Raw genomic sequence first — 57,671 nt, forward strand, 5'->3', positions numbered from 1 at the left:
GCAACTTAGGCCCTTACGAAAATAAAAAAACCGATTTCTTGCACGAGAAGCTGCAACCGATCTTTCCCGCATGGGCGAAAACACTCACGCGATCCGAACCAGCGTTTCGCGAAGGCAATCACACTTTTAAAGTATCGCTTGGAAAAATTTGGCGGCGAATGGTGGCTCCGGCGGACGCTGTTCTCGATGAACTTGCCGATGCGATATTGATGGCTTTCCGTTTTGATTTCGAGCACTTGTATCAGTTTGAATTGCGAGACGCGGCGGGCAACTCGATCAACGTTGTCGGACCCCATTTGGAAGATGCCAGTCACTTTGCCAATGAGATGCGAATCGGTGAAGTACCGCTCTCAATCGGTGAAACGATGGTTTTCCACTACGACTTTGGCGACGACTGGCGTTTCAAGGTGACTCTTGAATCCCTTCAGGAAGGCAAGCTGAGTGCCATCAAGGTCACCGCGAAGTCCGGCCAATCACCGAAGCAGTACAATCGCGACGATTGGTAAAAATTCAGATAGGGTAGTGAGCCCAGATGAACTGTTCTGCGCTGGCTTCGAAAGTCCACATGCTTGGACGGCCAGCAAGAGGCATTCGCGGAATCCGCCGGATAAAGTCAAAAGCAGAGGCGTTCAAAGATGCTCCAACCTGTTAACCCGAACATGGTTTTTCACCGTCCGGCTCGCAGGAGCCGAAGCAAACGGCGAATGAACTTAGAGCGCGGCTGAAAGGTGAGAGCGAGATAGTCTCGGCGGAGATTCGCCAACTTGGGGTTGTGATGGCTCAGCCGTGCCAGCCGAAGGGAGATAGCCGAGACTCTCTCGATTGCGGAAGCACTGCAAAAGACGTGCGTTTTTCGCGGCGAAAGTGACGCCGCGAGGTTGGGCACTCTGAACGAACCGGCGTGGTCGCCCTGGTTCGCAAATTGAAAAAAGTACAGCGGAAGCAACAGTCTTCGTGAAGAGTCTCGAGTAGACGAGAACTGAAAACGGTTTCGAGACAAAATGCATGATACGTTACGATTCCCCCCAAGCGAACGCAACGTTTTTGACACTGCAAATTCATTGCAGCGGAGTGCATTGCGATGAGCCACGCCTACGAACCCGATGAGCCACCGTATCGTTCGTTCCACCCGGCAACGAACCGCCGTACGAACCCGAAGAGGAAGACGATGGACCATACGTGTTCCCACCGTTGCCCGAACCCGAACCTCCGGTCTGGCCCGACGACTATCCGGCGGGCACCCCCGATCCCGGCCCACGACTGCCATGGTGGCCCGGTGATCTCTTCTGGCCACCGGAACCCAAACCGCCGGTGAGCATTGAGAATCAGTTGCCACCACACATCTGGCCCCGGCTCCCGCCCGACCATTCGTACCACTTGCCACCGGGACACTGGTATCCCGACAGCCTCCCGCCCGGTCACCCTGGTTCGGCCTATCCCGGCATGCCCGACCAGCCTGCCCTACGCCAGAATTTGCTTCACCACGCTGGCTGGCTCGACGCCGGTCAATTTGAAGTCCAGCCCCTGATGATGATACGTGAAACGTTCATGATCGATGCCACAGAGGTGTAGGAGTGTCGCTTGCAGATCACGGACATGGACGGGGTCTTCGGCAACGTGGAACGCGAACTCGTCGCTGCTGCCATGGATGTGTCCCGGTTTGACACCGCCACCGGCCATCCACATCGTGAACGCACGCGTGTGGTGATCGCGTCCGTGGGCTTTGCGATTGGTGATGTCGCCTTGAACGAACGGAGTCCGTCCGAACTCGCCGCCCCAAATCACGAGTGTATCATCGAGTAATCCGTGTGCCTTCAAATCCTTAACTAACGCAGCGTTGGGTTGATCGGTTCCAGGCGACTACGCATCGCCCATCCGTACCATCCATCAAAGAAGCAAGTCACATCGATTTGCGAAAGGGAGGAATCCACTGGCTTATAGTAAATTAATAGCTGAACCGCGGCTTTCTGTGGGTTGGGAGTGGTGAGATCGAACTAGCCTTCAACGCGCACTGTCGCAAGCTTGCCAAACTGATCGCATTGTACCTCGATGAGTTCGCCGACCGTCACTCGAAAAAGTGGCAATGGGGAGCCTGTCAGAACGATTTGGCCGCGAAGCAAGCGGCGGCCGTATTTTTCAAGGTGTTCCGCCAACTTAACGACACTGGCCATCGGCCCACCCTCAAGCTCATCTCCCGAAGCTTCTCCAAGAAGCTCGCCGTTTCGCAAGACGCGAAAGGTTGCAGAGGACAGAGCTTCTGAGTTCTCAAGCGGCGTCTCCTCGACGGGAAGCACAACTCCAGCGTGAATCGCATTGTTGGAAATCAATTCGGCCGCACGTCGATCGGGTGATCCACGAAAGACATAGTTATGAAGCTCGATGACAATGAAGCCCGCCGCGAGAACCTCGGCATTTCGTCGTAACCATTGAGCAGACGGCACGTCGTCCGCCAGTCGCACCGCGAACTCACCTTCGATCGCCAGTCCATCAAACTTGGCCGCGTGGAGCACGCTACCAGACGCGTGCAGTTCAGACTGCCAAACGTGACCAAAAACTGGACGGTCAAGGCCGAGTTGTCTTTGCATCGTGCGACTGATGCAGCCGATCTTGTAGCCAGCCACTTGTTCACCGCGCTGCTGGCGGAGCAACGCTACCTGGAACTGCAACGCGTAAGCCTGTTCAACAGAGAGCAAAGATTCCGGGCTCGCGAAGGAACTGCCGGGGCGTTGCCGGTCGAAGTCTTTAAGTTGCTTGGCGGCAAAGTGATCCAAATTCATGACAACCATTCATTAAGTCGCGTTATTGCTCTGTCCCAGAGTTAAATTTGAACTGATGCATTTGCTGGCCGCGCCAGACGATGGCCTGATGCGCGCCGCTTTTCAATCGTCGCATGGTACTTGCGAAGTTTCTGGCAGACGCCTTTTTGCCATCAATTTCCAACACGACATCATCGCTCTTAAAACCGCAGTCGGCCATTGGACTGGACGCCGGCACATTGACCAACAAGATACCCCGTGCGGAATCCATTCCGGTGGCCGTCAGTTCGGCTTCCGTCGTTAATGCCTTGTACTCCGCCTCCAGCACCTTGAGTTTCTGCGCTTTTGCCACTTCGTTGGGTTCTACTTTCCCGGGCAAGACGATCGCGGGTTCCTCAGCCATCGCCTCTAAGCGGGCGGAGAAAACACCGAATCCTTCCATGGGGAAATTCTTGAAACCAAGTGCCAGCACAGGAGAACTATCAGCCACTCGAAAGTCGCCAGCGACTGGATCCACAAACTGCGCATTGCCATAAAGACTGTCCGCATCGTCTTGGGTTTTGCTCTGGGCCGCGACCCAGGGTGCTGCGCCTTCACTGGCGGGGTTGTGCATGAAGGCTCGATTTCTAACACCGCCCCAAAGCAACGGGTTGGAAGCCGAATAGCCACCGCCCCACAGAACATTGGATTCAAAGAGATCCTGAGTCGGTTTCGGATACGGCACGTTGCAGGTGTAGCCTCCTGCTAGAACGACGTTGTTTCTGACGATCCGTTTGTATCCTTCCCGTGTCTTCAAGCCCCCGGACAAACACAGGTTGTGATAGATCTGGTAGTTGGTGGAGCCATCGTCCAAGTCGATGTCCCAACCGTGATCGCATTGCATACGGTTGTTGCGAAGAATGGTGGTCTGATAGGCATCCCAGAACGGCGAGTTCGGATCGTCTTCCATCCAAACGCTAATCAGAGGTTTACCGCGATCGTCTCGATGTCGGGGTCCGGACGGCCCGGCCTGGTGCCAATAGCGGTCACGCCCCCAGGAATTAAACGCTCCGTGATCATGCGTTTCCAGCACGGTGTCGAAACAATCGTTCCATTCGATCAAGTGACCGCCCCATGTGCCGTCGCAGACATTGATCGCCGCGCGCGGCGTATCGAAAACCGTATTGTGGCGCACCGTGATCCGGGACGACATCGAGAGGTTGATGCCGGAACACTGTTTTTCAATCCGACCGCAGCGGGTGATGAGATTGTTTTCGACCAGGCAGTCCGCCGGATATTCTTCCGTCTTTGGACCGATTTCCCGATCGACGCTGTCAAGCGGATGTGGCATGGTCAAATAGCTGAATCGGGGCGAACGCACCGCAGCAAACGAGCCAACAAAACTGACGTCGCTCGCACCATTATTTCTAAACAGGTTCCCGCGTATGACGGCGTGCCGGTTATAGCCATCAACGAACACCGCGTTGCCGCCCAACTCTTCAAAATCGCAGTCTTCGATCGCGACGTGTTCCGTTCCACGCAAATGGACGGCTCCCCCGCGATAGACGGTCCAGTCGCTTTGAAGCAAAGGTTCGCGGGTATCTAAAAACGTGCGTCGGGATCCCGCGAAACGCAAACCCTGAAACTGAATCCGTTGGACTGCCTTCACCGTCTCTGGGGTTTCCAACGTCAGATCGGCGATCGCATTGCCGGGATCCGGAATCTTCATGGTGGCGACCGGTTGCTTCTGATCTCCGTGGATCTCAACCAAATGACGCAATCGCACCACTTCGACCTTCGCGGCATCCAAATCGAAACCTGCGACAGGCTTGTAGTACAGCGTGTTCGAGTCGGCATCATGAAACCACTCCTCCGGCGCATCCAGTTCTTCGAAGATGTTTTCCACCATTCGCTGGCTTTCGTGCATGCCCATTTGGCGGTTGTTTTGCCAACCGCCTTCATAGGTGACGTCGCCGTTTTCATCTTTCCCGGTAATGCGATAGTGATAGCCGCCCCAGCGAGCACGGTGCATCGCGTGGATATAACCGCCCGACGGATCGGCCCACTTTGCAGCACGCTGTTTGGAAAAGGCATCTGCCGCAAAGCCTTGATAGGCGTCCGTCTTTTTGGTTGCATCATAATTCGGATACCTCGCCATCCGCTGTTGCTTGCCATCCATGAACAGTTGGTCGATATCCAATCCGGCCGGGGTTTTCGCTTGGAAAAGACCGTTCTTCCATGGTTGCCAATCCAGCGCCAGCTTTAAGCCACCGCTCAGCACTGCGCCGCCTCGGTTCTGGGCGCGGTAGATCACGGGATGTTCGTCCGAGCCCGAATCCTCCGGCGTCAGAACCAGTGTTTCGGGCAAGTAATAAACCCCGTCAGCCAAGATGACTGAGCACGGTTCTTTGCCCAGGTTTTGTGACGCACGCAAAGCATCCCGGGCGGCAGCGATCGTGGCCAGCGGCGCGTCAATCGCACCCGAATTGGTATCCGACCCCGCCGGACTGACATGAATTTCAACGGCGTGAGCCGTGATCGACAAGCACAACGCAACGAGAACAGTTAATACAAATCTCATCACTCACCGCCTTTGTTTTCAATGAATTCCACCTCGGTAAAGTAGGCACCACCGGCTTCGCCCTTTTTGTCATATAGGTACGTCACCAGTTCCGTCGGACCAGCGGGGAGATCGAGTTCCATCACAACTCCCATGCTCTTGTCCAAAACAGGCACCTCTTTTTCCATTCCCGCGATTTCGATTTTCGCTCGAACGGCCACTACTGGTTTGTTCGCCTCTTCGGGCCACTGCCGCAACGTCAAGCGATAACGCCCAGGTTCTTTTACATCCACCATCCACGGCGCGACCACACGTGGCAGCCGTTTGATTTGTCCGAAGCTAAACGGCGGATAACCTTTCTCCATCACCCAATCCTGCGAACACAGTTCGGTTGGATTCTGATCCGGGTTGCCCAAATCGATTCGGCTAACGCGATCAAGCAGGACGGGGGAAACCGATTCCCAGAACGGCTGATAGAGTGATTTCAATTGCTTGACCAATTCAGGATGATCACTGGAAACATCGTTGGCCTGAGAGAAGTCTTGCTCCATGTCGTAGAGTTTAAAGTTGTGACGAGGCGTCTCACGCCAGGAATTCACCAACCTCCATTTTTCAGTCAGAACAGCTGTGTCCGCCAAAGGTTCATCCAGCGGTGAAGAAAAAGATCGGCCGCCATGATGCTGAATCACAAGATGATCGCGCGTCCAACGGTCCTGCTGTCCCTTCAGCAGCGGCGTCAACGACAGACCGTCCAGATCGTATTCGTCAGGAACCTGCACGCCGCACATTTCGGCCAGCGTTGGAAGCACGTCCAAATGCGCCGCCAGTGTGTCAATGTCCTTTCCACCGGTCAGGTCGCCTTTAGGCCAGTGAATAAAGAAGGGAACCCGTTGCCCACCTTCGTAGATCGAAGATTTCTTGCCACGCATCCCTGCGTTGTAACCGGCCAAGACCTGAGAATCCTGGCCTTTGAACTTTCCACCACCGGAGGTTCCATTGTCCGTCATGAAAATCAGAATGGTGTTTTCCGCCAAGCCCATCTCATCAAGACGCTTGCGAAAAACGCCCATGTTCCAGTCGATGTTCGCGATCATGCCGTAGAACGCAGAGTTGACGATTTCTTTGTTGTCTTTGTAGGGCTGTTCCCATTCCGGCGGCACGCGATACGGCCCGTGCGGAGCATTCAAGGCGAGATAGAGAAAGAACGGCTTCTCTTTGTTTTGATCCACAAACCGAATCGCTTCCCGGAAGAACACATCGGTGCAGTAGCCTTCAAATTCTTCAAACTTCCCGATTCGACTGCCCGGCGTGACGCGTTCAAACGTGTCATCGAAATAGTCGTTGCCCCAATGGTCCGAACTCTGCCCGATCCCACCACAGCGGTGCCAAACCACATCCTGGAATCCTTTGTCCTGGGGACGTTGGGGAGCGTTGTCGCCAAGGTGCCATTTGCCGATCATGCCCGTCGCGTAGCCATTGTCCGCAAAGAGGTTGGCGATCGTTTTCTTTTCAGGAAACAGAATCGAGAGGCCCCCGGTTGTCCGATAGGCTCCCGTGCGACCGGCATGCTGACCTGTCATCAGCGAGGCTCGAGTCGGCGTGCAGAACGGACTGACATGGAAATCGGTGAACCGAATCGATTCACGATACAGTTTATCAATCTCCGGTGTCTTCAAGTTCGGGTTGCCGTGGCATCCGAGATCGCCATAGCCCTGATCATCGGTCATCACCAAAATCACATTGGGCCGTTCAGCTGCATTCACTGCTGCAGCGAAGCTGAGCCCGAGCAGAAGCGTATTCAATAAGTGTTTCACTATCTCTTTCTCAAGTTGGAATGCCATTGGAACCTAATCTGTCGTTTCATCGTTCTCTACGTTCTTTCTTTTGATTCCGATGCGTTTTCATGATGTCGATCTCCGCATCATTTGTCTGAGCCGCACCAGGGGTGCTTCGACCCTCGGCGACATAGTCCCTCAGCAACGCGACGAGTGCTTCCACTTTTTGCGGATACTTCGCGACGAGATTCGTGTTCTCGCTGACGTCGTCCTTCATGTTGTAAAGCTGCATTTCCGGTAGTCCCTGGCGGATTGCCTGAGAATCGGTCGGGGCGGTTGCTCCTCCGGATCCGGGTGCGAGCAAGAGTTTCCAATCGCCCTGACGAACTGCGAAACGACCACTCGACGAGTGATGCACGATCGCTTGACGCGGGTTCGGATCTTCCTTGCCATCAAGCCCTGACAAAAAGCTGATGCTGTCCTCCGCCGTGTCGTCGTCGAGTTCCACCTCGAACAACTCGGCGAAAGTCGCGATCACATCGGAGACAGAAATCATCTGATTGAACTCGGATTTTGGCTGCACTCGTGCGGGCCATCGCAGGATGAACGGCACTCGGTGACCGCCATCCCAGATCGCGGTTTTTTCGCCGCGGAAGTGAGCACTGGAATAATGCCCCTGTCTTTTCAGGTCCTCAATATTCGATGCTGGCCCCGACGTCCCGTTGTCTGAACTAAAGACAAGGATTGTGTTTTCGGTTAGCCCATTACGTTCCAGAGCCTTGATGATGTCGCCAACCGAGGCGTCGGTCTGCATCACGAAATCGCCATGATCGCCGAGGCCGCTCTTCCCCTGCCAATCCTTGGACGGCACCACGGGTGAGTGTGGTGAACTCATTGGGAAGTAGACGAAGAATGGTTTGCCGGCTTTGGCATCCGCGGCCTTCGCATCGATGTAATCCGTCACGGACTGGGTGAGTTCGGGGAGCACATCGATGATTTCGATTTCCTTGGTGATCCTGTCATCCTCAACAAAGCTGCTCATCGACCGACCGTGGTGATAACCGAAGAAGTGATCAAACCCGCGCGTCAACGGACCATCGACTACGCGTGTACCGATCGGTTTACCCGAAAGGTAGAGTGTTTTAGATTTTTTTCTGACGGTTGCTCCCTTGGGAGCGGTTGAGGTGTCATATTGATAATCCAAATGCCACTTCCCGAAGATCGCGGTGTGATAGCCCTGACCTTGAAACAGGTGTCCCAACGTCATCCGATCCGGAGCGATCAGACACGGATTGCCGCCTTTGGCGACGCCTGATTGCAATCGCGTTCGCCAGGCATACCGGCCGGTGAGTAATCCGTATCGAGACGGGGTGCAGACGGCGGATGTGGTGTGGGCGTCGGTAAACACCATGCCTTCCTCCGTCAACTGATCAAGATGGGGTGTAGGAATCAGCCCACGCTCTGGATTGAGCGCCTGCACTTCGCCGTAGCCCAAGTCATCCGCGAATACAAAGACCACATTGGGCTTGGTGTTGTTGGCACTCGCCAGCGGAACGAAAATCGTCAGCAGTAAATGGGTGGCTGCGACTGGTTTAAGTAACTTGATAAGCATGATCTACTCGGTTCCTCCTTTGCCAAAAGACAACTCGATTTTGTCCAAAAGTGGTTTTGATTTGTTCGGGGTCGTATCCGTCATTTTGACTTCAAACCGAAAACCAAATCCTTGGGGCAAGCTGGAAAGATCCATGGAGGCGGAGGTCCTTTGGATCTGTTTGGCGAACCCTGGCGTGTAGTCGTATGCTTCCTTCACGGCTTGCCAATCGGTCCACTGGTCGATCTTGGCATCGTCGTCGACGTCGACTCCGACGCGGACTTCAACGGTCTCAACCCAGGGTCCAGGGCTGGTGAAATCAGAGTCCTGTTGCGTTGCCAAATAGAATCGCCCCTCGGCGAAACAAATGTCTGGGTCAGGGTGCCCTTTGCCAATGTTGCCGCAAAATGTGAATTGCTTGTCCAGACTGGACGAAGTGAACCAGGCCACGCTCATCGCTTCTTTTCCGTGGGAACCCGCTGGATCGAAATCACCAAACAGGTAGTATTGCCCGCCAATCGAAATGGCGGCCCAATCTCCGAACGCATTCTGCTCGGGTTCGTGAATTTCGTATTCGGCCTGGTTTGTCGTATAGTTCTTTGGATCCTCTCGCTGCCAATGCGGGTGAGAGAAGGATCCCATCTTCCCGGTCGGCTTTGTGCGTTCGTCCACGGGTGGGGCCAGGATCTTAAAATCCTTGATTCCGTCTGCACTGACGACATGCGTCGCCAGCGGTGAATCCCAGGAGTGCGTCCTCGCGTTGATGGGACTCCAATCTTCAGCGATGACATGAAACGCACCTTCCAGATCACGAATGAAGGCGCAGTCAGACCCATGACTAGGATCCTTGAATGTGATGCCCATGTTCTGGCCCGGCACACCGTCGGTGAGATCTTCGTCCACATAGACATGTGGGTCCTGATCGTTGGGGAAGTCGTAGTAGATGTAGACTTTCCCATCGGCGTACTCAGCAGTGGTCACCCATTTGGCAAATTCCTCCGTGATGGGTCCGTGGTGAACCCAGTTGAGCATGTCGCGGCTTTGCCATGCGTGGTATCCGCCAAGACCCTTCTTAAGTCCTCCGGGTGCATTGAATTGGTTCGGCAGCGGTGTCGTCAGTAACGGAATATCGAAGCCTTCCAGGGTTGCGGTTTTTGCCTCGAACGCTGACGCAGGCTCAGCTTGCTTGACGATTTCCTTTTCCCTCTTCGCCGTCTCTACCCTCTTGTTCTTCTTGGCTTTCTTAGCCTCCTTGATTTTCTTCGTTGGAGTCGCCGTTGGGTTGAGGGGATCGAGATACTTCGCAAACATCCAGTAATTGTTTTGCCCGAGACTCAGCAAGACCGGTGCATTGTCCATACTGTCCGTACCGATATTCTTAGTCCTCTCCCAGTTCTCCCAGATGGGCGATTGCGCAAAGGTAATCGACTCCGCCGAACGCTTCTCGCGGAATCTCTTCAGCGTGCTTTGAATCGACGCCGTTTCAGCCGTGGGCGACGCGATGCCGTCTTTCAATTCGACATCGCGACTGGTCGCCGTCGCCTGCTCCCACTCGGCTTGGGTATCAACGGTCCACGACTCCGCTGCGGAGGCCTCCGTCAGGATCAAGGCAACCAACCATAACATCGTGGTAACAGTCATTCTTTTCAAAAGCATCAATTTAAAGATCCGGATAATGGTGTTTTTTGATTTGTAACTTCTGGTCACTGCCCTGGGTCGATGGCCTACCTCTTGCTCTTCCATAGCTTGATGTCATCGGCGTCATTCTTGGATTCCAGCCCCTCGGTACTGCGTCCTCGTGTGACGTCGGCTTCCAGTTTCGCGAGCAAGCGTTCCGCCACTTCAGGATGAGATTCGTAAAGGTTCGTGGTTTCCGCCGGATCGCTTTCCATGTCATAAAGTTGAGCGATCGGGCTGCTACTGTCGGCCTGCCGTTCCGTGGGAGAGGTCCAACCACCCGAAGCCTTTGCCAACAGCAGTTTCCATTTTCCCTGTCGATATCCAAAGTGCCCGCTGATTGAGTGGTGAATCACGCCTTCACGCTTCGAAACAATCGATTTTCCGCTGAGGGCTGGCAGAAAGCTAACGCTGTCTTCGGCGCTGCCTGCGGGCAACGGTGCACCGGTCAGTTCCGAAACGGTGGCAAAGAAGTCGGTTAAGCAGATGGTCTGTTCACAGGTTGAGCCTGCGTCCACCATTCCAGGCCAACGCACAACGAACGGAACGCGATGCCCGCCGTCCCACAAATCGGATTTGGACCCGCGATAACCGGCGCTGACAACGTGCCCCTGTTCTGCGAGCTGAGGAATACCTGCGACTTTGGAACATCCATTGTCACTGCTGAAGATGACCAGCGTATTTTCGGCAAGGCCATGCCTGTCCAACGCCGCAGTGATTTCTCCGACTCCCGCATCGGTTTGCATGACGAAGTCCGCATAATCTCCCAAGCCGCTACGCCCCTGCCACTGCTTGGTGGGAAGAATCGGAGAGTGTGGGGAGCCGTAGGGCACGTAGAGAAAGAAAGGCGATTCATCGGCATCGGTGCCGCGTGCTTCGATGTACTTCACTGACTCACGGGTCAGGCGGGGCAACATGTTGATCTCCGCGTCATGTTTAATCACCGTGCCGTTCTCGATCACGCCCTTCATGTCTCCTGCATGATGAAACCCGTGAAAGAAATCAAAACCGCGATGGACCGGGCCATCAGGAATCACACTCCCGACCGGAGCAAGCGCACGTTTGCGTCCGCGACTCTTTTGATCATTGGTGTTCTCGGTGCCTTTCTTCTTTGCCCCCCTGCCCAGCAATTTTCCGGTATGGGGGTCCTGATACTGAAAGTTAAGATGCCACTTGCCGATGATCCCGGTGTGGTAGCCCTGGGACTTCAGGAAACTGGCGACGGTCGGACGATCTTCCGCAATCAGATCGGGCGCGAACCCTTGAACGACACCACTTTGATGTTTCGTCCGCCAACTGTATCGCCCCGTCATCAAGCCGTATCGCGTCGGAGTGCAGACCGATGATCCAGAGTGTGCGTCGGTAAAGACCATGCCATCAGCAGCCAGCTTGTCCACCGATGGCGTTAAAATCTTTCCATGCTCGGGGTTCAAACATTGCACGTCGCCGTAACCGAGATCATCACAAAGGATGAAAACGATGTTCGGTTTGGCGGCCGATGCATCGGCAATGTGCCAAAACGCCAGAAGGCTCAGTACCGTGGTAGTGATGATTCGGTTCATGGTTCAGCTCTTGTTGTTTTCATTGTTCCGTTCAGATAGCCCAGCGTGGTTAGGAATGCGCAGCACTTCTGCATCCCTTGCTCGTAAACTGATGTGTCTTTAATTTTGGGCCGGAAGAAAGTCGAATTGAAGAATCCGTGCTCCTGGTTTTCAAAGGCCTCAAGCTGGCACTGGTTTCCCGCCGCTTTCATCAATCGCGTGAATCGTTCCGCGTTCTCAAACGGGACCGTTCTGTCTTTTGTTCCATGCAACACTAACGTCGGCACGATGCCGGGTCGGACATGGTGACAGGGGGAGATGTCCGTGTCGCGATCAGCGCCAATCCTGGACCGTCCGAAGCCTTTATCCGTTGTATCCAAGACGGCATTGAACAAAAGCATAGCGTTGGGCACGGAACTGACCGTCAGGTCTTCACCCTCTTCCTCTTCACCTTCAATCAGTCCGGTGCAAGCGGCGACATGGCCACCTGCGGATCCGCCCGATGCTGCGATCCGTTGCGGATCAATGCCAAGTTCCGCTGCGTGGATGCGAATCCAGCGCACCGCCGACTTGGCGTCTTTGACTGATTCAAACGGAGTGGTCTTGTTCCGTTTCTTCACGCGATATTCCGCCGAGAAGGCGACCATGCCCTCGTCCGCAAGTGTTCGAGCTTGCTGGAAAAACTGTCTTGGAGTTCCGCTGGACCAGCCGCCACCAAAAAAGAAGACGATGGCCGGAGTCTTGTCGCTGGCTTGGTGACCTTCCGGTTCAAAAACATGTAACTTCAATTCAACGCCACCAATTGTCTTGTAAGTGATCTCGCGATCGGGCGCAAAGTCATCGGCGATTGCACGTTGACTGACAAACGAGATCAGTGCAATCAATAAGAGCTTTGTCTTCAATTTGGTACCTTGGTTTTGAGTAGCATGGCTTCGTTGTGGGCTGCATCGCTGCCGCTTTCATCAGTCCTGTTCTTTTTTTCGCCTCGTTCTCGACTTGGCTTTTCGTTCTCGCTTGCTTCCCGGCTCTGTTTTCTCAATTCCGGTTGGCCCACCGGTGTAAGACTCCTTCCACGCGAATGCGGGCGATTTCCAGTCAGGAATGCCAGCGTTTTCTTTCTGTGCCTTGTAATCGACTTGGAATGGGCGTTCCTCCGCCAAAGGCACGCCATCATTGATCATCAGCGGGCGTGACTCGTCCCAGAATTGCTCGTAGGCATCTTTCATTTCCGACACAAGCTCGGAGTGGTCCGCAGCCACATCGTTGTGCTGGCCGGGGTCTTTTTCCATGTCGTATAACGCGTCTTCGACCAGCCGGAAACGCTGGCTGCGCACGGAATAACTTTTCCACTTCCAATTGTCAGGACTGTCCCCGTGATTCCAACGCGTCACGTGTTGAAACAGAAAACGATCCTCCCAAGCCGGGTCTTTTTCCAGCATCAGAGGTTTCAGGCTCCTGCCTTCAAATGCCTGACTGGATGGAAGTTCTGCTCCCGCAAAGTCCGCCAGGGTCGGTAGGATGTCGAGATAGCTAACGGCCTTGTCGATGGTGCGGCCTTCTTTGATCACACCATCCCAACGGACAAAGAACGGAACCCGAACACCGCCTTCTTCCACGGTTCCTTTCAGACCCTTCATCCCCGCGTTGTAAGACATCATGGGATTGCCCTCGACATCGGTACCGAGTTTTACCTGCGGGCGTCCCGCTTTTCCTTTCAGCCCGCAACCCTTGGTGGTTGTACCGTTGTCGGAGGTAAAGATGACGATCGTGTTTTCCAGCAAGCCCCACGCCTCCAGTTGTTGAAACATCTGGCCCAACGAATCGTCGACATGCTCGACCATCCCGTAAAAGCCGGCGGCAGACTTGTTAAAGCCTAAGTCCTCGAAACGCTTTTGATATTCTGGTGGAGCGATGAAAGGACTGTGCGGAGCATTCGTCGATAGATAGGCAAAAAATGGCTCTCCGGAATCCTTGACGGACTCAATCCAGCCCAGGGTCGCTTTGAAGAAGACATCCGTGCAATAACCATGCGTCTTTACAAAGGTACCGTTGTGTTTGATCACCGGGTTGAAATAGGTGTTGCCCGGCACATCCGCGCATGAACCCGGGTAGGCCTGGCCAATACCGCCCGCGCCGTGAATGAACACCTCGTCGAACCCACGGCTTTCCGGCTGATACGGTGCCTCATCGCCCAGGTGCCATTTGCCGAAATAGCCCGACGTGTAACCAGCCGGTTTCAACACCTGCGGAATCGTGATGGCTTTCAGGTTCAACCGCTCACGTTCATAGATCGTATGCGTGACTCCGTTCTTAATCGAATGAACCCCAGTCATGATACCGGCCCGACTGGGAGCACAGGTCGATCCCATCATGAAGCGGTCAAAGCGCATGGACTGGGCATACATCTTGTCCAGCTCCGGCGTCCGTATCCACGGATGCCCGTGCGCACCAACAACCGGGTAACCCTGATCATCGGTCATGATGTAGATGATGTTGGGTTTTGCGTTAGGCTTTACGGCGGGTTGCTCTGCGGAAAAGACCACGCGCGAAGAGCTTAACAGCAAGACAAGAGTGATAAGATACTTCATTGGTTGATCTCCAGACAAAACACGGTTGCAATCGGGGCTTTCGTTTCGGAAGGAAGACTGAGGGTCAGCTTCGTTCCGTCTTGGGTGAACTCGATCGGTGATTTCGATTCGTCACTAAGGACATACGCCTTGCCCACACGCTGAGTCATGCGTTCAATCTCCAAGCCACCCTTGGGCCAATTGAAAACATGCACGTAGATTTTCGCGGGGGCGTCATCGGTGGCGGGGCGAGAGGTCGCGACCCAGTCGAAGTCGATATTCTTTTGCTCGCCTTTCTTGGGTTTCTTCTTGCGAGAGCCCTTCGCGGCTTTCTTCTTACCCGGTTCTTTCATGCTGCCGTCGGCGTTCACGCCAGCGCCGTCTAGGATTTCGCCGGTCTTATTCAAGTCGCTCCCCGATGCACCGTAGATCGCTTCGCCGTTGACCTCTAGCCACTCGCCAACTTGTTTGACGACTTCAACGCCCTCGGGTTGTAGTTCGCCTTCGGGCGTCGGTCCGAAGTTGAGCAAGAAACTGCCGCCCTTGCTGACGACCTGCGAGAGCATCTTGACCACCTCGGTTGGCGTCTTCCAGCCACTATCACTCGCGTTGTATCCCCATGAACCGTTCAACGTCATGCAGGTCTCCCAATCCCAACCGGCGAATGGTTTCGCGGGAATCGTGCGGTCACGGTACGACAAGAAATCGACACCGATCTCACGAAGTTCAAGGACTTGGTTTGGGTCCAACCCTTCGACTTCCCTGCCGTGATACATCAACCGACTGTTGAGCAGAATGTCGGGGCTGACCGATCGAAGTTCCCGCACGATTTTCTTACCGATCTCAGGCGTCATTCCGAAAGGAGTGTCGAACCACAAGTGCGATGGGTTGGCAATCCGGATAACTTCTTTCATCTGCGGAATGGAAACTGTATCGAGATATTTTTGAAACGCTTCCTCGCTGCGGTCTTGTGCGGGATCCCAGTACGCTCTGGGCGACATGATTCCGCCCGGATGAGTCCAGTCCTGGGCCTGAGAATAATAGACCCCGAACTTGATCCCCTCTTTCTGACATGCGTCGGAGAGTTCTTTGATGACATCGCGATCAAATGGAGTTGCATCGACGATATTCCAATCACTCGCGTCGGAATCGAACATCGCAAAGCCGTCGTGGTGTTTGCTAGTGATCGTGATGTATTTCATCCCCGCCGCCTTGGCGACCGCGACCCACGCATCGGCGTCAAACTTGATCGGATTGAACTCGGACGCCAGCTTCTTGTACTCAGTGATCGGGATGCGTTCTTTGTTCATCACCCATTCACCACGCTCCAGTTTGGAGTAGACGCCCCAGTGGATGAACATCCCAAACTTGGCTTCGTTGAACCAAGCCGAGTCGTTGGACGTCGCTGTTTGTGCTTGGACCGAAGCAAGGGGCTGTTCCGCATACGCCGACAGAAGCGGTGTGAGCAGTAGTGCGATGCACAACGCGGTGGATGAGGTTTGTTTCGTAGTCATTTGAAAGTTTGATTGAGATATTGGAGCGGGGGGAGGGTCTATCTTTTCTTGACGCGAGTGCCTTGAGCGGCCCTCTCTTTCGAGAACAACGCCGGGTCAACGCTGGTGGGCAACGTTTCATTCCAGGCTTTCAATTTTCCGACGAGTTCCGTCGCCACCTCCGGATGTCCGGTGACAACGTCGTTCTTTTCCAGTGGGTCGACACTGATGTCATAGAGCTGGAATGTTCTAAATCGTGCGTCGCTGATCAGTTTCCATTTCTGATCAATCACCGCGTAGTCCGCGTCACCATTGCGACTTTCCTGCTTTTTCCAAAAGAGCGGTTTCTGTCGCACGGGCGATGGTTCGCCTAGCAAGACCGCAAGCTGACTGATGCCGTCGGGGTGAAGCGATTCTGGCACAACCGCACCCGCGACCTCGCAAAAGGTCGGCAACAAATCGACGGCCGAAATCCAAGAAACGTCATCTTTCGCGCCGGCAGCGACCTTCCCAGGCCAGCGGACCATGAAGGGGATGCCGATGCCTCCCTGATAGATCGTTCCCTTTCGTCCTTTACGGCCGGCGGTCGTACCGACGTTGGCTCCGCCACCAAACCCTTCACCGGTTGCCGAATCGTACTTGAGTTTTAGCTTGCCCGCTTCGCCACTTCCGGCAGGTCCGTTGTCCGAGCTGAAAATCACCAGCGTATCTTCGGTCAATTCCAAACGATCCAACGTATCGAGCACTTTACCAATTCGATCATCCGCATGCGCAAGCACGGAAGCATAGACATTGTGTCCCGGTTCAAGATCAGGAAACCGCTCGCGGTACTCTTCCACCGTATGAAACGGAAGATGCGGTTCATGGACCCACAGGTTGATAAAGAAAGGTTTCTTGGCAGCAACACTTTGCTCGATCAGTTCGATTGCAAGCTTCGCGTCGTCATGCACCGGCATCTGCTCGCCGGAGCAGTTGAACGCACCCACGCGATCGTAGCCATACGCTTCCGGTCGCGGAGAATCCGGAATCATGTTGTTCGACAAATGCCACTTGCCGAAATGACCGGTCATGTAACCGGCTTGTTGCAATAGCCGCGGAAGCATCGGCAAGTTGGGATCCACCCAATCCGGCATTCCGCGTTCGGCGTTTTTATCTGGTTGGGCAAAGTGCCCGTCGATACGAAGACGAGCCGGAAACAAACCCGTCATCACCGCCGTGCGACTGGGGGAACACACACCACTGGCCACCGTGAAATTCTGGAAGTCGGTCCCCTCTCGGGCAATGCGATCAATGTTGGGAGTTTCGATATAGGGATGCCCGTGGCAACTCAAGTCACCCCATCCCCAATCATCCGCAAAAATGAACAGGATGTTGGGACTGTTTTTGCCTGCGGAGCTAGTTGATTCGGCGAAAGCGTGTCCTCCGAAAAGGACCGTGACCAAGGTCAGGATCGTGAGGTTGAAACGTTGCATGCTTTGATATTTTGAAAGTTGAATCATTTGACGGTCTCGCCTTTCCAATCTTTAATTTTCAGGATGTATCCGGCCGTGGGGTCTTCATCGTGGCAGGCGAGAAAGAGATAGTCCGGCTCGCCATCTTTCCACAGAATGTGGGGACGCTCACTGCGAGCGAGTTCGTGACCGAAATAGCTTTTGTTGGTCTGGTAGCCGACCATGGGTGTCCCCCAATCGACCCCGTCTTTAGATTGAAAGATTAAACCCGGACGATAACCACCGCGAAGTGGTTTCTCCTCTTGCTCGCCTTCCAGCATGTTCTTCACGCCCTGGCGGTCTTCCACGATCATGTAATACATGCCGTCGTAAAAGAAAGCGTAGGGATCCTCGATGTCGATTCCCTTGTCCGCATAAGTGATGACTGGGCTGGTGTCGGAAACGATGTAGGGGCCTTCGAGGTTGTCACTCGTCGCCAATGAAATTTCACGAAGATTCTCACCGTCCTTCTTGATCATGGTCTTGTGATAGATGCGATACTGACCATCGGGTGCAACGACCAAGGTTGGGTTGGAGGCATGCTGTCCGTTTCGTTTGGTCGCCTTCAGGATCGGGTTATGCGGGCTCTCGGTCCACGGCCCCATCAACGACTTCGCGGTCGCGATTCCCACCTCTTGTTTCGATCCGTTCTCATCGCTGTGTCGGTTCAGCAAGAACACCAAAACGAACGTGTCACCCACTTTCGATATTTGCGGGTTGTGATAGCTGGCTTCGTCACTGGCGAAGACATCGCCAAGCAAGGTGTACGGCCCCTCGGGCTTGTCGGCGACCCAGTGCGAGATCTTGCTTTTTGTTTTCCAATTACCACCTTTGAGCGGGATGATGGAATTGAAAACATGCACCTTGCCCGCTTCGTCATAGATCGGTGCCATGCACCACGTCCAAGTGCCCTCTGGTGAAGGCAGGATGAAGGGGCCTGGTACCAGCGATTTGACAAAGTCGGATTCCTCGACTGCCATGGCAAGTTGAGAAAACAGCGACAGGACAAACACGCTGATGAAAAAATAGCTTGTTTTCATTGGTTCCAATTTCAAAGGAGACTAAGGCGTTCAGTGGGTGTACATCTGACTGATTTGCTCTGCGCCCATCGCGACTTTCCAAATAGAAAATTCGTCGATTCGGCCACAGAAATCCCGGATGACATTGCGGCGACGAACGCCGTTCATCGGGGACCGTTGTTCATTTGGTTGTCGTTTCAAAGTCCGCTTCGGTCATCCAAGAAAGCGACTTCCAGTAGCCGGTATCGTTCGGTTGAACTTCACCGGGCGTGGTCCTTCCGTTGGCAACGATTCTGGTAATTTGCTCTTGCAGTTGTTGAACTTTTGCCGGGTGCTGATCGGCAACGTTCTTGGTTTCCGCCGGATCGGAACGCACGTCGAACAATTCATGTTTCTGCTTCTTGTTCGGCAAGATGAGCTTCCAATTTCCTTCGGTAATGGAGTAACGCCCATCCGCTTCCCCGCGATTGATCAGTGGGAGCCGCTGGTGATCCGCCGAGGCATTGGTCAGCACGGATGCGAAACTTTGGCTGTCTTCGCCAGCGTTATCTGGCAATGTCGCACCGGTGAGTTCAGCAAAGGTCGCGAGCAAGTCGACTTGACCCACGGTCTTGTCCCAGGTTCGTCCCGGCTGTTTGATTCCACTGGGCCAGCGAACGAGAAACGGCACCCGATGTCCACCCTCGTATACTGAGCGCTTGCCCTCGCGGTAGCCGCCTCGGCTGTCATGTCCGAATTCGTCAAGCCGCCCAGGCCAGGATTTTTCAGGCCCGTTGTCGCTTGTGAACACGATCAAGGTGTCGTCGTCCAAGTCGGAACTTTTCAAGAAATCAAGGATGCGACCAATGTGATGATCCGTTTCGATCACGAATTCGCCGTACGCGCCCGCATCGCCTTGACCATGAAATTCTGGCAACGGACAGACCGGATAGTGAGGCGAGGTGTAGGGCAAGTAGAGAAAGAAAGGCTTTCCATTCTTTGCATCGGCAGTCTTACCCTTCATCCAATCAATGGCCTTGTCCGTGAATCGAGTCAGGCACTGATTGTCAATGAAGTCCGGTGCAATCTCAAAGCCCTTCGTTTTCACATGCCGACCGGGACCATTCCACCTTTCGTCATAGGGTGGCATGACGCGGTAGTCGACGTGTCGATCATTCTTCTTTTTGCCCGAGTAAAGCGTCGGGGGTACCTTGGCAAAGCGTCCTTCAAACCACGCCAATATGCCGAAATTCAACGAGGCTGGGATTCCGTAGAAGTAGTCAAAGCCTTTGTCCAGCGGCATGTCTTGGATTGGCTGCGACCAATCACGCTGCTGTCTGGTGCCGGGGAAGTCCATGCCGAGGTGCCACTTGCCGACCATCGCGGTCTGGTAACCCTGACTCCGCAGTAACGATGCCAGGGTCATTCGACCGTCTGCGATCATCCCTGTACTTTCGGCTTTCATCACGCCCGACTTCCGAATCGTCCGCCATGGATCGCGACCCGTTAGCAAAGCATAACGGGACGGTGTGCAGACCGAATCCGCGCTGTGCCCGTTCGTGAAAGCGATCCCTTCCTTCGCGAGTCGATCCATGTTGGGTGTCTGGAACTTCGCTTCCGGATTCAGGGCACTCACATCGCCGTAGCCCTGATCGTCGGTATAGATGACAATCACATTGGGCTTGGTAACCGATGATGTCGGCGGAGCCGCTGGCAAGACGCCGGCTGAAAAAACCGCCATGGTTGTCGAAAGTAAAAATCGCATCACTACTCGATTGTTCATCGTGTTCCTAACTAAGAGACTCTTTTTCATTTCAGCCGCCTTTACTTGACCGCTTCGAGGACTCGTTCAATACGGTAGGCAGACAACGTGCCAGTTACTCGATCGACTTTTCGATGCAGATAATCTCTGTCATGGTGTGAGCAAAGAGTCTGCCCCTTGAATAGGTCAGCGATGAGAGCGTCCACGTCTGCCCACCTGGTCCAAGATCGTTCACCGAAACGAGCGACTCAGGTGAAAGCTGTGGGGTGCTCGTATCAATGACATAAACGGTGCCGGTCACCACCGGCAGGATCAGATAGCGTCCTACCCGCGTCGGACTCGCAGCGGAGATGTGGCCCCACCCCGTGCCGTTGTGACCCTTGTCCCCAACCGCAAAACCGGACGCGTTGAGCGGGCGATTCGCCGGATGTCCTTTTCCCCACAGCCGCACATCTTGGTCGCGATCACTCGGACTGGCCATCAACTGGGCTGGTAGTTCCAGGTATTCGACCGCACCCGTCTCGACGTTGACCCGGCCAAGATAGTGAACATTGTGCGAGAGGAACCAATGCCAATCGCCAACCACGATATTGGCTTGGTTCGTATTCGGATGACCTTTGCCAGCTTTTACCGCAACATTCGTTTGCTTGATCCAATCGCGTTCCGCTGGTTGAAACTTCCAGAGGGTCGCGTTTTCGTACAGCGGTTGCTCACGCAGGACTTCGCCGCCGATAGCGTCCAACACAATGTGCTTCCCCGACTGGAACCCGAACACATATTTGCTGTTCCAATGGCAAGCGTAGGACGGGTCGAGTCTCGGCAGGTCAGTATTCCAAAGCGTCGTGCCCTCTTCGCCAAACGCCAGACTTGTAAGACTCTGGCCAGCCGGTTTTTCAAACGGAGCATGCGGGCCGCCGCGGGCATGGGCCACTGCGAATTTCCCTTCGGCCGTCACTGCGACAACGGGGGTGTTGTGGACGGAGGTTCCCACCTGTTCACGCCACAGAATTTCACCGGTGCGTTTGTGGACTCCATGAAGATACGTCCACACTTCTTTTTCATTGACACCCTCAGGCACATGGGTGCGTTTTGACTTCCTGCCAGGAGCCGCCCATTTTTGAATCTTGGATCCGGCCTCTTTGTTGGCGACCTCGACATACAAAATCATGTCTCCGACCAGGAACGGTTCCGCCTGACGATTGTTGTGTTTGAAACGAGGTGTCCACTGACGCAACCAAATTTCATTGCCGTCAACGTCGTAGCACCCCATTGACCCGCAGCGATTGAAGAACCAAACATGATCACCGTCACTGATCGGGGCGAACACAGTACCGTCGGTGAATCCGCCCGCGAGTGAAATGCCGACTTGGCCTGGCAAAGTCACTTGCCAGAGAATCTTGCCGGTGTTGGCATCGAGACAAAAGCCGACGATGTCTTTGACCGATTCTTTCTCATCGGAACTTTCAATCGGCACGTGCGTTGTGACAAACACACGGTCGTCCCAAACCGTGACATTGCTCATCCCGGCTTCGGGCATGGCAGTCCGCCAACGAATGTTCTCGCCTCGCGTCACGCTCCATACAACGGGCGGATCGCCCTCGGTTTGCCAATTGGCATGGGGCCCAGCAGCCTGATGCCAGTTGGCGCTGGCGTTGACCGACATGCTCTCGTTGTCTGCCGCGATGAGACAGGCATCTGCGCCCAGGAAAACCGATAACGCCACTAAGGAGCGACGCATAATGGGTAGAAGTAGGTTCAAGAAAATACTCATTAAGGCTGAATCAGTTGGCGTATTTCATCACCGGATAACGCTTCTCCGAAGATGTAGACTTCATCCATTGCGCCGCGAAGCAACATGCGATCGGCAAACAAGTGTCGCCCGAATTGAATCGGTTCAGAAAGACGATGATCGGTCGTCGTGTCGAGCGACGTCGGCTCGCTATTTCTGTCCGCTGTCTCAAGCTGACCGTCGACGTATAGCAAAATGGTTGAGCCATGCTTGCCGGCCATGGCAACCGCCGCGACGTGATGCCATTTTCCGTCTCGCAAGTTGGTCGTCCCCATCGTCCGATTGCCAGCGACCAGTCGCAGGCGACCGCAGTGTTCCGGATGTTCGGGATGAGATTGTGCCGACTCAAGGAAACACGCTTTTTCTAAGCCTCGATTTCTTTTTCCCATACCCCAACCGACCATGGTTGAAACAGTCGTTTGTCTTTCGTCGGGCAGTTTGACCCAACAAGCAATGGTTCTGTCTTGATCACCGGAAATACCAGGATGACGCGTGTTGACCCAACCGCTGCTCCCATCGAAAGCAAGAGCCGCCCCTACAACACCGGGAACCCAGGTTGGTCCGCCTCCGTCGGGAGAGGCGGACATCAAGGTGCCCGTCGCAAGCTCAAGATTCGGATCACGCCCCGTAGCGTTCGTCGTGTCCCCGGTCCCTTCATCGAACGACCAATAAAGCAGCGGCTGTCTCTTCAAGTCTGATCGAGGGACCCGCGGAACAAATCGCGACGAGTCGGCGGACAATCGAGAGAGGGCTCCGGAATCCCCAACTGAAATGCCCTGACCTTCGGTAAGCCGTGTGATGTCTGTGCCATCGGAAACCTCGACAGTGCCGTCAAAGACATGAACCTCCATGTCTTTGGAGGACGAAACTTCAACTGCGAACTTCGTCCCAAGATCAAACGCATCGCCCGAAGGCGTTTCGATTCGCAAACCGGACGTTCCCTTCTTCATTTCGGCAAAGCAGCGTCCTTCATCCAAGCGAACATGAAGCCGCGAAACGACTGTGAACGACGCGGGCGCTTCAATTACAACGCGCGCCTTGCCATCCAAATCGAGCTCGAGAATACCGCGGCGCAACTGAACCGGTTTGCCCTGCCGGAGCGCCTCGGTATCGAGTGTCCCCACACCTTCGGCCGCAATGACCCGAATACCCTGGCGTTGGCTGTTGCGTTTGCCAACAGTGGAATCAAAAACCCAGAGCACGACGAAAGCCAACACAGCGGTGGTCGCCAATCCCACGCTGCCCCAAACCAAACGCTGTTGCTTTCGTCGAGCCTCTTGCAAATTGGTGATCACGGCGGTGGACAGAGTCTCGGATGAATCGGCGCACAGTGATTCAAGGACCTCCTCAGTGAACCCGCCGGACGGTATCTGCTTCTGGGCTAGAAAGCGTCGCACGAGCAACCCCCGAGAGGCTGACCTCCGGAACTCGGGATCGCTCTTCAATTCATTCAGAAACTCATCGCATTCAGGCTCCGATGGCCCGTCCCCCGCAAAACTGCCTTCCAGCCAATCGGCGAGGAACTGATCGCGCCGCGACTTATCCATGGTTTGCCCCCTCTTCCAATTGACTTTCGATGCAAGCCCGCAATTGTTCTCGCAGACGATGCAATTTCATCGTGATGGCCGAGTGTTTGCCGCCAAGGGAAGACCGAATTTCGGCGAGGTCCATTCCCTCTTCGTACCGTAACCTCAGCAACTCACGGGCGCGATCTCCCAGCCGGGCGAGACAGCGATCGAGCGCCTCGAAAACGGTTCCGCCATCCCAGCCAGCGATTCCAGACTCAATTTCCGTTTCCATTAGTTGAATAATCTCTACATGGCTTCCCACCGGAATGACTCGGTTTTTTCGGCGATGATTGCGAATCTCATTTGCCGCAATGCCGAGCAGCCAGGGGCGAATGGGACGAGCGGCATCAATCTTTGCCAACTTGCGAAACGCGATAAGGAAGACGTTCTGGGCCAAGTCGTGAGCCTCAAACGGATCATTGATCCGCGATACCAAGAAAGCCCGAATCGCTGTCTGGTGTTCCTCCACCAGCAGCCCAAATGATTCAAGATCTTTGTCCTGAGCTGCTCGATTTGAGAGGGAATTATTCATGCTATGAGGTTACCGTCCCCAGGATCTACAAATGACACAATCAATTTCAAAAAAACTTATTGGAAATTCGGTTGGACGAGGCATGTTGCCGTCGAGAACGACCGGTCAATCGCCCGAAGTTTTCTTCTGTTCGACCCGTTGGCCACCCGAAGTTCTTTGTTTCCGCTGACGGTTTCTCGGCACGCGAGTGTCTTCCGCGTTCTCCCACCACTCGCGCGGTCCTTCTTCCTCAATCCCTTTGAACGCTATCGCACCCAACGATTCAAGCAAGACTGAATTGGGAACTAATTGCTGGCCTTGGCCATTGCCTTGACCACGGTAGCAACGTCCGCGCGGTCACCGTGTGAAACGACGGTCTTGCCAAAGATGATTTTGTTGTCCTTGTCCACGACAAACGTCGAAGGCCGGCTAAATCGACAAGCCGTTGACGAGCTCCGCGACGTCATTTGTTGTTCACGCCATGCTTCTTACTGGGCAGTCTGCTTGCCGGGTGAAGCCTCTTCCGCTGGCACTCGGGGATCGAAATGTAAATCAAAATAGAGCAACTGTTTAAATTGTCGAGCAGCAAAGAGATTTCCCTCACGGGCCACCGCCCAACAGTAAAATCCATCGGCCTCCATCGTTCGGGTCATCCAGTCCAGGGCTTGTTCATTGGGGTGCCCCGCCAACCCATCTCTCCATTTCGCTTGAAGCGGCATGAAAATGAAACCAAAAGTGGTTCCTTCGCGGTCATCTGGAACGTTGTTTGCGCCAATCCATGGACCGGATTCGATTTTTTCAACCATTCTTACATTGGTCCCAAGCCAGGGAGCTTCCTTGTTCATCGGAATCGGGTGACCATGGGTGTAGTCGTTATACGGCGTGCCTTGGGTAGGGACCGAGCCTCCCTTGTTCATGGTCACGATGCCCATCGGATAGCCTGCTCGGACGGCTTCCGCAAAGTCTTTCTGCTGTTCATCGGTCCTCCCGCCAACACGATCAATCCACCAACCGTCGATCCTTTTACCATGCTTGAGCGAGTAGTACTCGAGCACATTGGATACCGCTTGATAGTGCGTCATTCCTTCCTGTTTGCAGTGGCTCTTCCACTTCTTCATAATCTCCTTAGGGAGATACCCACCATCGAATCCGCTACCGTTGAAATACACCAGAACCTTCAGGCCCCTGGCTCGAGGTGCATCGGCCAGTTCGGCAAAAAGGTCTCTCTTCGGGAACAGCGAAGGGTCAAGCTTCTCTGCCATTTCCGGATAGGGCGATGACCACCAACTACCCTGGTGTCCCCTGTTGATATTGATCATCACGTGGCTGATGGACTCAAGCTGGTCGATCTGACCCATGAACGCATCAATGTCGAAGTTTTCCGCATTGACAGAGCTGTTGAAGTCGTACGCTGTGGGGTGAAGAATCCGCACGCCCCAGGTCCCCATGTAAGGCTCTGCTCGCACATGCCTTGCTTCCACCGGCAAATCAACCTCGGCATCTTGCGCATTGGCAGTCACGGTCATCAGAAGAATGCACGTTATGGGACCTGCGATACTGGGAAAGTTCACTTTTCTATTGCTCCAGGTCGCCAGAGACATTGTGGTCGGCACTTTGGTCCTCCACTCTTCTTGAAACATTTCCCAAACTTCAGTTGATTTAGTTTTGAGTCGTCGATAGTGAATTAAGTGTAACGCAAACAAGACCTACGAAGTGTATGAAACCGTGCTATATCATGAGCTTGGGCGGCTTCCAGAACATGAACTTGCCCACCAATTCTGTTGACGAGGCAAAACTGGTTCATTCAAAGTGAGAAAATCGGACAGTTCAGCGGATGCGTGGAGGCGACGTTGTCACTGCTCTGGAGCGCCTGGCTTGCGATCGCAAGCTGCCCAGATCGATCCGGGTCGACAACGGCCCCGAGTTCACCTCAAAAGTTTTGGATCAGTGGGCGTACGCCAATGGCGTGACGCTTGACTTCAGTAGGCCCGGACAACCAACGGATAACGCATACATTTTTATCTTTCAACGGAAGCGTCCGGGCTGAATGCCTCAATGAAAATTGGTTCCTGTCGCTTGACGACGCAAAGGAGAAGATCGAAGCTTGGAGAGTTGACTACAACGAACATCGACCGCACAGCGCTTTGGGCAACCTGGCCCCCAAAGATTTCGCTTCATCTGGCCGGGCTAGCCCGGCCAGATGAAGCCCTGGTTTTCTCACTGCCCGGGTATCAGAAAAGGGGAGCAGGTCAACCCGAGCACGGCAAACTGAATATTGCCGATGGAGATCTTGAAATTTTCAAGGCTTGGTTGTTTGCGGAAAAAGAAAAAAGCAGCCTGCCTATCCGGAAATCGAGCGAAGGGACGATCATTAGCCTGGCCGCTAAGGGCCCCGACTCCGTCGCCTCGGTGATTGCAATGGAACTGATATAACGTTTCTTTTAGCCCGGACTTACGGAAACAGATTTTAGCAGCCGTTAAATCGAGTCGTCCGTTTGCAACAATCCCAGCCGATGGGCGCGATTCACGGCTGAGGGTGCGTTGGAGACATCCAGTTTTCGATAGATATGTGCAACATGCGAATCTACAGTCTTGTATCCAATCCCTAGCTTCGCAGCGATTTCCTTCTTAGGTAAACCCTCGGCAAGCAGCGCCAGAATTTCCGTTTCACGCTGTGACAACACGTGTTGCACTTGAGCACTTTCGATCGGTCCCTGCATTTTCTTTAGGATCAGCTTGGCGACTTTAGGGTCCAACGAAGCCCCACCTTCAATAACCGTTCGAATGCTGGAAGCGATCTCATCAACGGTTGAAGACTTCAATAAGTAGCCTACCGCACCCAGCGAGATTGCCCGTAGCACATCTCGTTGACAATCAGACTGCGTCAACACAATCACTTTCATCTCGGGCATCGATTTGCGAATTTCAAGTAACGCATCGAGTCCATTCATTCCAGGAAGACGCAAATCAAGCAAGATTAGGTCTGGCAGGTCCCTGAGCTTAGCACTTCGAAGCGAGCGAATCGCAATCTCTGCGGTGCCGAATTGGCTCCGCAATTGAATTCCACGCGCGTGCTCTAATGCCAGCCGAATGGCTTCGCGATACTCAATGCTATCTTCGATCATCATGATGCGGATATTCTGCAACATTTATACTCTTTCGTGATTGAAGGCCGAAGTATCGAGTCCGTAACTTCAGTTCAACTTTTGTGCCACCGTCCACCACATCAGTGGCAGAAACACGGGCACTAAGCAAACGAGCTCGACGACGAAGGGACTTAGGCACCCGATTGGACCGAGATTGATTGAGTCCACATCCATTATCGGTTACCGTCAGGTAGAGATGGTTTCCGTCAAACCTCAGAACCGTGGTTACTTTCGTCGCGTGCGCGTGCCGAAGGATGTTGGTGAGACACTCTTTATAAAACAGAAAGAGGTCAACTCGGACGCGAGGCTTGACTTCCATATCAACGCCAGCAGATTCCAGCGTCAGCTCGTGATCCAAATCCGCCGTTACATGATCAGCACATCGTCGCATGTTTTCTTCCAAGTCACCAAATAGTCCGTCAGAAACCAACATATTGGAACAGTACCGCAAAGCCTCACCACTACGTTCGGTCAATGCGCGGCTTCGTTGCAGCATGTTCTTGACTCGATCGGGAGAGTCCGTAGCTGCCTGAGCAAGATCGCCTAGCAAAGCGATGGCGTGTAGATTGGCCCCAAGTTCATCGTGCAGGTCTGCTGCGATCCGCTCCCGAGTTTGCAAAACGGCTCTTCGCCGGGTTATACGCTCGACCAGAATAGTGCAGATGACGATGAGAATGAGCAGGCCGGCCAACCAGCTCATGCGGATTAAGTTTGCTTTCTGTTGTCGATATCTCGAGCTCAGCTCCGCAGCAACACGGGGGCGCTCTTTTTCAAGGTCGTGCCGCGTGGCGAGCTCAGAAAGCCACTGACGCGTTGGCAGGATCTTGCCCAGCATATTGCGTCCGTCTGTCAACGAACTCAGCAAACGGCCCTTTTGTGCTCTTATAAACACAGTGTTTGCTTTTACGTTCTTGTTCAGCGCAACATTTTGACCGCTCGCGAGAATTTCGATTTCTGCGAACCCCAGCCACGCGCCGGTTCGGCGTACCATGCCTTCGGGGACCACAAATGGGTTGACTATTTCCAATTGAACGTAACGGCAACACGTTTTGGAAAAACGCGTCGTTAAAATCGGACCTGAATCGTAAGGTGACCCCGATGTATGTTCGACAAGTCTGACACCGTCGGAAAAATCTGGCAGGTTTGCTCCCTTAATGACGAGCTGGCTAGGAATTCCAAAGTTTTCTGGTTGCGACTGAGGAGCCGTGTCGCTCACGTCGGTCGCATGGAGGCGGACTTCGCTGATCCATTCAGGCTTCCCAAGATCAATGGTCAGTGAGACCATTCGGTCACGACTGATCTCGCTGACGAAAGCCAGGCTTGGTCTCCCTTGCGAGGCGTCCATCAAATAGGGAACAAATCCATCGACTAAATATTCCGAATCCCATGGTGAATGGTCAAATCCGAAGTTCGAAGACGTCTCAACAGCTTGTCTTAAAGCAACATTAACATGACCACTGAAGATAAGGATTTCGCTCAGTTGCAACAGGAAAGCCCCGTCCCATCCGCGTGGTGAAAGTGTATTCACTTCAATTCGAGCCCAAGACGCTTTTCTTGCAGGGAACGAAACGACAACAGGGGCAACTCGCGGCAAGAGCCGATCCTTGGCTCCATATCTTCCGACAATTTCACCATCTTCATCAGCTCCGTCGCCGATGCGAACGCAGAATTCGAGTGGGAATGCATCGGCTTGAAATCCAAGTAATGAATCTCGCCAAATTGTCGGGACGAGTACAACCTGATCGATGATGGCTGGCTTGTTGAGAGTGACTTGGATCCAGTCGGTCGTCGCCTGAATAGACTGCTCTTGCGATCGATAGCCAACCGCCGCGACCCCTGTTCTGAAGCTCGGCTTCGCCAACGATCTTAGTTGCCGATCGATGGTCGCAATACGCTGTTCCAGCTGGGAGACCGAAAGCCGTTTCAGTTGCCATTCGTCTAAGTCACTATCGTTTATGACCGGAGTAGCTGTCACGTCAGCAGGTAGGCACGACGAAATCGCTCCGATAAAAGCACCGAACGTGATGATCAAGAATATGACTTTTATGAACGGTTGCATATGATCCCAGCGTGATCCGAAAACTCTTTTATCTCATGGTACAGATTCGTGCGAGGATATCTATAGTTGTGTTCGGATCACTTGGTTTTGGATGACTTGGTGCCGATAGTCTCGTCGGGCGTGTCACCTCTTACTGGCCCATTTGAACTCTTGGTGAATGAACGCATCGTCTGGGAGGCCTTTTCCGGCGGTATCACGCGATACTCAACCGTCCAACTCCGATCTTTTTGCAGTGGCTAAGGCGGCTGGTTCGTTCGGTGGGAACTAGCTGGACAGCGCCACTTTGTGAGCGGCGCCAGCGGCAAGTAATTGGCGAGAAACACGGGCGGCTAACGCCGTTCTGCTCATTTTGAGATCAACTCGGCGATTGATGTTATCTTGCCAACAATCCGGCGCTTTCCAACTAGGCCAAAGCAACCAGAAGCTCTGGTTCGAGAACCGTTGGTGGGGCGATCGTGCCATACCGTCATTTTGCTGTGAGATGAGAAAACGCCTTCGGCAGACCGATCCTATGGGTTGAGGGACAACTGCCATTTGGGACGGCTTTGATCCGGACGCAGTGGCCCGCCACACCAAAAAAGCGTGCTTCACCCGGTAAATACCGGATGAATCGCAAGGCTCGCAGTGAGTACAATTCTGACTTAAGGGTCGCTTTAAGGGGAGTGTCGGTCACGTGACCGGTTAATGCCCAGAAAGTTGCATCATCTGTGTAGCAACGGAACTTTACCTGTGGCCAACAGCATGAATGAGAACGCGATTCTAGTCACTCTTTTCATTTCTTTTCGAAGGAACTAACCATGAAGAATTTTAGACGTCAGTTTGGCTTTACCCTGGTAGAGCTCCTGGTTGTGATTGCCATCATTGGGGTGTTGGTTGGGCTGCTTCTGCCCGCGGTGCAGGCGGCTCGCGAAGCCGCTCGGAGAATGAGTTGCAGCAACAATTTTAAGCAGATCGGATTGGCGCTCCACAATTACCACTCTGCCTATAAGCAGCTTCCTAAGCAGGCTGGCGGGACTTTCTCAAATGCATTTAATTCGGCAGGGCGGACTACCGCGGAAGTGCCGACGTCAAACAATGGACATCAGCTTAGCTGGCTTGTCGGGTTGACGCCCTTTTTCGAGCAGCAGGCGCTGTGGGAGCAAATTACTAATCCTCTTCTCGATCCAGTCAGTGGGACTGCCAGTTTTCCGGCCATGGGGCCTCATCCCATGCGGACGCTAGCCAACCACACGGCGGCCCGTTATGAGCCGTGGCTTACCGAGGTTTCCTCGCTCCGGTGCCCGAGTGACCCCGGAACAGGTCTTCCTTCGCAGGGCCGTACAAACTACGCGGCTTGCCTCGGGGATAGCACCGCACATTCGAACGGAAGGCATAGCAGTAACGGTAACACGACCGACACAAATGTTGAACGCGCGATCGCATGTTTGCGAGGTGTTTTTATCCCGACCGATGTGTCGCGGTTTCGTGATATCTTGGACGGCTTGTCGAACACGATTGCAGCTGGCGAGATCCCCACAGATCTTGGAGACATGGATGTTCGTACTCAAGTTGCCAAGAATGAATCTGCCACTTCCAACCGATTCTGGCAGCAAAACGGGCGGCGCACTTGCGAGGCCCAGCGGGATCCCGAGCGACCACAGTTTTGGGGGCCTAGCTACGTGACGCCAGCTTCGGAGAACGTGGAGAATCGACGGGGCTATAAGTGGGCGGCAGGCACGTTTCTCAATACCGGCATGACCACTCACATGCCGCCAAACGGCATACTTTGCTCGCGTAACCAATCGAATTTCGTGTCGTACGGCTCGGACTTCCCGCCGGGGAGTCGGCATCAAGGGGGGTGCCATGTGCTGATGGCGGATGGGGCGATAAAGTTCATAACGGATTCGATCGAATCAGGGGACCGGGACTCAGCCAGCGTCGGAACCCTGGGCGGAACGCTGCCGGCAGGTAGTCAGAGTCCTTTTGGGCTTTGGGGTGCCTTGGGAACACGTGCAACCAAGGAAGTCATTAACGAAGATTTTTGAACGCGGTTGCTTTGGTAACTTCAACGGCCTGTTTGATCTGATCAGCCAGGCCGTTCGCTACGCCCTCAGTTGCAGTCGACTCATTCGAAGTCGCGGCGAAACCATGAGGTCGTTTCAGCCCAAACTTGTTCGGTTTATTATCTCTATTGGAGTTGAGTTTCAGATGTCTAATTTCAAATTCGGGTCAGTGCTTGTGTCATCATCAGTCTGTTTCATGACGATGCTGGGTTGCTCTGGCGAGAATAAGAGCGTTCCCCAAGACGAGCTAACGGCCTTCTTGGATTTAGAAGAGAATGCTGATTTGAAAAATCGGCAATACGTCGACCCAGCGGGCGGCGCGGGTGGGGATGTCGAGTTGGACAAGGAGTCTGATTGATCACGTTCCTCTGGCGATTTCAATTAGGTCGAGCAAGGAAGTTAGTCATTGAGGATCTAGGCAGGTCTTGGGGATCAGATTCGGCTGGGGCCACAGTTAGCTTAGGGGCGGCGTGTCGATCCCCGTGGGTGTGGTTTTCCTCGCTTGAGAAGTCCCTGAATCAGTTTCAGCAGCGAACGAGAACCGTCCGGGGACTTCGTGTAGGCATCGGTCCGACTGGTCCGGAACCGGCCGATCGGCACGGAGTCCCGTGAGCCAGATCCCTGTATCGGGTTGCTCCAAATTGCAGGCCCGCCAAACTTCAAACGAGAGAGAAATTTCTTCGTCGGCGGTATCGCTGCTGGTTAGGTACGTGAATGACGACGATGTATGCGACCGATTGGCGACGATCAATCAACAAACAGACGAAAGGATCCATGGTATGACGAGAGCGGGAATCTTATTGGCATTTGCGGCGCTGTTCTCCGGAGTTTCTGTGCGGGCTGCGGAGCAGCCGAACATTATTTTCATCTTCGCTGATGACTGGGGCTACGGCGATTTGGGGATCCATGGAAGCGACTTCTGTGAAACGCCCCGCCTCGATCGCATGGCGAAGCAAGGAATTGACTTCCAGAATTTCACCGTGGACCATCCGGTCTGCTCGCCCAGTCGCACCGCGGTCATGACGGGTCAGTTTCCGGCTCGCCACAGTGTGCATCAACACTTTGCCACGATCGCCCATCATCGCCGGGCCGGCATGCCCGACTGGCTGGATCCACAAGCACCCATGCTGCCGCGCATTCTGCGGGATGCGGGCTATGCAACCGCCCATTTTGGCAAGTGGCACCTTTGTAATGATCAAGTCCCCGATGGCCCCATGCCGCCGGCCTACGGCTACGACGAGTTCGGCGCATTCAATTTGCCCAGCGCGGCGACCGAGCAAATGCCCACCGCCGAAACCTGTTCTCGCGCCGTCGACTTCATCAAACGCCACAAAGATCGACCGTTCTTCGTCAACCTTTGGCTGCACGAAACCCATACGCCACATTATCCGCTGGAAAAACATCTCAAACAGTTCGAACATCTCAATGAGCAACAACAGGTCTACGCGGCGGTGGTGGCCGAAGCCGACGCAGGGGTCGGAAGCGTGCTCGATGCGTTGAAGGAATGCGGGATCGATGAAAACACGCTGGTGATTTTCTCTTCCGATAACGGGCCCGAGAGAACCGGCAAAAAGAAAGAGCAGGACGACGTCTCGACGGGACCCGGTCTGGGTTCGTTCTATTCCGTCGGAGAAACAGGCAAGCTCAAAGGCCGTAAGCGATCGCTTTATGCGGGTGGCGTTCGCGTACCGTTTATCGCCCGCTGGCCGGGCGTCGTTCCGTCGGGCAAAACCGACCGCGATTCGGTGCTCACCGCCGTCGATCTTCTGCCAACCTTCGCCACGTTGGCCGGAGCGACTTTGCCCGATGGTTATCAGCCGGACGGCATCAACATCATGAGTGCGTTGAAAGGAGAATCGTTTCAACGCGGCTTGCCGATTTTTTGGGAATGGGCTCCGGCCCGCAATCATCCAGAAATGTGGCCTCATCAGGGCATTCGCGATGGCAAATGGAAACTGTTGTTGAATAAAAAGCTGGGGCGTGCAGAACTCTATGACATCGATACCGACTGGGCGGAAACGTCCGATCTGTCGCAGGCCCATCCGGAAACCGTCGATCAGCTCACCCAACAAATTGATGCGTGGAAAAAGACCCTGCCCACGAACCCGCCCGAGTCGTGTTTTTCCAAACTAAGAAGTGAACCGGCAGGCTCCACCTCCAAGTAGGTTGCTGACGTAAATGCCGAAAACGGCTACGGCAATTGATTTCAAGTACAACGATCCCCCCGAGAACAACACTGTGAACATAATTCAGAAAAAGATGCCGGTCGATTCTTCAAGCAGACATCCCGTTTACATCATCCGATTTTTGCTGCTCGTTGACGGCGTGCTGGGTATGGGCTTTGCGTGCAACTCATCAGTTAGAGCAACCGCTGCCGATGCTCCCGCCCGTCCGAACGTCATCATTGTTATGGCGGACGACCTGGGCATTGGAGACATTTCGCCAACCAATGCGGACTGCAAGATTAAGACGCCTCATCTGCAGCGCCTCGCTGACGAAGGTCTGACGTTCCTCGATGCACACACACCTAGTTCGGTTTGTACGCCCACGCGATATGGGTTGTTGACCGGACGCTACAACTGGCGTTCGCGGTTATCCAGGGGAGTGCTGAAAGGAACCAGTGAGCATTTGATTCCGGCGGATCGTCCAACGCTTGGCCACTTGATGAAATCAGCCGGTTACCACACTGCGATGATTGGCAAGTGGCACCTCGGTTGGGATTGGACCAAGAACGGCAAGGACATCGACTTCTCAAAACCGGTTGCGAATGGTCCGGACATCAATGGTTTTGACCAATACTACGGACACTGTGGTTCGCTTGACATGCCGCCCTACGTTTGGGTGGACACCGGAATGCCGACGTCGGTACCCGTGCGTGAAGAGGGCGCTACGAAAGAGGACTCACGTTATGGTTGGTATCGCAAAGGGCCCATTGGTCAGGATTTCGAGATCAACCAAGTGCTCCCGCATTTGTTCGACAAGTCGATGGCGTATGTCAACGAGCGTGCCGAAGCAGCAAAAAGCGGCAAGCCTTTCTTTCTTTACTTGCCGCTCCCGGCGCCCCACACCCCCATTGTTCCCGTGCCACCTTTCAAGGACGCCAGCGGGATCAATCCGTATGCCGATTTTGTACACCAGGTCGATCATCACATGGGTGAGTTGATGGCGACTTTGGTCAAAGCAGGCGTGGACGACAATACATTAGTGGTTTTCACCAGCGACAACGGCTGCTCGAACCAAGCCAATTTTGAGGTGCTTGCCGAGCATGATCATCATCCAAGCGCCGGCTACCGTGGTCACAAAGCCGACATCTACGAAGGTGGCCACCGAGTGCCACTGATCATTCGATGGCCCGGTAAGGTCGCGGTTGGTCAAAAGACCGACGCCATTGCCTGCCTTACCGACATCTATACAACACTTCAATCCATCACAGGACAACCTCGCGAATCACGAGGCGGTGAAGATGGCTTTGACTTGTCGCCATTGTTCCAAGATCTGGCGGCCGCTCCGCGGGACACACTGATCAGCCATAGCATCTCGGGGAATTTCGCCATTCGTCGTGGCCCTTGGAAACTGTGCTTGGCCCACGGCAGCGGCGGCTGGAGCAGTCCCAAAGAAGTGGACGCGAAAAAGCAAGGCCTGCCGCCGATACAATTGTTCAACCTGGACGACGACAAAGCCGAACAGACCAACCTCGTTGACGAAAATCCCGACAAAGTCGAGGAGCTTCTCGCCTTGCTTAAGCAACAAGTTGATAACGGCCGCTGTACGCCGGGCACCGAGCTAGACAATGATCGAGTGGTGACAATCAGTTCGGAACCAGCGAAGAGATAGGCGTGACAAGACAATGTTTCCCTGTCGAACGGGATTCAGACTTTCCAAGCCGTACCGATAACGACCGTTAGATACTCACGTATCGAAGTGAAAAGAAAACATGATGGCTAGAGACAATTTGACGATCGACCGACGTCGTTTTCTCCGTGGCAGCGGCGTTGCAATCGCTCTGCCGTTTTTGGAATCCCTTGCAGCGCCGAAGCGTTTATCTGCCACGGAAAAATTAGCCGAAACGCCCATGAGAATGGTGTGCATCGGTCTGGAATACGGTTTGCAACCTGCCGAGTTCTTTCCGAAAGCCGTTGGGCGAAACTACGAGGCTTCCAAGTTGCTGGCCCCGCTGTCTGCGATCCAAAACGACTTCACAGTGTTCTCGGGATTGGATCACGCTGGCGTCAGTGGTGGGCACCGCGCCACACATACGTTTTTGTCGGGAATCATGTCCGATCAGGCAAAGTCTCATCCAGAAGGAAACATCACCGTCGATCAAAAGGCGGCCGAGTTCGTCGGTGCCAAGACGCGATTCCCATCGATGCAGCTCGGACTTGGCGGGGGCGGCGTTTCGTGGACGCGAAATGGAGTGAAGATCCCACCCAAAACGAGTCTGCAATCAATCTTTGACGAGATGTTTCTTGATACACCGGAATCGACCAAGAAACAGCTTTCGGATTCCTACAAGGTCGACGGCAGCATCCTTGATCTCGTGATGGAGGACGCGGCGGCGCTTAAAAAACTAGGAAGTCAAAATGATGCAGAGAAACTCGATGAGTTCTTTACCTCGATCCGCGAGGTCGAAAAACGAATCGTCCAGTCGTCCGCTTGGCTGGAGAAATCCAGGCCGAAAACGGACTACACGCTGCCGGGTCGAATGCCAGACAGCTTCTACGAGGAAGTGCCTCTCTTCTACGACATGATGAAGCTCGCGTTGCAGACCGATTCGACTCGTGTGGTGTCCATGGGAATCAACGAATGGCGAGGCTCATCCGGACTGCCGGGGGTGACAAAGGGTTACCACGACCTGACGCACCACGGCCACGATCCCACCAAGCTCAAGCAGCTTTCCATCATTGAAACGTTTCATACCGCTCAGCTTGCGAGATTCCTTGAAAGCATGAAACGCACCCAGGCATCCGAAGACGCTTCATTGCTCGACAAGACAATGGTGCTCTTCGGAAGTGGCATGGGCAACGCGAGTTCTCACTCGACCCGCAATCTTCCCATCATCCTCGCCGGAGGCGGCTTCGAGCATGGCGAGCACAAGACTTACACGGCCAGCAACGGAGAAGACACACCTGCCTGCAACTTGTTCTTGTCGATGCTGCAGCGTTTCGGAGTTGAATCAGACCAATTCGGAACAAGTACCGGAACACTGGAGGGATTGAACTGATGGCCAGAAGTTTTCGGCGTTCCCGCCGCACCGAACAGACCCACTACCGAAAACGCGATGTCTCCTTGATATCGTTTGGTCACTGCGTGGTCTTCGCCACAATGATGATTCAGGGCGTGCTGATCCCAGACTCACGGATTCAGGCACAAGCGGTCGAAACTGAATTCGACCAAAGTGCTTTCGTGCGAGACAACTGCATTCGCTGCCATAACGCAGAGGAGCAAAAAGGTGACCGAAGTTTCAGTTTGCTGGATTCGGACCTCGATGGAGAAGAGGCCGCTCGCCAATGGCAAGACATCCTTGACGTGCTCAACCTTGGTGAGATGCCTCCCGAAGATGAACCTCAGCCTAAGGCGGATGAAACCAAGCAATTCGTTGCCGTTGTCACGCGCCAACTGCAAGCATTCTACGAGTCAAACAAAGCAAGCACGGAATCCCACGTTCGTCGATTGAATCGTTACGAGTATCGAAACACGATTCAAGATCTGTGTGGCATCAACCTTGAGTCCTTCGACCCGACATCCTACTTTCCGGTCGACGAGCGAAAGGATGGGTTCGACAACATTGGCGAAGAATTGGTCTTCTCCGACTACCTCTTGCAGCGTCAACTCGATGCCGCGTCGCAGGTCATCGACAAGGCGTTCCATGCGAACACGAAAAACGATACGACGCTCGAGCGGTTCATGCCCAACGACATGTGCAATCGCAAGTTTCATTTTCGACCGCAAATTACTTTTATGGTCAACGTCGACGGCAGCTACGTGGACGTAGGGCACGGCGATAAAAAGTCGGACCGTGTTCTCTCGAAGAACTACAAAGGAGTTCCGGCGGACGGCTACTACACGATTCGGGTCAAGGCCGAAGGAATCAATCGCGAGTATCCCTACGATCCCAAACTCATGCGGGTCAATCGCGACGAGCCGATCACGATGGAGGTACTTGTCGCGAATCCAAGGGTCGGCGGTCGTTTAACTGGCAACCCAACCGATCGAAGCATCGCGGTTGTCCCGCTCAAAGACCATGAGGCCACGATTTACGAGTTTCGGACCTGGATGGACAAGGGATTCGTTCCACTGGTGCGATATCTCAACGGCCCTTACCCAATCAAAGCAACTTTGAGACGGATCATTCCCAAATACCACCTCGATGCGGTGCCGAGTAACTGGCTCAGTGGGACTGCTGACCATCCTGCCGAGCAATTGGATGCCTGGATATCGGACGTCTATCAAGGCCCACGCATGCGAATTCACCACATTGAGCTGGACGGCCCCGAACCCATGCCGGCAAGCATCGCCAGCCGTACCGTTTCATTGGGAAAAGAGTCTGCGGACACGCACTCCATCGACCCTGGAATTGCGATCGAAGGATTCTTGTTTCGGGCGTTTCGTCGGCCGCCGCGTGAATCGGAAATCAATCGCTATCGAGCATTCATGAACGCTCGACTGACATTGGGGGAATCCGAAGAGACGGCGTTGCGCACCACTTTCAAAGCCATTCTGTGCTCACCGAACTTTCTTTACGTCGAATCGCCTCACGACGAATCAGATCCGGCCGACACGGCATTTCGACTTGCCTCCCGACTGTCCTATTTGCTCTGGAGTTCCATGCCGGACGACGAATTGTTCGAGTTGGCGGAAAACGGAAGACTCGTCGATCCCGATGTGCTGGTTGCTCAAGCCATGCGAATGCTCAAGGACCCCAAAGCAAACGCATTCACCGAGCATTTTACCGACAGTTGGCTGCGTCTGAATGACCTCGGATCGATGCCGCCCGACCTCAAGAAATTCGCCGCTTACCACAAGCTGAACCTTCAACCGATGATGATCAGCGAGACTCGCCTGTTCTTTGATCACATTCTCAAGAACAACCTGAGCATCGAGCATTTCATTGATTCGGATTTTACGTTTCTGAATCAACAGCTCGCCAATCACTATGGCATCAAGGGTGTCGACGGCGATGAATTTCAAAAAGTGTCGCTGCCGCCCGAATCCATGCGAGGTGGTTTGCTGGGACACGCGAGCATTCTGACGGCGACATCCAACGGCGTGGAAACCTCACCGGTCACTCGTGGGATTTGGCTACTGGAAAACATACTTGGAACCCCACCATCGCCTCCGCCGCCCGATGTCGAACCCCTCGAACCCGATATCCGAGGCGCCACGACCATCCGGGAGCAGCTTGAGAAACACCGTAAAGTGGCAACCTGTGCGGAGTGTCATCGGAAGATTGATCCGCCTGGCTTCGCACTCGAGAGCTTTGACCCCATTGGTTCCCTACGCACTGTCTACAGCAGTGGAAATGAGAAGTCGCGCAGAGTAGTCGATACAGCCGGCAGACTCGCGACCGGCGAGGAATTTCAAGACATCACGGAGTTGAAACAACGACTGCTTGAGCGCAAAGATCAGTTCTCGCAATGTCTCACTGAGAAAATGCTAACCTACGCACTCGGTCGAGAGCTCGTCTTCCAAGACCGGCCCCATGTCGATGAGATTGCCGAAGAGCTTGCCCACCGCGGTTATGGACTCCGAGATTTAGTCGAACTGACGGTTTCAAGTCAACCGTTTCGTGACTAAGCATCGAGCGAAAGGCGACAATAAGAAGCAGCTCGATGCTAAGCACTTTCGCGGGAGTCTTTTTGTGTAATGAGCCGACAGCGCTAGCTGCGGGTATCAGGCGGCACCCGCGGCTAGCGCCGTCGGCTCACTAATTTAGCGGTATTGGGCCTTAGCCGACGTCCCCCACCATGAATGCCACGGCTTCAAGCGTCGCACGCCAATCCTATCGTGGACTCGCGCCATGCCCCCCGTACTTTTCGTGAACCTAAAGATGAACTTCGCAATTAAGACCGTCAGCTTCCATGTTTTGCTACTGGCTCTCGTCGGCTTACCTTCGCCAACCAGCGCGGAGGTGACGAACGAGGTTGATTGGTCCAGTTTTTTGGCTCGTCACGATCTGGTTTGGACGCGTGCACCGATGGCCTGGCACGACGGCCCGTTTCTTGGCAACGGTATGCTGGGATCGATGCTGCACCAGACGGATGATCATCACCTGCGAATCAGCCTGGGACGCGCCGATGTGGAAGATCATCAGACAAAGGGGCAGCCCTTTATCTCCCAATCGCGGCTTCCCAACGGTTACTTCAAGCTAAAAACGTCTGGGAAAATCACCGGCTTCAGCGGTCGACTCGACCTGTACAACGCGGAGGCTCGCGTTCGGGTGACCACCGATCGTGGCACGATTGACATTCGCGGCATCGTCCACAGCGACGACATGGTGATCCTGTACGACCTGAAGCCGTCAGATGGCGAAGTCGCCATGGAGTTGGATTTCATTCCACTCAAAGCAATCGCGCCGGCTCGTTTGCAAGCGGACCGGGAGGTCGCCAGCAAGGGTGACAAGGCGCATCCCAGCCGCAAAGGATGGGCCGCAGCACCTTACCAGTACAATCCCGAGCCCGTATTGACGAAGATTGACGGCTACCATGTGTCGCAGCAGTCTTTAGTCGCTGGTGGAGAAACCGGAACCGCCTGGACCATCAAGAACCGTCCCGACGGAGCGAAGCAATTGCTTGTTTCCATCGAGCATAGCTTTCCCCAAGCCACGGCGGCGAAGAACGCCGTCGACCATCTGAAGAAGATCAACGATGAGTCGATGGAAAGCTTCGTTCAGCGGCATCGTGTCTGGTGGCATCGCTATTATCCAAAGAGCTTCCTGAGTCTCGATGACACTCGCATGGAGAGTTTTTACTGGATTCAGGTCTATAAGTTTGGTGCGGGCGCTCGAAAAGGTCGCGCGTTCATGGACACAATGGGGCCTTGGATGGTCGAAAACACCGCCTGGGCGAACGGCTGGTTCAATCTGAATACTCAGCTTTCTTATTGGTTTCTTTCGACCGCGAATCGACTGGAAGTCGCCGAGAGTCTGTTTACAAAGTTGGACGAGAAGCTTCCAACTTTGGTCGCCAATATGCCAGATCAATATGGCGGCCAGTGCGCCGGCATGTCGACGATCGTCCCGCAGACCTTCATCAGCAAGTTTCCCAGCGGCAAGCTTGGGTTCACCGGCGAACTGCTTTGGACGTGCCATGACTATTGGCTGATGCTAGAGCGAACAATGGATCGGCAACGCACTACTGAAAAGTTCTTTCCACTGCTGAAAAAGTCGGTCCATACTTATCTGCATTTCATGGTCGAGGGCGAGGATGGGTTGATTCACTTGCCCCACACACGATCCCCAGAATACGGGGCGGGCGAAGATTGCAATTTCAATCTGGCTCTATTTCGCTGGGGGCTACGCACTCTGGTCAACATCGACGATCGATATGGCATCAACGATCCGCTGCTTCCGAAGTGGAATGACGTGCTCAGCCGATTGGTTGATTATCCGAAGAACGAAAATGGCTTCATGGTCGCCAAGGACTTCCCCTTCGAGCAATCGCACCGTCATTACTCTCACTTGTTGATGATCTATCCGATTTGCGAGATCAACATCGACCAACCCAAAAATCGAGACTTGATCGCCAAGTCAGTGGATCACTGGATCAACTATCCCGGTCGAGGGAACGCAGGCTACTCGTGGAGCGGCGCGGCGGCGATGTATGCGTTGCAGGGCGATGGCGAGAAGGCAGCAGGATACTTGAATACGTTCTTGAAAATGCAGGAACTCTATCCCAACAATCCGGCAATGATTCATCCAACAACGATGTACACTGAAACCAAGCGAATCCAGCCGGTGACCGAAACACCATTGTCGCTGTGTGATTCCCTGCAGTTGATGCTACTACAAAGCTGGGGCGACAAGATTCGAGTTTTCCCCGCCGTACCGGCGTCGTGGAACAATCTTTGTTTTGATGGAATGCTTGCGGCCGGTGGGTTCAAGATCGGCGCCGTACGCACCAACGGAAAGACGCAGTTCGTTTCCGTCGAAAGCTTGGCCGGATCACCGTGCATCGTGCGAACGGACGTTTCAGAAATGGACGTTTACATCAATGGCGTCGCAGCAACGAAGCAGCAAGTAGTGAAGAACGAAGAAGGCTCATGGGAACTCGATCTCAAAAAGGGTGACGAGGCGATCCTGACGTCAAACGCACTGAAAGACACCGATCTGCGAATCCAGCCTGTTGCCGCCAACAAGGCGACGCAAAATTCATTCGGACTCAATGATGTCCATTTGAATTAGACTTGGATAATTGGGATTCGGGCCCAGAAAATGGATTCATACGGCGGATGGGTGCGATAGTCTGAACCGATTTTGGATAGCAGGGAACCTTCGGCACTCGGTATTTGCATCTTTGATGACATCCCAAGCAAGGAATTGAAAAATGGAACCGAACGCTCGCGTTACCCGGGCAGTGTCCGCCCGAACGATGATCGTCATGACAGTGTGCTGGGGATCGATGTGCTCGTGTGCGACGGCGGATGAGAGCATGCCGCTTCGGTTTGCTGGCATCTTTGGTGACCAAATGGTTCTGCAACGAGAATGCAAGAACGCGATATGGGGCCAATGCAGCCCCAATCAAAACGTGACGGTTCTTGCGTCATGGTCGGACCGAACGGTCACGGCGGTGGCGGACGATGCGGGACGATGGAAAGCAACGATCGACACCCCTGAAGCAGGAGGCCCGTTTGACTTGACGGTCGCAACCAACGATCAAGAAGTTCGGCTGCGTGATGTGTTCGTTGGGGAAGTATGGATCTGTTCCGGCCAGTCCAACATGCAGTGGAAAATGCGTGGCTTCGGATTGGAGCATTTCAAAGAAGACGTCGACAAAGCGAACTACCCTCGCATCCGTTATTGCGAAATCCCCGCCGTGATCGCGTTGGAAGACCAGGACGACGTTCTCACTAAATGGACAGTGTGCAATCCGCAAACGGTATTGAATTTGAGTGCGGTTGGCTATTTCTTTGGCTCTCGATTGCACCAAGAGTTGGATGTTCCGATCGGGTTGGTGTCGACCAATTGGGGAGGATCGTCGGCCGAGGCCTGGGTCAGCCCCGACGTGCTGCGTCAGGATTTTCCCGAGTTCACCGAGACGCTCGATGGGTACCCGGCAATCGCCGAGAAGACTGGCGTTCTTTATCAGCGCGGCAAACCCGCCCCCAAAGGAATGAATCAACGTAGTCCAAGCGTGCTTTACAACAGCATGCTCAAGCCGTTGATCCCGTTCTCGTTTCGCGGCGTGATTTGGTACCAGGGCGAATCCAATGTTGAACGCCCCAAGCAGTATCGGACACTCTTTCCCGGTTTGATCCGTGATTGGCGGAATCGATGGGGCCAAGGCGACTTCCCGTTCTACTTTGTCCAAATCGCTCCGTTTGTTTATAAAGACAAGCCGGTCAGTGCCGCGTATCTGCGGGAAGCGCAAATGATGACGCTGGCGGAGCCCAACACGGGGATGGTGGTGACGATGGATGTGGGCGATTTCACCAACATTCATCCCAAACAAAAGAAGCCCGTCGGCGAACGACTCGCGCGACTCGCCTTGGCTCGCGACTACGGACGTGATGACTTGTTGGCATCCAGTCCGATTTACCAGAGTCACACCACCGAGGACGACTCGATTCGGATCCAGTTTGCGCACACGGGCGGTGTTTTGATGGCAAGCGACAGTCAGCCGTTGACGCATTTCATGATCGCCGCAAACGACCAACACTTCGTCGATGCCGACGCAATCGTCGACGGGGAAACCATTGTCGTTCGCAGTGAGAATGTGACCGCCCCCGTCGCGGTGCGATTTGCATGGGGCAGCGGTGACATGCCGAATCTTGTCAACCAAGCCGGCTTGCCAGCGTCGTCATTTCGAACCGATCAATGGGCCATCGAACGCGAATGAACATGGGATGCTCAACATCAAGTCCGCTCGCTCAAATGCGCGCCGTCTTCGGGCGATCGAACGGGTTGTGGTTGCCCTGGACTGGGACCGCATTGATTTGCGGTGTTGTCAGGTTTTCGATGACGGGCGATAGGCAATTTAAAAGGACGCAAACGATCGCTGTATGCGGGTGGTATTCGCGTGCCGTTTATCGCCCGCTGACGACTCACAACAACGCCAGTCCCAGTCACAAGAACCCGGATAACTTCGTTCGCAACGGGAACCCGTTGGCGAAATGATCGGCTACTCGGCTCCCTTGGTCTCGACCGAAGTGGCGAGTTGGTTGAGCAAGAAACGGGACAAATCCAAACCCTTTGCGTTGTCGGTTTGGGTTCACGAGCCTCATGCACCGATCGCGACGGATCCCAAGTTTTCTGGTCTGTATGACGGGCACGAGAACAGCAAGTACATGGGCAACATCACTCAAATGGACCATGCCTTGGGCAAAGTCATGCAGACGTTGGATGATGAAGGCGTAAGCGATAACACCTTCATTTTCTTTACATCGGATAACGGCCCGGTCATTAAGTTTGGTGGAACGACGGGTGGCCTACGTGGTCTCAAGCGTAGTGATCACGAGGGCGGCATTCGCGTGCCCGGTGTCGCGCGTTGGCCGGGGAAGATCGCACCGGGATCGATCAGCGATGTCCCGGTCATTGGCACGGATATCTTTGCCACGGTACTCGCAATGACGGGCATTCCGCTACCGGACGATCGCACGATTGATGGCGTCAGTATGATTCCGGCGTTTGCGGGAAAGCCGGTCGAGCGAAAGGTTCCGTTGTTTTGGCGGACGCATGTTTCGCCACCGGGCGATCGTGTGGCATTACGGATCGGTGATTGGAAACTGGTCGGCGACGAAACACTGACCAAATTCCAGCTCTACGAGATCCAGAAGGACTGGAAAGAAGAGCACGATCTGGCTTCGGCGATGCCTGAGAAAACAGCCGAGATGACAAAAAAGCTGCTGGAGGTTTGGAAGTCCATCGAAACCGAAGGTCCCAACGAGTGGTGGGAAAGCGAAACCCAAAAGCCCATGAAGGGCGGCAAGCTGAGCTACTGATCCACAGCTTCCTTTGGGCTGATCCGATGGAAGGGTGCTGAGGAACGAGCGGGAAATAAATGGACGATGGGCACTCTTGCCCGTCGCGAATATCTCGGGCAAGCGTGCCCGAGTTGCGACGGTTATTTTCCGCTCAGTGCTGAGGAGGTTTTGCAGGCATGGCCCCGATGCGTTGATCGTTCGGCGGATTCTTTCTTTCGAAACCCGCCTCCTTGAAGTGCGATGGCCTGGCATCGCACTCCAAAGAAGGACCACAAAAGCCAGACCTTCGAACGACATCCGTTCCGGGTACTGCCCATCCTTGTGTCGGATGAGCGATCTTTGTGAGTCGGATTCGAAGAAAAGTGATGGCCCATTGTGCTTGAGGGCATTCAACACAACTCAACCCCGTTCATTCCACCTGGATCGTTCGCGGCCAACCGGGAACGCGATCCGGCACCGGCTGGCGCGCATCATTGAAGAGGTGAATGTCCAACGTGATTTCACGCTTGCCTTTGTCGAAGAACGCCATGCCGTAGCCTTTGTAGCCATCGGCCTTGCCGACCAAAGTGAGCTTGTTGCCGAACCGATCATGGTGATTTCCCGATCCTTCAATACCCTCAATCGCGTTGCCTTGCGGTGCGACCGATGGTTTCCAACGGCGGTTTTGATTGGAGGTGAAGCCGGGCACCGAGAACGTCCAAGGACCGTCACCCCAGTCGTCAATGCCGTTCTGAAACAAAGTGCCGTAGTATATGTCTCCGCATAGCATCACGGCCTTGGAGGGCGCGATCGCTCGCAGTGCCCGATCGCGGGCCGACTGAGGCCAACCATTGGAATCCATGTCGCCGAAATGCGGCTCATAGTTGCCCACATTGGCGTACGGTGATTGACTCAGCACAGCAGCCAGGTTGCCGCTCTTGAAAACATCGTTGGCCCATTGTCTCACGAAGTCTTCCTGCGATTTTCCAAGCAACTGCAAACCGGGTTGATCCAATTTGCCCGCATCAAAGTCAGCCCATTCGATGACTTCCATGTTTGGGGCCATCTGCGATGCGTCCGGGTCACTCACCGGTGCGTCGAGCACCTGGGCAGGAGCGGACTTGAACTTCCGATCTTCCAACAGCGCGAAACTGACACCGCCATAATTCAATGAAGTGTAATACGCTAGAATGCCATCTCCCCACGGACCGGGATGAGCCGCGTCGGGCAAATGCCAAGTTTGCACTCGCTCCACCAGATTGACCCACTTTGGTTCCATGTTGTAACCACCCGTGGTGCGATTCCCTGGCATACGAATCCCGCCTCGCCCCCAAAGGTCATCGGCGTAGACATCGTGATCGTCCGTGATGATTAGCGAAGGGCGATCCTTGAGTAGCTCCTTAAACATCAATCCAAACTTTCGCCACTTGGCGAGCACATTCGCCATCGCGGCGGGGATGTCCGCTTCACTTTGCGTGTAGATAACCTCGCCGCCCGCGTTGGATTCATAGAGCTGGTCGCCTCCAAAGAACAGCAGATCGGGATCTTGATCGATCACATGCTGCACGGCGTTGGTTTGCGGAAAGAACTCGTCCTTGATGCAGGCGAGCACGGCGAGTTTCAAGACGCCACCTTTCGCCTTGGGTTCGGCCCGAATCGTTCCCTCCAGCTTGCTGTCGCCACACAGGACCCGGTACGAAAACACTTTGCGATTGTCCCAGTCTTCCACACGAAAGGCGGCCATCGCGGTGAGTGGTTCCACTTCCGCTTCGGCAACCGTTTCCCACTCGTCGCTGATCTTCATCAGCAGTCGCGCCGTCGCCGGTTCGGGATGCAGCGGGTCGGCATCGGTGTGAGCGGTCAGCTTCAAGACTCCGTTGGCCTGAGCGTATTGCGTCCAAAGCAGCGCCGGCGACGCCGATGCGGGGATGCCAAGGATAAGTAATCCCGTGAGGGCGGCGAGGAGTCTTGCAGTCATCATGAAATTTGCGAGTGCGTGGTTGGGAAGTGGTGAATGCGTGCCGATCGAAACGAGTTCACCGCGACGATCGGATAACGAATCGAATCGAACGAGTTCAGGAACTGTCCCGAAACAACCTCCGGATTCTAAATGGTGGCACGGCGGTCCCCGCCGTGATTCACGGTGGAGACCACCGTGCCACTATCCGACAAACTCGGGACATGGATTCGGGACAATTCCTTAGCATCCCGTGAACAATAAGTGACGAATTCGTAGCACAGGCTGCCAGCCTGTTTTGCAGGCTAGCAGCCTCACTACGCCATTTATAGTTCACGCGATGCTTAGATGATCTCGCCGATCACCCCATCGGCCTCGCCGCCTTGGAAATTCTTGGGTACCGGCACATCCATCACGCCGAACATGGTTTGCCAAAGGTTGCCTAGGTAGGCGTTCTCCTTGACGACGTGCCCTTGGTGTTTCACTCCGATGCCACCCCCGCCGCAAAGGATGGCGGGCAAATGGTGGTTGTTGTGAGCGTTGATGGTTCCGCCGGACGATCCCCACACCACCATCGTGTGATCCAACAACGTGCCGTCGCCCTCCTTCACTGATTTCAATCGGTCCAGGAAGTAGGCCCATTCCTCCATGTACCACGTGTCAGCTTTGGTCCACCAACGTAGCTTGTCAGGGTCCTCGCCGTGATGCGTCATTTCGTGATAGCCGTAGGGGTTGCCCTCGCCCTTGAATGCGCCGGTGCCATCGGAATTGTCCATGCGAGCCATGTAGGAGATCACGCGGGTGCTATCGGTTTGCAACGCAAGCGTGATCAAGTCATACATCAGCCGTTGATAGCGACGATAATCCAGGCCGCTGCGTGTCGGGTCGAGGCCCTGTTCATCGCCAAACTCGGGGGCGTCGACGGACGGCTTCGGTTCATACAACCAAGTCTTTTCGACTTGCATCTGTTTCTCGAGGTCACGGATTCCCGTGAAGTATTCGTCGAGCTTTTCGCGGTCGACTTTACCGAGACGATCCGCGAACGCACGGGCTTCGCCTCGCACCGAATCCAGCACGCTGGACCGCCTCGCAAACGCGGCTTCACGCTCGGCAAGTGTGTCAGCGGTGTCGGGGCGGAAGAGCTTGTCGAACAGCACGTGCGGCCGGTTCTCTGCCGGAATCGGCGTGCCGCTGCGGCTCCAAGAAAGCGTGTTGTCTTGCGGGTTGCCAAACCCTGTTCCACGTCGGATGCCGAGCGTTAGCGAAGAGTATCGCGTCTGGTGACCGATCGCGTCGGCGAGTTCCTGATCACAAGAGACGCGAAGTTTGCTGCTGCTGGCGTGCGTGTTGGTTCCCGTTAAAAAAGTGCGATCGCCACCGTGGCCGCCCGAATGAGTCAGCTTGAGTCCACTGACGGTGGTGAAGTCGCGACGATGACGCTCGAGTGGCTGCAAGATGGGCGTGATCTCGTAATCCGGCCCCGTCGTGGTGGGCGTGAAGTCGCGGCCGTTGAGTCCGAGTCCCCACATGCAAAAAACGGAACGCTTGGGAATTTCGTCAGCCGCCATGCCACCGGCCGTGTCGGCGCCGCGAGCACAAACGCTCATCGTTTCCAGCCACGGTAGTGCCAGCGTGATGCCGGTGCCTCGAAGAAACGCCCGACGACGAAAGGGTGAGGGTGAATGATTCATGTTGATCCTAAAACTCATTTCGATTGAAAGATTTCACTGGCAACAACTTCGCGGATGAGCGTCCGCATCTGGTAATCATCACTTCGCACGGAATCGGTGATCGTTTCGACAGTCTGACGATCGGCGTAACCGACCGGGCGAGTCAAAGCGTACGTCAGCATCTTTTCGACTAGGTTGCGGGTGAATGCATCGCGCCGCGCCAGCAATCCCGCCTTGTACTCATCCAGCGACGCGAACGAATCACCCTCGGGGAACTCGCCGCTGACATCGATCAACGGTGCGTTCTTGCCGCGGAACCCTTCGCCGTTGGCTTGGGTGCGCCACTTGCCGATCACATCGTAGTTCTCAAGTGCGATCCCGAACGGGTCGAGCTTCGCATGGCATGGGCGAGTAGACCGAGGTCTCTTTGGCTTAGGCTAAGCTTTGTGTTCACTGTTTGCCACTGGTTTCCCGTTGTGGTGTCACAATATTATAGCCTTACCGCATTGACCCCTCGGCCCCTCTCAGATCCGGACGTGCGCCGTTAACGCATCCGGCTCCCCGACTTCACTTGGCTCTCGCACGTAACGACTCACGGTTCATTGCGATCAGATCCGTCAAACTCTTCGGACTCGCCAAGGGATGCAGTTCCGTAAAGCAATTGAAAGCGTCCCAGTTCAAATAGCTCTTTTGACTACGGCGACTCAAATGTCGTTTCGCCATCCGACGAACCTTGCTGCGGTACGCCATCAGCATCGGCCAATTGTCATTGATACCGTAATACTGATAGTGGCCGCGAAGCTTCGCGTTCAGAACTTGCCACATCTCGCCGACCGGAGTCGAGAGCTGATGATGAAACCAAAGACGCATCTCGGTTAACTTCACACGAAGCTTCTTCCCTGACGTTTTCCTTTTCAGCTTGAACTTTCCGGCTCGCGAATGCCCGCAGTAGTGAGTGAATCCGAGAAAGTCGAACGTCTGTGGGGCGCCTTCGCCGAGTCGCTGGTGATCGCGACGTGCGAAGCGTCCAAAACGCATCAACTTGGTTTTCTCCTCGGCGACTGACAGAGAGTAACGGCCAAGTCGCTTCGGCAGCACCAATTGGTATCTCAACGCATCCGATTCGTGCTCGAAGCAACACACGAAATCATCAGCGAAACGCACGATGTACGCTTCGCCCTTGAGTCGTGGTTTGACTTCTTGCTCGAACCACTCGTCCAACACGTAATGCAAATACACGTTGGCCAACAGCGGTGAGAGACTAGCTCCCTGAGGAACACCGTCTTCGGTGGCCTGCAACTTCCCGTCGATCATCACGCCTGCCTTCAAGGAACGGCTAATCAGTCGCAGCAACTTCGGGTCGCTGATTCGCTTCCGCAACAGCTCTTCGAGTCGCTGGTGAGACACGTTGTCAAAGAATCCTTTGACATCGGCGTCACTGATCCAGTTCACTTTCCGCGTGGCGATGATCCCGCCGAGTGTCGACAATGCCTCGTGACACGATTTGCCTGGACGGTAACCATACGAAGTGTCGTAGAAGTCTACTTCGTAGATTTGCTCCAAGATCATCACGACTGCGCGTTGGACAAGCTTGTCCTCCACGCAAGCGATACCAAGCGGTCGCGTTTTCCCATTCCCCTTGGGGATGTTCTTTCGCAAACTTGGCATCGGGCGATACGCGCCACGATGAAGTCGTTCGAGAAGGTCTCGAAGGTTCGCTTCGAGTCCTTCTTCGTAGTCCTCTATCGTTACGTTATCGACGCCTGGCGTTTTACCTCGTTTAAGTCGGCGAAAGGCGTACCACAACAGCTCATAGTCGAGCAGTGAGAAGAGATTGTTGAAATCTGCTCCCGGGTGCGTCTTCGCTCTTTGAGAGATGCGATCCAGCCGGGTTAGCACCGAGTTTCCGTCACTGAGTACGGTCGGTGTCCGATCTGAATCGCGTGAAATCTCGACCCGCTTCCCTGCACCGACATTACTCGGCTTGTCGCTTCCCGATTGGCAGTCGGGCTGCTGCGGTACTACTGGGTCGTCCGATTCCCTGAGAGTCATTTGTCTTCGTCGCTTATTCCACTTCTTGGACATACTCGATCGATCTAGACTGGAGGCCGTGTATCGATCAAGAACCTCAGGGCCTCACTGGTTGCCTGATTGACATTGTGTGTAGCGCGAGCGGGGCGCCGACTCCGGGTCTCCGCTTGAGGCTCGCCAATGACGCACCAAGCGATGTTGCTTTCAGGCATGCACAAACCGTAAGCAGTTCCAACAGTTACCAAATTTCGGAGCTATTCCCGTTCATGGCCGCAGGGCCACCTGCGATCCATTCACCCTCACTACCTTTCTGTGTACGCTTCAACCAACCACTTCAGCTCATGATGCCTACTTGATTGGCTGCAACACTCGATACTGGGCGTGTGGCTAGCACTTACCCAGGCGGGATTCACACCCGCTAGTCAATCAGACCTTGCCAGTCCGCACATGCACAAGTCGGTTCGTTGCGGTGAAGGTCTAGCCGCTGTCGCACGGTCAGTTTTTTTCCGGCCGTGTTGGGTTGGATTTCGCCTGCGTTGGGTGGCGGGTTGCCTGGCGGATCGCCAAACAGTTCGGTCTTCACCCAAGCCGCGCGACGAACCGGCAACGTGCGAGTGCCATCGGAAAGCAGCGTCATCAGACCCGCCATCCCAAGCACGCCACCACGATGATGCTGCGGCTGGACGACGACGCGACGAATGTTCGGTCCCTCAACGCCCTCGATCCCGTAGTGTCGAGCAAGCCGCTGATTGATCATCACAAAGTCACTGTCCAGAAAGTTTGTGACCGGCAAGTCCGAAGCGACCACCTCACGAAAGAACGCATACGCCTCGAGCTTGGATGATTCCTCCAGTTCCGCGTCATAGTCGCGGTACTCATTGGCCGGCATCGTGTTGCCAAACTCGCGAACGTGCAGCCACTGGCCTGCGAACCCTTCGACAAATGCCTCGGCCCTCGGGTCATCGAGCATCCGATCGACCTGTTCCAGCAACGTGCGTGGATCATCAAGCTGTCCGTTTTCGGCGAGCTCAAAAAGTGTTTCGTCCGGCATGCTTGACCAAAGGAAGTAGCTCAGCCGTGAAGCGAGTTCGTAATCGTTGAGCTTGCGAGGCGTCGTTCCATCGGCGGGTTCTTGAATGAACAGAAACCCTGGTGAACAAAGCACACGCGCCAGTCCCAGTCGCACGGCGTCGTAAAAAGCGGTGCCCGATGCACGAGCTTGCTCGACAAATTCGACTACGCCGTTGATCTCGGCTTGATTCACTGGGCGGCGATACGCTCGTCGAAGCAGACGGGCGAAAATCTCACGCACATCGTCGGTGTCATGCCGTTGCTCGCTCGGCTGATGCTCATCGGCGAAGAAAATCGTCTGATGACTCTTCGGCGGCCAAGTTTGCGCGACCGGTCCGCTGATCTCAAACCAGTCAACGAAGATCGTTGGCGGATTTTGGGAATCATGTTCAGGGTTGTAGTATCGCAGGGGCCCTTTCCACTTGCTCGCTTCGGCTGCCACAGCGTCCAGCTCCGCGCGTGCCTTTTCGACTTCAGCCTTCGTTGCGCCCGAAGTGTTGGCGTCACGCAATTTGCCTTTCGCTTCCCGCACCACATGCATCCATTGGTTGTTTTCCGGCGTGGTCACGATCAGGTTGTCGATGTCGTTGAAGCTAAAGCCGATGCTTCGTTTGAGCCCGTTCGGACCGGCACGCAGGAACACCATCGCTTCGTAAACCTCAGGCGTATCGAGCGGAGTTGGAATCGGAATCTCGACGGTCGCGCGAACAGGCGTTTTGTCGGCATACACCGCTCTGACACGAATCGGTTCGCCGCGAGTTCCCAGACTCGACCCCGCACGAACCCGGATGCGGTAGTAACCGTCTTGAAGTACGACCGTTGACGCATCGACGTTCCCCAAACGGCCCCAGCGATCAGACTTGGGACGATTGCCGTAACCGTGAACGAACCGCACACCTTCGTCGACAAGCTCCACCCCGCTTGGCCCCGGTTCGACAACTGTCTTGGCGAAACGGCTTGTTATTTTTTTTCTTACTCGGCTTGATTCGCGGGTTCGCTTCCGCCTCGGCCCGCAATGTTTGAATCTCAGGTTCGCCGACCGCGATCGCGCGTTCGGCGACCTCCAGCGTCCGCTCGATCTGCGTCTGATCAAAGAACAACGCAACCCCCAAGCGGTCGAAGCCCTCGGCCTTCCCATCGCCCGGAAAGTCTTCGACCAACGGCGCGATCACCATCGGGTCCATGTGCAATAAATCGCGAACACTGTTGGCGTACTCGACTCGGTTTAATCGCCGCATGGGAATCCGCCCACCCGCGTTTCGAGCCGACCGTTCGGCATCACGCAGTGCCGAGTTGATCCAATCCACAACAGGCTCGAATTCCCCCGGCGCAGGCCGTGGTTCTTCTTCGGGTGGCATGTCGCCAAGGTTGATCCTGTCAACGACCTCTTTCCATTGCTCAGCCGCGTTGGGAGTCGCAAGGTCCGGTGAGAGCTGATCCACACGAAATCCGGCATTGGCGATTTTCGGCCCATGACACCGAATGCAATGATCGGCAAGAAACGAACGCACGTCCTCGGCAAAACCGCGACGTCCAACATGCGGAATCCCTGACTCGTGGGCCACTGACTCTTGGGCGGCTAACTCCTGCGAACCGGCGATCGAGTGCGGAACGGTGGCCAGGACCAGGAGAACCAGCAGTCGTGCTGGAACGGAAGCGAACCTGCCGCTTGCACGAACAGCAGTCGGACAATTCGGCGACGGTTCGCAAGGTTGGACTTGAGCGAGAGAGGGTTGAAGTTTCATATCGATACGATTCGCCAAGGACCCATTGATGACAAATGCGAGCAAGCGAAATTAGCGATCCATCGCAACATTGACGTCACCGCGATCATTCAGTTTAACCGTCAGCCGAAGCCGAAGGCGTAGGCGTAGGCGTAGGCGTAGGCGTAGGCGTAGGCGTAGGCGTAGGCGAGCACCCGTCGCTCAAGCCTTCGGCTAACGATTAAAGGAAACTGTCCAGTCAACTTCGCTACGCCCCCATTGTACTCAATCGATCGACGGTGCTTTCTGCCAGCGAAGCCATTTATCGAGTGCGAAACAGTTTGCTTTGCACCACGGCGTGAACGATCGAGCGAACTCCATAGGCTTCGCTCTTGGTACCACGAACGAGTTGGTTGATTTCGTTCCGGTCCGCAAACGTGGTGGTCGCACCCGTTGAATAGACCAGTAACCGATCGATCAGCGTCCGGGCGATCGCCTGCTCGTCTTCGGCCAGGATTCGCTTGAGCTGGCGGATGTCTTTGAATTTTGTTCCGTCAGCGAGTTGGTAGGACGCATCGACCGGTAGGCCTTGGTTGTAACGGATCGTGTGGTCCTGCTTCCGCAGTTCCGCCTTCGACGGATCGAGGACCCGGTAGGTCGTGCGATACCGACCGACGGGATCGAAACTTTCGAGGGCCATTCCTGGAGGGTCGATTTTGGCGTGGCATGACGCACACGCTGCGTTGTTGCGGTGTTTTTCCAACTGATCGCGAATTGTGACCGCTCCGCGGATATCTGGTTCAACGGCCGGGATCCCTGGTGGAGGTGGAGCCGACGGGGAACCGAGAACTCGCTCGAGCACCCAAACGCCGCGGACAACAGGCGACGTATTGGTGCCATTGGCGGTCACCTTCAAGACAGCCGCTTGGGTCAGCAGGCCACCCCGAACGCAATCTTCCGGAATGTCAACCAAAGTCGGTTTCATGCCCGAGACCCCGTCGATTCGGTAATGCTTGGCAAGCCGCCGGTTGACGGTCACGAAACTGGAATCGATCAGATTTTTGGCGGGTAGATTTTCTGTCAGCAGATGACGAAAGAATGCGTGCGATTCCTCGACCATCGATGTATGCAAAACGGCGTCGTACTCCGGAAAGAGATGAGTATCCGGGCTGGTGAAATCAATCTCGTGAAGATCCAACCATTGGCCAAGGAAATCCTCGACGAACCGTTCCGATCGTTTGTCTTTCAACAGACGTTCGGTCTGTTCACGCAGCATTCTTGGCTGAGAGAGCTCGCCTGCATGAGCGAGTTGCAATAGCTCGACGTCCGGAGTGCTGCACCACAGGAAGTAAGCGAGTCGTTCGGCGAGTGCGAACTCCTTCGCGTTTTCCATATCGACATCTCCGGTTGGTAGTGTCGACTGCTGAAACAGGAACTGAGGTGATGTGAAGATCGCCTTGTATCCCGTTCGCATGGCAGATTCAAACGAGACCCCTTGGTCGAGCCAGCTATGAACGAACGCGACGTATCTGTCCGATACCGTTTTCGAGACCGGACGCCGAAAGGCCATCGGCAACATGCGTTTGATCAAACGTGCCGCATCGGCCTTGGCATCGGCGGGTGCCAATTCACGGGTCCGCACCAAGTCGCCAGGATGTGAGGCATTCTTGTAAATCGGTTCGCCACCGTAGCTCGGTAGTGGACTTCCGATCGGCAGATTGTGTGGAGGCGAATAGTAATCAGGCAGCGGGTCTGCTCCCTCCCGTTTCCCGGCCAGGATTTCTCTGACAATCTGGCTCCGTTTCTGGCCGTAGACCTGAGCGGGAAACTTGGCATCTCTGCCTGCGTCTCCGGCCAGCGGATTGAATGGGTTCCCGCCCGGTGGCCAGTCCTTTGGCCTTTTCCGGGGGTCCGCAGGAATGACCGGTAGCGAATGCAGTTGAACATTAGGATCAGGATTGTTCGCCTCCGCGATCGGCTGGGTGGCGACGTTCCCAAATAGCACTTGCTCTCCCTCAGGCGGCCATGTTTCCAAAATTGGGCCCTCGATCTCCAACCACTGCACGCACACGCCGGGCCCTTCCCATTTCACTTGGCCATAACCCTTGTTAATCGGAAACCGATAAATGGGCAACTCCGAGGGATACAAGTGCAAGAAGTGTCCGCGAAGTAGTTCCCCCTGCCACTCGTGAACCTGAGGTTCCTCCGAATCAATCTCAATGTGCTCTAGCAAACGATGCTTGACCTTCAATGTCTCTTTGTGTCCGTTTCCACCGACTCGCATGGTCAGAGCAATCGGATCGTCCGAATTCACTTTGTAGGCTGACACTTTGATCCGGTAGGTGCCAGTTCTTGGCACGACATATTGCCCCCACAACGCATGGTGGTTCGACATTGCTTCGGTGGCATACAAATTCATGCCATCGACAACGGGCAACGCCGGATGCTGGGCGCGGTACGTCACCATGTAGCCGTTGTTATTCAACAGGGACAGTCGAAACTTTTGCTTCTCGGGTCGATCGGCAAACCGAACCGACTGATCAATCGCGGCATCGATGGCCTCGAGATACGCTTCCATCTGAACGCTAGAAATATTCAGCGCCGATCCAACCGTGGAGAATCCCTCGGCCTTGGCATCGGCCGGCAACAAATCGGCGATGTCCAGCGGTGTTTGCAGCAAGTCCGACAACGTCGTTTGAAACTCGATTGCGTTCAGACGTCGAGCCGTGACACGGCCCTGTTTAGCCTGCATCTGCGACTGAGTGGACGAAAGCGATGTGGCTAGCGGCTTTAGCGCCACAGCGATCTCTTCCGGTTTCGGTCGTTCGGCGTCCTCAGGTGGCATTTCACCAGATTCAAGTCGGTCGTGAACCAATTGCCACCGGTCAAAATTGGCGGCATCGTTCATGTCACCGCTAAGCGAATTGAGTTCAAAGTTACCTTCGTCGGCCCCTTCGCCATGACAATCGACGCAGTAGCTTCCCAAAAACTGTTTGAGCGAAGCGTTCGACGTTAGATCGTCGGCACGTGACGGTGCACAGAAACCGAAGCACAAAAACAAAAGGGCCACCTGCAAAACAGCCTGCAGCCGCTTTCGAAAGCCGACATGTTTCATTGAAGCGTAGTTCATGACTGCATCTCCAATCCGCGCATTGTTCCCGTGCTGCTGCCAAAGCGGTCAATCGGCAATCCCATTCGTTGCAACATGCTGACATAGATATTGGAAAGCGGTTCGTTGTTCGTTTTATCAAACGCCAAGTGCTGGCCGTGCTTGAATCCGCCGCCGGCCAGAACGGCGGGAACATTGGTATTGTTGTGGCTCGATGCGTTGCCCATGTCGCTACCAAACAAAACCATCGTCCGGTCCAGCAACGTGTCATCCTCCTCCTTCACCGCAGCCAGCTTGGCCAAGAAGTCACGCAGGATACTGAGGTGCTGTTTCTCGATGATTGCCAACTGCGCTAATTTTTCTTCGTTTTTGCCATGGTGCGAAAGCGTGTGATATCCCTCGGTGACTTGATTGATCGGCGGAACGGCAAACCAGCCGACGGCCATGATCGTTGCGAGCCGAGTGGAATCGGTTTGCAGCGCGAGTGCGACAAGGTCATACATCAACTTGGACCGACCGATCGTGTCGGCCTGGTCGCGAATGTCGTCCGGTTCCTTCGCGTCGACCTGAGGTTTTGGTTTGCGTTCCCACTCCTGTTGACGCACCATCTCCTGTTCGACTTCGCGAACGCTGGTGGTGTACTCGTCGAATTTTTGTTGGTCGTCTCGGCTCAGATCGCCCCGAAGTCGTTTCGCTTCACTCATCACCATATCCATCACGCTTGCCCCTTGCTGAAGCCGCGTGATTTGCTCTCGAACTTCAGTTGGTGACCCCGACGTGAACAGCTTGCGAAACACCTTTGACGGCGACTCCTGTCCCGGAATGGGGACACCACTTCGAGTCCACGAAAGCGAACCGCCCCCATTCGCGCTCAACACCAACGATGGGATGCGAGTTTGGGAACCGATCGATTCGGTCATCAACTGATCGACCGAGATGCTGTTTCGGAAACTACCGCTTCCCGGATGCGGCGCTGCGGTCAGGAACGACTTCTCAGCGGCATGTCCGCCGTCGACATGCGGATGGGAGACGCCCGAAAAGACGGTCATCTGCTTGCGCAAATCGCCCAACACTTCCAAATACGGGGACGGCTTGTAGCCAAACCCTGTCTCCTCGGGAACAAAGTACGGCATGTGCAACCCAAGGTTGTTGCAGATAAATACCGCGCGACGCGGCTTGCCGTCGGACTCGGGAGCAAGCTTCCGTTCGTTCTCAGCCGCCTTGACGGGCGACTGCGATTGCAAAAACGGTAAGGCAAGCGTGACGCCGACTCCCTTCAGAAGCCGCCGTCGTGTGGATGCGGCGTGTTGAGGATTCATATGAGTTCGATCGTTGAGGTGATGGTCATGGAAAGTCGCCGCGAACGTTCATTTGGATCGCGTAAACACTGGTCCGAGCGGTGATGATAAGCGTGTGTCCGTCAACGCCACCAAACTTCATATTCGCAGGACTCTCGGGCGTCGGAATCAACGCAGTTTTCTTGGCATCGGAGTCATAGACGGTGATCCCTTCCTTTGAGGTCGTGTATAGATTGCCTCGTTCGTCCAACGCGATCCCGTCGGAGGCTTGATCGGCAGCGACTTGTTGGTCCGACAAGGAACCGTCGTCTTCGATCGTGTAACGCCAACACTTCTTGAATCCAAAATCGGTGACGTATAAACGCTTGCCATCGCTGCTGCCGACGATCCCGTTGGGAGCTTTCAATCCGTA

Annotated in this window: 37 protein-coding genes and 3 pseudogenes (2 of these 40 cut by a window edge); 11 read left to right on the top strand and 29 right to left on the bottom strand. The window is 54.7% G+C overall.

Features of this window, described 5'->3' with window-relative positions:
• Positions 1–506 carry the 3' portion of a plasmid pRiA4b ORF-3 family protein gene (locus Poly51_RS18635; RefSeq protein ID WP_146459312.1) on the top strand. The gene continues 697 nt to the left of window position 1, outside the view, so the window shows 506 of its 1,203 coding nt (coding positions 698–1,203); its start codon lies beyond the left edge, outside the window; its stop codon occupies positions 504–506.
• A gap of 955 nt (positions 507–1,461) precedes the next feature.
• Here Poly51_RS18635 and Poly51_RS18645 read toward each other — a convergent pair.
• From Poly51_RS18645 to Poly51_RS18730, 17 genes and pseudogenes are all read right to left on the bottom strand, one after another.
• Positions 1,462–1,851 (bottom strand): annotated as a pseudogene (locus Poly51_RS18645) (DUF1501 domain-containing protein); the annotation flags it as partial.
• 143 nt (positions 1,852–1,994) lie between these two features.
• Positions 1,995–2,777, bottom strand: coding sequence for a 2-keto-4-pentenoate hydratase (locus tag Poly51_RS18650; RefSeq protein ID WP_146459313.1), 783 nt, complete (start codon positions 2,775–2,777; stop codon positions 1,995–1,997).
• A gap of 22 nt (positions 2,778–2,799) precedes the next feature.
• Positions 2,800–5,316, bottom strand: coding sequence for a right-handed parallel beta-helix repeat-containing protein (locus Poly51_RS18655; protein ID WP_146459314.1), 2,517 nt, complete (start codon positions 5,314–5,316; stop codon positions 2,800–2,802).
• Positions 5,316–7,058, bottom strand: a complete 1,743-nt coding sequence (locus Poly51_RS18660) for an arylsulfatase (protein ID WP_246114598.1) — start codon at positions 7,056–7,058, stop codon at positions 5,316–5,318. The genes Poly51_RS18655 and Poly51_RS18660 overlap by 1 nt, the downstream gene beginning before the upstream one ends.
• Positions 7,059–7,155: 97 nt before the next feature.
• Positions 7,156–8,682, bottom strand: a complete 1,527-nt coding sequence (locus Poly51_RS18665; RefSeq protein WP_146459316.1) for a sulfatase family protein — start codon at positions 8,680–8,682, stop codon at positions 7,156–7,158.
• 3 nt (positions 8,683–8,685) lie between these two features.
• Entirely contained in the window at positions 8,686–10,287 is a 1,602-nt protein-coding gene (locus Poly51_RS18670) for a hypothetical protein (RefSeq protein WP_146459756.1), read from the bottom strand.
• 98 nt (positions 10,288–10,385) lie between these two features.
• A complete protein-coding gene (locus Poly51_RS18675; RefSeq protein ID WP_146459317.1) occupies positions 10,386–11,900 on the bottom strand; it encodes a sulfatase family protein in 1,515 nt (504 codons plus the stop codon).
• Positions 11,897–12,781 (bottom strand): alpha/beta hydrolase, encoded by an 885-nt coding sequence (locus Poly51_RS18680; protein WP_146459318.1) that lies wholly within the window; start codon positions 12,779–12,781, stop codon positions 11,897–11,899. Before Poly51_RS18680 ends, Poly51_RS18675 begins: the two co-directional genes overlap by 4 nt.
• A 60-nt stretch (positions 12,782–12,841) precedes the next feature.
• Entirely contained in the window at positions 12,842–14,467 is a 1,626-nt protein-coding gene (locus Poly51_RS18685) for an arylsulfatase (RefSeq protein ID WP_146459319.1), read from the bottom strand.
• On the bottom strand, positions 14,464–15,960 hold the full coding sequence (locus tag Poly51_RS18690) for an alpha-L-fucosidase (RefSeq protein WP_146459320.1): 1,497 nt from the start codon (positions 15,958–15,960) through the stop codon (positions 14,464–14,466). The genes Poly51_RS18685 and Poly51_RS18690 overlap by 4 nt, the downstream gene beginning before the upstream one ends.
• A gap of 38 nt (positions 15,961–15,998) precedes the next feature.
• The gene (locus tag Poly51_RS18695; RefSeq protein WP_146459321.1) at positions 15,999–17,411 is read right to left on the bottom strand and encodes a sulfatase family protein; all 1,413 of its coding nucleotides are present in this window, start codon (positions 17,409–17,411) and stop codon (positions 15,999–16,001) included.
• Between the two features lie 23 nt (positions 17,412–17,434).
• Positions 17,435–18,469 (bottom strand): glycoside hydrolase family protein, encoded by a 1,035-nt coding sequence (locus tag Poly51_RS18700; protein ID WP_146459322.1) that lies wholly within the window; start codon positions 18,467–18,469, stop codon positions 17,435–17,437.
• A 160-nt stretch (positions 18,470–18,629) separates the two neighbouring features.
• Positions 18,630–20,210, bottom strand: coding sequence for a sulfatase family protein (locus Poly51_RS18705; RefSeq protein ID WP_146459323.1), 1,581 nt, complete (start codon positions 20,208–20,210; stop codon positions 18,630–18,632).
• A 94-nt stretch (positions 20,211–20,304) separates the two neighbouring features.
• Positions 20,305–21,927, bottom strand: coding sequence for an outer membrane protein assembly factor BamB family protein (locus Poly51_RS18710; RefSeq protein ID WP_186775656.1), 1,623 nt, complete (start codon positions 21,925–21,927; stop codon positions 20,305–20,307).
• Positions 21,928–21,959: 32 nt separating this feature from the next.
• Complete coding sequence (locus Poly51_RS18715) at positions 21,960–23,375, bottom strand: LamG-like jellyroll fold domain-containing protein (RefSeq protein WP_186775657.1); 1,416 nt, start codon at positions 23,373–23,375, stop codon at positions 21,960–21,962.
• Positions 23,376–23,517: 142 nt separating this feature from the next.
• On the bottom strand, positions 23,518–24,078 hold the full coding sequence (locus tag Poly51_RS18720) for a sigma-70 family RNA polymerase sigma factor (protein ID WP_146459326.1): 561 nt from the start codon (positions 24,076–24,078) through the stop codon (positions 23,518–23,520).
• A 467-nt stretch (positions 24,079–24,545) separates the two neighbouring features.
• Entirely contained in the window at positions 24,546–25,583 is a 1,038-nt protein-coding gene (locus tag Poly51_RS18730; RefSeq protein WP_146459327.1) for a hypothetical protein, read from the bottom strand.
• Positions 25,584–25,894: 311 nt separating this feature from the next.
• Here Poly51_RS18730 and Poly51_RS18740 point away from each other — a divergent pair.
• Positions 25,895–26,261 (top strand): annotated as a pseudogene (locus tag Poly51_RS18740) (integrase core domain-containing protein); the annotation flags it as partial.
• 273 nt (positions 26,262–26,534) lie between these two features.
• On the opposite strand, the gene Poly51_RS18745 reads toward Poly51_RS18740, so the two are convergent.
• Complete coding sequence (locus tag Poly51_RS18745; RefSeq protein WP_146459330.1) at positions 26,535–27,206, bottom strand: response regulator transcription factor; 672 nt, start codon at positions 27,204–27,206, stop codon at positions 26,535–26,537.
• On the bottom strand, positions 27,169–29,235 hold the full coding sequence (locus tag Poly51_RS18750; RefSeq protein WP_246114599.1) for a sensor histidine kinase: 2,067 nt from the start codon (positions 29,233–29,235) through the stop codon (positions 27,169–27,171). The genes Poly51_RS18745 and Poly51_RS18750 overlap by 38 nt, the downstream gene beginning before the upstream one ends.
• Positions 29,236–30,059: 824 nt before the next feature.
• Here Poly51_RS18750 and Poly51_RS18755 point away from each other — a divergent pair.
• From Poly51_RS18755 to Poly51_RS18795, 9 genes are all read left to right on the top strand, one after another.
• A complete protein-coding gene (locus Poly51_RS18755) occupies positions 30,060–31,286 on the top strand; it encodes a DUF1559 domain-containing protein (protein ID WP_146459332.1) in 1,227 nt (408 codons plus the stop codon).
• 163 nt (positions 31,287–31,449) lie between these two features.
• Complete coding sequence (locus tag Poly51_RS18760; protein WP_146459333.1) at positions 31,450–31,662, top strand: hypothetical protein; 213 nt, start codon at positions 31,450–31,452, stop codon at positions 31,660–31,662.
• 379 nt (positions 31,663–32,041) lie between these two features.
• Entirely contained in the window at positions 32,042–33,469 is a 1,428-nt protein-coding gene (locus tag Poly51_RS18765) for a sulfatase family protein (protein WP_246114600.1), read from the top strand.
• Positions 33,470–33,542: 73 nt separating this feature from the next.
• Complete coding sequence (locus Poly51_RS18770) at positions 33,543–35,138, top strand: sulfatase family protein (protein ID WP_246114601.1); 1,596 nt, start codon at positions 33,543–33,545, stop codon at positions 35,136–35,138.
• Positions 35,139–35,376: 238 nt separating this feature from the next.
• Complete coding sequence (locus tag Poly51_RS18775; protein ID WP_246114602.1) at positions 35,377–36,525, top strand: DUF1552 domain-containing protein; 1,149 nt, start codon at positions 35,377–35,379, stop codon at positions 36,523–36,525.
• On the top strand, positions 36,525–39,098 hold the full coding sequence (locus Poly51_RS18780) for a DUF1592 domain-containing protein (protein WP_246114603.1): 2,574 nt from the start codon (positions 36,525–36,527) through the stop codon (positions 39,096–39,098). Before Poly51_RS18775 ends, Poly51_RS18780 begins: the two co-directional genes overlap by 1 nt.
• Positions 39,099–39,321: 223 nt before the next feature.
• Positions 39,322–41,703, top strand: coding sequence for a glycosyl hydrolase family 95 catalytic domain-containing protein (locus tag Poly51_RS18785; RefSeq protein ID WP_146459335.1), 2,382 nt, complete (start codon positions 39,322–39,324; stop codon positions 41,701–41,703).
• A 142-nt stretch (positions 41,704–41,845) separates the two neighbouring features.
• Positions 41,846–43,357, top strand: coding sequence for a sialate O-acetylesterase (locus Poly51_RS18790; RefSeq protein WP_246114604.1), 1,512 nt, complete (start codon positions 41,846–41,848; stop codon positions 43,355–43,357).
• 274 nt (positions 43,358–43,631) lie between these two features.
• Positions 43,632–44,459, top strand: a complete 828-nt coding sequence (locus Poly51_RS18795) for a sulfatase family protein (protein ID WP_246114605.1) — start codon at positions 43,632–43,634, stop codon at positions 44,457–44,459.
• Between the two features lie 391 nt (positions 44,460–44,850).
• Here the strand turns inward: Poly51_RS18795 and Poly51_RS18800 are convergent, their stop codons facing one another.
• From Poly51_RS18800 to Poly51_RS18840, 10 genes and pseudogenes are all read right to left on the bottom strand, one after another.
• Positions 44,851–46,398: an alkaline phosphatase D family protein gene (locus tag Poly51_RS18800; protein WP_186775658.1), complete on the bottom strand. Its 1,548-nt coding sequence runs from the start codon at positions 46,396–46,398 to the stop codon at positions 44,851–44,853.
• Between the two features lie 323 nt (positions 46,399–46,721).
• Positions 46,722–48,068, bottom strand: a complete 1,347-nt coding sequence (locus Poly51_RS18805) for a DUF1552 domain-containing protein (RefSeq protein ID WP_186775659.1) — start codon at positions 48,066–48,068, stop codon at positions 46,722–46,724.
• 14 nt (positions 48,069–48,082) lie between these two features.
• On the bottom strand, positions 48,083–48,403 hold the full coding sequence (locus Poly51_RS18810; RefSeq protein ID WP_186775660.1) for a DUF1585 domain-containing protein: 321 nt from the start codon (positions 48,401–48,403) through the stop codon (positions 48,083–48,085).
• A pseudogene (locus tag Poly51_RS31620) lies at positions 48,392–48,448 on the bottom strand (hypothetical protein); the annotation flags it as partial. The gene Poly51_RS18810 and the pseudogene Poly51_RS31620, both read right to left, overlap by 12 nt.
• Positions 48,449–48,614: 166 nt before the next feature.
• Positions 48,615–50,099 (bottom strand): group II intron reverse transcriptase/maturase, encoded by a 1,485-nt coding sequence (gene ltrA, locus Poly51_RS18815; protein WP_146459339.1) that lies wholly within the window; start codon positions 50,097–50,099, stop codon positions 48,615–48,617.
• Between the two features lie 397 nt (positions 50,100–50,496).
• Complete coding sequence (locus Poly51_RS18820; RefSeq protein WP_186775661.1) at positions 50,497–52,065, bottom strand: DUF1592 domain-containing protein; 1,569 nt, start codon at positions 52,063–52,065, stop codon at positions 50,497–50,499.
• Complete coding sequence (locus tag Poly51_RS18825) at positions 52,004–52,894, bottom strand: DUF1587 domain-containing protein (protein WP_146459341.1); 891 nt, start codon at positions 52,892–52,894, stop codon at positions 52,004–52,006. Before Poly51_RS18825 ends, Poly51_RS18820 begins: the two co-directional genes overlap by 62 nt.
• Positions 52,895–53,174: 280 nt before the next feature.
• Complete coding sequence (locus tag Poly51_RS18830) at positions 53,175–55,982, bottom strand: DUF1592 domain-containing protein (protein WP_146459342.1); 2,808 nt, start codon at positions 55,980–55,982, stop codon at positions 53,175–53,177.
• A complete protein-coding gene (locus tag Poly51_RS18835) occupies positions 55,979–57,280 on the bottom strand; it encodes a DUF1552 domain-containing protein (RefSeq protein WP_146459343.1) in 1,302 nt (433 codons plus the stop codon). The genes Poly51_RS18830 and Poly51_RS18835 overlap by 4 nt, the downstream gene beginning before the upstream one ends.
• Before the next feature lie 25 nt (positions 57,281–57,305).
• On the bottom strand, positions 57,306–57,671 hold the final stretch of the coding sequence (locus tag Poly51_RS18840) for a sulfatase-like hydrolase/transferase (RefSeq protein WP_146459344.1). It continues 2,145 nt past the right edge of the window; the window shows 366 of its 2,511 coding nt (coding positions 2,146–2,511); the start codon falls outside the window, past its right edge — the gene reads right to left on this strand; it ends in the stop codon at positions 57,306–57,308.

This window comes from Rubripirellula tenax (genome assembly GCF_007860125.1).
In the GTDB taxonomy this organism is placed as follows: domain Bacteria; phylum Planctomycetota; class Planctomycetia; order Pirellulales; family Pirellulaceae; genus Rubripirellula; species Rubripirellula tenax.

Coding starts and splice junctions, on each gene's coding strand:
- Poly51_RS18665 (WP_146459316.1), bottom strand. CDS start 8,682: ATGCTTATCAAGTTACTTAAACCAGTCGCAGCCACCCATTTACTGCTG.
- Poly51_RS18730 (WP_146459327.1), bottom strand. CDS start 25,583: ATGACCGTGACTGCCAATGCGCAAGATGCCGAGGTTGATTTGCCGGTG.
- Poly51_RS18760 (WP_146459333.1), top strand. CDS start 31,450: ATGTCTAATTTCAAATTCGGGTCAGTGCTTGTGTCATCATCAGTCTGT.
- Poly51_RS18800 (WP_186775658.1), bottom strand. CDS start 46,398: ATGACTGCAAGACTCCTCGCCGCCCTCACGGGATTACTTATCCTTGGC.
- Poly51_RS18720 (WP_146459326.1), bottom strand. CDS start 24,078: ATGAATAATTCCCTCTCAAATCGAGCAGCTCAGGACAAAGATCTTGAA.
- Poly51_RS18805 (WP_186775659.1), bottom strand. CDS start 48,068: ATGAATCATTCACCCTCACCCTTTCGTCGTCGGGCGTTTCTTCGAGGC.
- Poly51_RS18785 (WP_146459335.1), top strand. CDS start 39,322: ATGCCCCCCGTACTTTTCGTGAACCTAAAGATGAACTTCGCAATTAAG.
- Poly51_RS18650 (WP_146459313.1), bottom strand. CDS start 2,777: ATGAATTTGGATCACTTTGCCGCCAAGCAACTTAAAGACTTCGACCGG.
- Poly51_RS18795 (WP_246114605.1), top strand. CDS start 43,632: ATGATCGGCTACTCGGCTCCCTTGGTCTCGACCGAAGTGGCGAGTTGG.
- Poly51_RS18745 (WP_146459330.1), bottom strand. CDS start 27,206: ATGTTGCAGAATATCCGCATCATGATGATCGAAGATAGCATTGAGTAT.
- Poly51_RS18655 (WP_146459314.1), bottom strand. CDS start 5,316: ATGAGATTTGTATTAACTGTTCTCGTTGCGTTGTGCTTGTCGATCACG.
- Poly51_RS18690 (WP_146459320.1), bottom strand. CDS start 15,960: ATGACTACGAAACAAACCTCATCCACCGCGTTGTGCATCGCACTACTG.
- Poly51_RS18700 (WP_146459322.1), bottom strand. CDS start 18,469: ATGAAAACAAGCTATTTTTTCATCAGCGTGTTTGTCCTGTCGCTGTTT.
- Poly51_RS18675 (WP_146459317.1), bottom strand. CDS start 11,900: ATGAACCGAATCATCACTACCACGGTACTGAGCCTTCTGGCGTTTTGG.
- Poly51_RS18835 (WP_146459343.1), bottom strand. CDS start 57,280: ATGAATCCTCAACACGCCGCATCCACACGACGGCGGCTTCTGAAGGGA.
- Poly51_RS18830 (WP_146459342.1), bottom strand. CDS start 55,982: ATGAACTACGCTTCAATGAAACATGTCGGCTTTCGAAAGCGGCTGCAG.
- Poly51_RS18695 (WP_146459321.1), bottom strand. CDS start 17,411: ATGCAACGTTTCAACCTCACGATCCTGACCTTGGTCACGGTCCTTTTC.
- Poly51_RS18685 (WP_146459319.1), bottom strand. CDS start 14,467: ATGAAGTATCTTATCACTCTTGTCTTGCTGTTAAGCTCTTCGCGCGTG.
- Poly51_RS18710 (WP_186775656.1), bottom strand. CDS start 21,927: ATGCGTCGCTCCTTAGTGGCGTTATCGGTTTTCCTGGGCGCAGATGCC.
- Poly51_RS18670 (WP_146459756.1), bottom strand. CDS start 10,287: ATGTTATGGTTGGTTGCCTTGATCCTGACGGAGGCCTCCGCAGCGGAG.
- Poly51_RS18825 (WP_146459341.1), bottom strand. CDS start 52,894: ATGAAACTTCAACCCTCTCTCGCTCAAGTCCAACCTTGCGAACCGTCG.
- Poly51_RS18775 (WP_246114602.1), top strand. CDS start 35,377: ATGAGAATGGTGTGCATCGGTCTGGAATACGGTTTGCAACCTGCCGAG.
- ltrA (WP_146459339.1), bottom strand. CDS start 50,099: ATGACTCTCAGGGAATCGGACGACCCAGTAGTACCGCAGCAGCCCGAC.
- Poly51_RS18705 (WP_146459323.1), bottom strand. CDS start 20,210: ATGAACAATCGAGTAGTGATGCGATTTTTACTTTCGACAACCATGGCG.
- Poly51_RS18780 (WP_246114603.1), top strand. CDS start 36,525: ATGGCCAGAAGTTTTCGGCGTTCCCGCCGCACCGAACAGACCCACTAC.
- Poly51_RS18755 (WP_146459332.1), top strand. CDS start 30,060: ATGAAGAATTTTAGACGTCAGTTTGGCTTTACCCTGGTAGAGCTCCTG.
- Poly51_RS18790 (WP_246114604.1), top strand. CDS start 41,846: ATGGAACCGAACGCTCGCGTTACCCGGGCAGTGTCCGCCCGAACGATG.